The organism is Hespellia stercorisuis DSM 15480 (assembly GCF_900142165.1).
GTDB lineage: Bacteria > Bacillota > Clostridia > Lachnospirales > Lachnospiraceae > Hespellia > Hespellia stercorisuis.
In genome coordinates, this window is the sequence record NZ_FQZY01000005.1 from 115,344 (window position 1) to 167,716 (window position 52,373).

Here is a 52,373-nt window from a genome sequence, read left to right on the forward strand (position 1 = left end):
GACCGGCACCGTCTGCCGCGCTTGCCGCCCCTGATGCCGCCTGATCTGCTCCATCTTTTGCTGCACTGATTCCTTTGACCAGAGTCACGGAACCGTCCGCGAGCTGCTGTGATCCTGCATAAAGCTTCACAAGTCCTGCATCCAGAGTCTGCACTCCGGTAAACAACTGGCTGGATCCTGCCTTTAGTTTCGCCGCGCCCGCCACCAGACTGTCCGTTGCAGCTGTGCCTGTATTTACCCCCGCATTCAGCTGCGCCACGCCATCTGCCGCACGCAGGATTCCGGTATTCAATGTCGCTGCACCATCCTTCAATCCGGCACCCGGTGCATTCAGCCCATCACTGATGGCTGCTGTCCCTGCCTTTAATCCCGGATATGCCGCGGTTCCATTGCCGTTCAGTCCAACGGTAATTTTGTTCGCACCGTTGACCAGACCGTCCTCGCCGTCAAATCCGGCCTGCAGCCCCTGCAGTCCCGCAATCAGTCCCGGATTTTCCGCTCCGTCGCCATTCAGCCCGTCTGAAACAGCGGTCTCATATGTCTGCAGCGCCATAACATGCTGCTGGGTAGCTGTCATTGTCTCCCCCAGCACCGCTGCATCCTCACTCAGCTGCTGTGCATCCACATGGACATCCGGTGCCAAAGTCTGCAGCGCCGCCGCCTGTTCCTGTACATTTCCTGCTGCAGCGCCCAGTGCCTCGGCAGAAGCTGCAGTCGCATCCACCCCGGTCTGTGCATTGACCATGCTTGCGGATGCGCAGGCCAGTGCGTCATTTGTGGCCGCATCTGCCGCCTGCTGGCTCTCCAGATTTCCGATTGCCTCATTGATGGCTGCCTGTACATCCTCCGGAATCTCCTCACTGCCGCTGATGCTGTAAAGAACCCCCAGCGCATTGTCCGTTCCACTGGTGTCATTTCCCACAGAATCCACGGCTGTCTGAGCCTCCTGCACGGATGTAGACGCACTGTTCGCGCTGTCCGCAGCCGCTGCAGCCTGACCTGCCGCCTCACCTGCACTGTTCTTCACTGCCTCTGCACTCTCCGTCAGATCAGAGACATCTTCGAGCGATGAAGCTTCATCTGCCACGTTCTGTGCCGATGCCGCCAGCTGCGATGCCGCCGGTGCAATATATCCATAATCCTCCAGAACCATCTGCGTATATGTTTTTACCATGCCCATTCCTGCACCCAGATTCTCTGCGCCGGTTTCCAACTGCCCCACTACTGTGCCGGCACTCTGTATCCCTGACGCCAGCGTTACCGAACCCTCTGCAAGCTCCGAAGTACCTGCGGCTGCCACAGCTGCCCCGGAAGCCAGTTTTGCCGCACCGTCCTTTAATGCCGTGGAGCCTTCCACCAGCCCGGGAGCTCCGTTTGCCACCTGCGTACCCGCAAATCCGGCATTCAGGCTTGCGATGCCACTGCCCACAGTCTTTATTCCGCTCTGGAGCACACCCGCTCCAGCATCCAGTGTCCCGGCACCGGCACTCAGCCCTTCCGTGTTGGATGCGCTGGTGCTTTCCTCCGCGGTTCTTAGCCCCTCCACCAGTACTGTAGTCTGTGCCGGGAGCTCTGCCGTCTGTTCTTTCATCTGCTTCAGTCCATCCGCCAGAGAAGCATTTCCGGCTGCCAGTGTTTCGCTTCCCTCTGCTAGAGAACTTGTACCTGCCAGCAATGTATCCGCACCAGCTGCCAGCGTTTTGGTTCCAGCCGCCAACGTATCTGCCCCGCTTCTCAATGTTCTGGTTCCATTGCTGAGTGTGCCGCTGCCTTCTACCAGCTGTCTGGATGCATCGCCAAGCTTCATCATGGAAGCTTTCAGATCATCCAGACTGCTGAATCCATTGGTATCCAGTTGATTAAAGATCTCATTCGTGGCAATCGTCACCGCCTCCGGTGCCTTGTAATCTGTCACATCCGCCTCCATCTCGAAGTAGTCCGGAATATCCAGATCATCGGCACCAAGCTCCGCTTTTACGCGTGGCAGTCCCATCCCGATTACCAGATCCCGGTCTCCGTCTGAGGAGATTTTTCCATTTTTCACAGTCACATTGTTGAACATATCCGTATCGATCACAACGCCGGTCGCCATCAGAAATGGTGTAAAATTTGCCGCGGTGCTCCCTGTCATATTCATATATTCATATCTGATCTTCAGATGGCCACTCTTCCCCTTCAGCTCATCCGCACTGATCTCTCTGCCATCCAGTGTGTACATAACCTTCACCCCCACCGGAAGACTTACTGTTGTAGTCCCCTGGTAAACAATATCTGCCCCGTCTCCGTTCCAGGTCAGTTTATTGCTGTTCCGTGAAAATGTCTCATCGCCTTTTACATTTTCAATGTCCTTCAGCATAGACACGTCGGTGATCTTCGTCTCATCTGTCACATTTTTCAGTTGATCCGATACCGTGACCGACTGAACCGAACCACTGGCATCCACCTTGGCATATACGGTCTCGTCCTTCGTCGGTACCGCCGTCGTGTTCTTTGAGGATGAAGTGCTCTCCTTGATCGTGTTTACCAGATCACGCTCCGCGGTATCCGCCGCCTGCGTCGTCACCGTCGGGGTCTCCTGTGCATGGGAATTGTACGTCGTCGTGTGAATCATAGACCCTACCATTGCCACCATCAGAGCTGCCGCCAATAATTTTTTATATTCTCTATTTTTCATGATTATGTCCTCCTTCAATCGATACATCTGCACACTACTTTATACACCTGTCTATGCATTCGCCTTTGCCAGTCCATCGTCTTTTGTTTTTTTCCCGTTCCGTCTCATACCAATGGTTGTCGCGCAGACAACTTTATCAAACACCATCAACATGGATGGAAGTATCAAGATCACAACAAACATACTGATGATCGCGCCTCGTGCCATCAGCACGCACAGCTGGGAAATCATATCAATGTTGGAATACAGGCCAACACCGAAGGTTGCCGCGAAGAATCCAAGCGCAGATACGATCACCGACGGAATGGACGTCGTGAGCGCAGTCTGTATCGCATCGTGCTTTGTCCTGCCAAGATTCCGCTCTTTCTTATATCTCGTGGTCATCAGAATCGCGTAATCCACAGTAGCCCCTAACTGGATGGTACCGATTACGATGGATGCGATGAACGGCATCACACCGCCTGTATAATATGGAATCCCCAGGTTGATAAAGATTGCAAATTCGATGACTGACACCAGTAGGATCGGAAGCGAAAATGACTTGAATACCAGAGCGATAATCAGGAAAATCGCTATAATGGATACAGCACTTACCACCTGGAAATCCTTGTCGGTAATGGTGATCAAGTCCTTGGTACACGGGCCCTCGCCGATGAGCATCGCGGACCTGTCATATTTTTTCACGATCTTGTTCAGCTCGGTGATCTGGTCATTCACTTCGTCCGATGCCACCTTGTATTCAGAACTGATCAGCATCAGCTGCCATTTATCGCTGGACAATGCAGACTGAATCGAATCCGGAAGCATACTCTTTGGAACGGAAGAACCGATAATGCTGTCGAGTCCGAGTGCGAATTTCACACCTTTTACAGCTGACATTTCATTTAGCATTGCTTTCGCATCCTTTGCCGGAAGATTTGCATCCGCCAGCACCATATGCGTGGAGTTCATATCAAAATTTTTCTCCAGCTGTTCATTCGCCTGAATACTTGCCAGGTCCTTCGGCAGTGTGGTATCCAGATTGTAGTATACGGAAGAATGTGTGTAACCGTACAGTGCCGGGACAAGGATGATCAAGAATGCCGTCACGAACACCTTATAGTGATCCGTGATGAAGCTCCCAATCTTGTTCATGTTCGGCATCACGGATCGGTGTGTCGTGCGCTTGATCGCCTTGTCGAAAATCAGGATCATGGCCGGCAGAACGGTAACACAGGAGATCACACCGAACACAACGCCTTTCGCCATAACGATTCCCAGATCCGCGCCCAGTGTAAAGCTCATGAAGCACAGTGCAATGAATCCGGCAACTGTTGTGATAGAACTTCCGACTACAGATGAAAATGTGTTGGAAATCGCATGCCCCATTGCCCGCTCCTTGTCATCCGGGAACCGTAGCTGATTCTCCTGATAGCTATGCCACAGGAAGATTGAGTAATCCATGGTGACACCAAGCTGGAGCACCGCCGACAGCGCTTTCGTTATATAGGAAATCTCTCCCAGAAAATAGTTGCTTCCCAGATTATAAACAATTGCCATTCCGATACTGATCATAAAGAGTATCGGAAGCAGGAAAGAATCCATGAAGATCGCAAGAATGATACAGCAGAGTATCACCGCAATCAGTACATAGATCGGTGTCTCCTTCTCCGACAATGCCTTGGTATCCGTGACCACCGCTGACATTCCGCTCAGATAACACTGCTTTCCTGTAATCCTGCGGATCTCTGTGATCGCATCCATGGTGCCGTCCGCGGAGGTCGTGTCATCAAAAAAGATCGCCATCAGCGTCGCATCGCCATTTTTAAACACTTTTTTGAAATCATCCGGCAGAACACTGGCGGGGAGAACAGATTCCTTCGCTGAATCGTATCCGATTACATCCGCAACTCCGTCCACACCTGCAATTTTGTTCTTCACATCTGTTACGTCTTTGGCTGACATGCCCTCCACAACTTCCATTGCGAATGCACCCTTTCCAAATTCATCCTTCAGAATATCCTGTCCCACCATCGTCTCAATGTCATTCGGAAGATAATACAGGATATCATAATTGACTCTCGTTTTTAGATATCCCAGCATGGATGGAATCAGAAGCAATACCGCAACTACTACGATTACAACTCTGTATTTCGCTATCTTTTTTCCCAGTTTTACCATCATATTGGCAGCCTCCCTTTTTCAACAAATGACCACTAGTCATTTAAGATATGGATACTATAACTCTAAAATGACCAAAAGTCAATAATCTAAAACAAAAAAGTTGACTTTTGGTCATTTTGATTTTATAATATAGGAAATCGAGTAGAAACGAGGTGATTGTTATGGGAAAAGTTGAAGATAACAAACTACAGAAACTGAATGCACTGTTCGAGAGTGCCTATGGCCTGTTTATGAATAATGGAATCGAGAAGACTTCTATTCACGATATCGTCCAGAAAGCCGGTGTCGCAAAGGGAACCTTTTATCTGTATTTTAAGGACAAGTATGATATTCGCGACCGGTTGATCGCCAAAACCGCAGAGAAGCTTTTTATCTCCGCTTATTCTGCACTGAATAAATGCAGCGTTCCTTCTTTTGAGGATAAGATCATCTTTATTGTCGACTACATCATCGATCAGCTGCGCGAGAATAAGCTGGTGCTTCGATTCATATCTAAGAACTTAAGCTGGGGAATTTTCAGAAAAGCATTGTTTTCCGGCAACAATACTTCCGAGATTAATTTTCTCCAATTTTATCATTCGATGCTGGAGGACAACCCAGACGTAAAGCTCCGCGCTCCGGAGACTATGCTTTTCCTCATTATCGAACTGGCCAGTTCTGCTTCCTACAGCACAATACTTGACAATGATCCGATTTCTTATGATGAACTGAAGCCATATCTAAACGAAAGCATACGGGCCATCATTCGAAATCACATCGTATCTGAGGCGGCACCTGCCGACTAACAATCCATTACAGCATCAAAGAAAGCCACAACGAACAGGCAATTAGGGACAGGTTAAAATGGCAATTGGGGACGTAGCAAAGTTGTAACTTTGCTACGTCCCCAATTGCCATTTTAACCTGTCCCTGACTGACCATCGCGCTGTCCTACAGCTTTGAATACCCAAAGCCGTTCACCAGCGCGTCCACTTTTCTTCCAGCCTGGCACAGCACACAGTCATGTGGTTTATATACCTGATAATTCGGAAGATCCGCCGCGCCGAACACGGTGTTCACCTCAAGACCCGCCACCTTTGATACGTTGCTGAATATGGAGCTGATTCCGCAAACACTTCCTCCGTAATACAGCACCGCATCGATTGCCTTATTGATCGTAGCTCCCGTCACCAGCATGGCTGTCAGAATCAGCACCTGCTGTCCCTCGATCAGACGTTTTTTGTCATCACGGAACATAATCTGGCCCAGCTGATTGAACTCCGGTGTCACAATGGAAATGTTCATCCCATCGTTGATGTAGCCGTGGTGCATATCCGACAGTTCTGCGGCCATAAATGCAGCAATCACATTGGTATCCCCCAGACACACAATGGTACTCACCGGCGTGTTCAGGTACTTCACCGCCAGCACCTTTGCGGTCTCTCTTGCATTGTTATGACGACACTTCACAGTAGACATGTCAATGTATGTATTCACATGTGCATTTGTGGTAACAAAATGTCCTGCCGCATACTTGATACGTGCTTTTGGATTTTTCTCTGATCGTAATATCTGTAATTTTTCTTCCATATGAACTGCTCCTTTCGTATTGGTTATCCGGTTTTGTATATTTTTAATTATAGCACATTACTACATTAAAATAACAGCCGTAAAATCTGCTATTTTGAAGATTTTGAACATCTGTGTTACTATTCACACGCAAGCTTGACACCTGCTGTCAAGCTATGCGCCAATCAAGTAAATGTTTCCATCATAAAAAGTTCGAAGGAATTTCCTGTGACAGAAAAAGCAGCCCCGCAAAAAATTGCGGGACTGCCTGACATTCAATATAAACTGTAATTGGATTAGTTATTGATGAGTTTCTCATCATCATTGTTCCAGCTGTACAGTTTTCTGATCTCAGCTCCAACCTTCTCTGATGGATGCTCTGCTGCGATGTTTCTCATAGCTCTGAAGTGAGCCTGTCCGCCTGCTGCTGACATGTCGAGTAAGAATTCTTTTGCAAAAGAACCATCCTGGATGTCTGAAAGGATCTTCTTCATTGTCTTCTTTGTCTCTTCTGTGATCAGTTTTGGTCCTGTTATGTAATCGCCGTACTCTGCTGTGTTAGAGATAGAGTATCTCATTCCTGCGAATCCAGACTGGTAGATTAAGTCTACGATCAGTTTCATCTCATGAATACACTCGAAGTAAGCGTTTCTCTCATCATATCCAGCTTCTACAAGAGTCTCGAAACCAGCCTGCATCAATGCACAAACACCACCACAAAGTACTGCCTGCTCTCCGAAGAGGTCTGTCTCTGTCTCTGTTCTGAATGTAGTCTCAAGAACACCTGCTCTTGCTCCACCGATTGCCAATGAATAAGCCAGAGCCATGTCAAGTGCTTTGCCAGAAGCGTCCTGCTGTACAGCTACGAGACAAGGAACTCCTTTGCCTGCCTGATACTCGCTGCGTACTGTATGTCCCGGTCCCTTAGGAGCGATCATGGTAACATCAACGTTTGCAGGTGGTACGATCTGTCCGAAGTGAATTGCAAAGCCGTGTGCGAACATCAGCATATTGCCTTCTTCCAGGTTTGGCTCGATATCTTTTTTGTACATAGCTGCCTGTTTCTCATCGTTGATCAGGATCATGATGATATCAGCTTTTTTAGCTGCTTCTGCCGCTGTGTATACTTCAAATCCCTGTTTCACAGCTTTGTCCCAGGACTTGCTGCCTTCATAGAGACCGATGATCACGTTACATCCTGACTCTTTTGCGTTCAGTGCATGTGCATGTCCCTGACTGCCGTAACCGATAACTGCGATTGTTTTACCTTCCAATAATGATAAATTACAATCTTCCTGATAATAAATTTTTGCTGCCATTTTTCGTTTCCTCCTAAAATTATGAAACATCATTGAATCATTAATAATATATAGTTAAAGGCACCCGCCTCTAGCTTCGGTTCTACTCGATGATCGTCACATCTTTGATTCCGCGGGCAAGTCCCGTAATTCCGGTCCTCGCAAGCTCCAAGATCTCATATCCATCCAACAGGTTCAGGAATGCTTCCAGCTTGGACTGATTCCCTGTGAGTTCAATCATCAGTGATTCCTTCTCCACATCAACCACCTTCGCTCTGAAAATATCTGCCACAGAGACAATCTCGGCTCTCTGTGTCGCGTTTGCACGAATCTTGACCATGATCAACTCACGGTACACGGCGTCATCATCCTTAAGAAGCTTGATCTCGACCACATCCTCCAGTTTACGTACCTGTTTTTCAATCTGTGAGAGAATCAGTTCATCTCCGCTGGAGACCACTGTAATTCTCGTAAACCTTGGATCCGCTGTTTTCCCCGCCGTAATACTGTCAATGCTGTATCCGCGTCTGCTGAATAATCCGGCAATCCTGCTCAATACACCTGGATTGTTGTCCACAATTAAAGAATATACTTGTCTTCTCATATTATTTCTCACTTTCTTTCAAAAACAGAGTGCGTTCTGTTTTTATATAATAGCAACTAACCGTCTCTTTGTCAAGCCGCTTTTATGAATTACATTACATTTCATCATTTTAAGATTAAATTTGATCAATCAAGCCATTTTTTTATCTTAAAATACCAGATTTCAATTAAAATTGTTGCAATACTGACAGCAATAATAATCCAATAGCCATACGGTGACTGCAATTCCGGCATATTGATAAAATTCATTCCATACCACCCCGCAATCAGCGTAAGCGGCATAAACACAGTAGTCACAACCGTCAGAAACTGCATGATTTTGTTCTGGCGGATATCGATCTGAGACTGGTACATCTCACGCAGCTGGATGGAGTATTCCTTCAACATCTGCACGTTCTCGCACAGCCTGCCCACTCTGTTCAGGAAAAAACTAAACAGTCTCTCATCCGCCTCACTCAGCAGACAGTTGTTCTGTTGGTCAAATGTGTCGCTCAAATCCAGCAATTGGCGATAATAAGATTCCATCACCAGGAGTTCCCTGCGTACATTTTGGATTTCTTCATTGAAATTGGGGAGTCCGTTCTTCATCAGTTCGTCCTCCATTCCCGCCAGTCTCTTTTCATAGTCCTGAAGAAAGATCACATCATCCTTGATAAGATATTCCATAAATTCAAACATCAGATGGCCGATAAATGTTTTTTCGAGTATCTGGGCATCCGCAAGCTCCTTGATTATGTGATCCACTGTATTTCCATCATCCACAAATACAAGAATACCTTTTTTCATGGAAAATCCGAAAGACCGCTCCCCGTGGATCAGATCTGCCTTATCCGGTATCACAAAGGTTCCGACTATACTGTCCCCGAACACATCCGCCTTGCAGTACTGCGCATTCTCAACGCTTTTAAGGAGCAGACGTTTATTCATACTGTCCGGGCATTTTTTGTACTCCGCCGACGTGATGGTCTCCACGATCACATCCTGTGGATCCGGTTTGCTGTCATAAAGTGGTGTTATTTTTCCGTCCAAACGATATTTCATCTCTCTCACCCCTCGCTTTTCTCTGCCATGATCTGATCGTGCAGATCATTCAGATAAACCCAGCGCTCCATTTTCTCTTCCAGCTGCTGCTCCGCCTCCGCTTTTTCTTCCATGATTTCGTTCAGCTTTCCGTACACGCTCGCGTTTTTGGCCGCATCTGCATCCAGCTGTTCAATCTTTTCTTCCAGGGTAGCGATCTCCTCGTCGATTCCCTCGAACTCCCGCTGCTCTTTGTAGCTGAACTTCAGTTTTCTGGCATGACCTCTTCCGGTGTCCGCAGACTTTTGATCTGTAAGTTGAGCGTCCGAAGAGTCCGCATTCACAGCTTTGGAATCCGTACAACCTCCGGATTTTCCTCCGGCTGCTGCACCGGAGGAGCCAGATGCCGCTCCGCTTGTCCCCGTACCTGGTTCCTCCGGTCTTGCCAGCAGATAGTCGGAATAGTTTCCCTCATACTGCTTCACCTCCCCCGCTCCTTCAAAAGAGAAAATACGCCGTACAATGCGATCCAGAAAATACCGGTCATGGGATACGGTGATCACAATGCCGTCAAAACTGTCCAGATAATCCTCCAGAATCGTCAGCGTCTGGATATCCAGATCATTGGTCGGCTCATCCAGAATCAGTACGTTTGGCGAGCTCATAAGGATTCGCAGCAAGTACAGCCTTCGCTTCTCCCCGCCGGAGAGTTTCCCGATTGGTGACCACTGTGCCGATCCCTCAAACAAAAATTTCTCCAGCATCTGGGATGCCGTAATCAGCCCATCCGTCGTCCGGATATACTCTCCCACCTCTTTCACATAATCAATGACGCGCATGGAATCGTCCAGTGCCTCATTCTCCTGGGAAAAGTAACCAACCCGGATTGTCTCCCCCGTCTCCACGGTGCCTTCATCCGGTGCCAGTTCTCCCGTAATAATCTTCAGGAGTGTGCTCTTACCGCATCCGTTCTCTCCGATGATCCCGATCCGGTCATTTTTCAGAAATATATAGGAATAATCCTGAATCAGCCGTTTGTCACCGTAGGCCTTGGAAATGTGTTCCAGTTCGATGGTCTTCTTCCCCATTCTGGAGGACACCGAGTTCATCGTCACCGTGCCGTCCTGCACCGGTGCCGCAGTATTCTGTAGCGCCTCAATCCGATCGATGTGTGCCTTCTGCTTTGTAGAGCGCGCTCTCGCCCCTCTGTGAAGCCATTCCAGCTCTGTGCGGAGAATGTTCTGCCGCTTTTTCTCGCCGGCAATCTCGATGTTTTGACGCTCCGCCTTCAGTGTCACATATTCCGAATAATTCCCCGGATAATTGTAGATCTTCGCCTTGTCCACCTCTACAATCCGCGTTGCCACACGATCCAGGAAATACCTGTCATGAGTCACCATGAGGATGGCACCCTTAAATGCGGTCAGATACTCCTCCAGCCAGGAAGATGTCTGCTCGTCCAGGTGGTTGGTCGGCTCGTCCAGCACCAGAATCTCCACCGGAGCCAGCAGCGTGTTCGCCAGCGCCACCCTCTTTTTCTGCCCACCGGAAAGGTGTTCAACCTTTTCAGAGTAATCTGGAAGTTCCAGACGCTGAATCATGATTTTTGCCTCGCTCTCGATGGACCATTCATTGATCTCACTGACATTGTCATGCAGCACAGCATCCAGAATTGTCATATCCTTCTCAAATACCGGGGTCTGCTGAAGATAGCGCAGCTTTACATTGCTGCCCTTGCTGATCTTTCCGTCATCCTCTTCCTCCAGACCTGCCGCAATTTTCAGCAGCGTGGATTTCCCGGTTCCATTGATTCCGATGACTCCAATTTTTTCATGTTCGTTTATACTAAAATCTACACGGTCAAGAAGAATCTTGTCCGTGTAGGCCTTGGTAATCTGTTCCATTGTTAATAAATTCATAGTCAGTCTTACTCTTTCTTGTAGTGCTTGTTCATAGTGCTTCCGTAGAGGAAGTGTCGGTGCAGATGTTTTCAACGCAGGAATTTCGTAAACGAAGTGCTTTGTTCTCTGCTCCATATTCGGACACAGCAGATGCAGGATTCCTGCATCTGCTGTCCAGTAAAGTGCTCCTTCTGTGTACTAGCCGCGGTATCCGTCCGGATTCTTTGACTGCCAGTTCCAGGAATCCCTGCACATCTCCTCGATTCCTCTCTCTGCAGCCCATCCCAGTTCATTCTTTGCCTTTGTCGCATCGGAATAGCAGGTAGCAATATCACCGGCACGGCGGGGTTTGATCTCATACGGAATCTCTTTTCCGCATGCCTTCTCATAAGCCTTCACCACATCAAGCACACTGTAGCCCACTCCGGTTCCAAGATTGTAAATGTTAACCCCGGTTGTCTCTTTCATCTTCTCGATTGCCTTCACATGTCCAACCGCCAAATCGACCACATGAATGTAATCTCTGACTCCGGTTCCATCCGGTGTATTGTAATCATTGCCAAACACACCGAGACACTTTAATTTACCGACTGCAACCTGTGCGATATAAGGCACCAGATTGTTCGGGATTCCCTTCGGATCCTCCCCGATCAGACCGGATTCATGTGCTCCGATCGGATTAAAGTAACGGAGAAGCATAATATTCCACTCCGGATCGCTGACGCTCAGATCAGTCAGTATCTGTTCCAGCATTCCCTTGGTCTGTCCGTATGGATTGGTGATGACCCCCTTCGGGCAGTTCTCTGTAATCGGAATCTCCGCCGGATCTCCGTAAACCGTTGCAGAAGAACTGAATACAATGTTTTTGCATCCATGTTTTCTCATGACATCACAGAGAATCAGCGTACCTGTGATATTGTTATGGTAGTATTCCCATGGCTTCTCCACAGACTCTCCCACTGCTTTGAGGCCCGCAAAGTTAATGACCGCATCGATATCCTCTTTCGCAAACACTTCCTCCAGATCCTCACGGTTGAGGCAGTCTCCTTTATAGAACTTTGCTCTTTTCCCCGTAATTTCTTCCACACGGTCCAAAGCAACCTCACTTGAATTATAGAGATTGTCAAATACAATGACCTCATATCCTCGGTTCAGCAATTCCACGCAGGTATGACTTCCAATATATCCTGCTCCTCCAGCAACTAAAATAGCCATTTCTTTTTCTCCTTTTTCTATACGAATGTATTCATCTGTTCTCAATCCGCTGTCCTGTCAGACACAGGTTAATCCCACAGTTTCTCCGGGTATAATCCCTTCGTTTTCAATTGTCTGATTGCCTCAACGACAACCGCCTTATCCTCTTTGTAAGTCACGCCATACCACTTGTCAGAAGATTTCAGAACCTCCACGGTTGCCTTATTCTCCTGAAGAAGTTCCCCGACTACCGTCGGAAGAAAATATTCACATTTCAGAGGATTTTTCTTCAGGTTTTCCTCCAAAAACAGCGGGAAGCGTTCTTTTAGCTCCTTCAAAATACTCTTTGAAAAGCCAAACATATTCATGGAAACCGTGGATTCCGGCGAAATTTCTGTCCATGTTGCACCGTTGTCCTCCGTAAAGCGGGCTCCGTCGCCGCATTTTTCAATATGCGTTCTCTCACATATATTGACCAGATAGCCCTTCTCATCCATCTCGCAGACACCTCTTGCCACATGCCCGTTCTCGGTCAGCGTGTTCTTCAGAATATATCCCACCATGGTGTAGCGGTATTTTTCATCGTCCTCATGGTCTGCCAGATAATCGTAGATCACCTGCAATGCATGCTGTCCATAGTAATCGTCGGCGTTAATGACTGCAAATGGCCCGTCGATTGCATCGATACAACTGAGAATGGCATGACCTGTTCCAAAAGGTTTTACTCTTCCCTCCGGGACCTCAAAGCCCTCCGGAATATTGTGAAGATCCTGGAATACATAAGAAACCTCCATCTGTTCACTCATGCGGTTTCCGATGCACTCTCTGAAATCCGCTTCATTTTCTTTTTTAATAATAAAAATCACTTTTTCAAACCCTGCTTTTTTTGCATCGTAAATGGAAAAGTCCATAATAATATGTCCCTGCTCATCCACCGGGTCTATTTGTTTCAATCCGCCGTAACGACTCCCCATTCCGGCTGCCATAATCACAAGTACTGGTTTTTTCATCATTGTTACCTCCAATTCACCTATTGTTTTATTTGTGTATTAAATTGATAGTTGTAAGGTGCTCTGACCTTTTCATGATATACCTTTTCATGTAGTTCTGTCCACAGTTTTTCTAAAGAATCCTCCCCTTCCTTCAAATCATCCAGCACAAAATCGCCTCCTCCCAGCAATTGATACGCCTTCTCACTCTCCCCAATCTGGTTTAACGCCAGTGCCTGATCAAGCTGTAGTCTTGCCTCCCCGGCCAGATTTTTCGGCCTTTGTGCATAATCCTCAAGCAGTGCCTCATATCCCTTTGCATGCAGCAGAATCTTGTATGCATCCCGGATATACGACAAATCCTCCCCGCACATAGCAAGCCCTCTCCTGATATATTTTATCGATTTTTTTTGATTTTTTTTCTGTGCCTCTATGATTGAAAGCGCATGGTACGCCCATGGGTTTTTCCGGATATCCAGTGATTTTTCCAGCCACTCCTGCGCCGGCTCATACTGCCCGCGGCAAAGATAGATCACTCCCAGCTGATAACAGCTGTACCAGTTTTTATTTTTCTTCTTTTTGCAGAATTTCTGAAGTGCCTCAAAAATCGTGTCTTCATTTGTGTAGTCCCGCGGTCTGCAATCCGGTTCCGGTTCCGGGAATCTGTTTTTCTGCAGCAGCTGTACCCACTCCTCCTGCTCCGTCTGTGTCTCACCAAAGTCCAGATGTTCCTCCAGCGGTTTTTCTCCCCGCTTCTGTCTGCACAGGTTTTCAAGTGCACCCGCGCCATTTCCGGTCTGCACAAGCCTTGCGCTCCGTTTTGCCATCCGTCTGGTCCGGCAGAGCACGGTATCCGGCTTTCTCTGGTCTGCTTCCGTCTCCACCCGGTACTGCACCACATCCCTCAGTTTTTCATAAGACTGGCTTACTGCGCTCTCCTCGATCCGGATTGGTCCGTACTGCTCCAGCCACTCCCAGGCGGTATGCGGTGCCATGGGAATACAGCCGTACTGCGTCTTACCCAGTCCGCCCTGTACCTCCACATAGGGACCTGCCTTGTCTGTGAGCCATTCCTGCCAGTGAGCCGAAGCCTCATTATTGCCCCAGGAAAACAGCTTTCTGCTCTGCAGCCTCTCTGTTGACAGATGCAGAAGTCCGTACCCCTTCCGGTTCACATTGGCCAGAAATTTAGGCTCACCGGCCGGTATGTTGAAGAAATAATCCGTCTGGAGAGGTATCTCCTCATACCGGGAAATGTCGACTCCGTCGACGATTGGAATCCCTGTCTTATGAACGCCGGATGCATCATTTGTGTATGCCTCTGCCGCCGGAACAACAATCCTCCCCCCCGGGTACTGAGGCACCGCCGTGTTGCTCCACCAGTACATGGGAATCACCTCACTGTTCGGATTCACGATCCGCATCCGACAGTTCAAAAACGTATCCTCAGCGCCAAGCCAGAAGTCCATCTGATAAGTCACCCTCCGGATCCGCTCGTATTCATACATGCGAAGCACCGGATTATGTTCGTCGTCCTCAAGCTGTGCCACGAAAACCGGTTCCATCGTGAACGGGGAATGGCCGATGATGCTGATATTCCATTCTGTTCCGCCGCTGAACCAGGCATTTCTCGTCGCGAGATTGCTGGGACGGATCACGTCGTTCGTATACAGGAGGTTTTCTCCTGTCACTTTGTCAATTAATTTCCACAGCCTTCCCCCATACTCTATCAGGAACTCTGCCCTCAGAAAATCATTTTCCAGAATCGCGATCCGAACCTTTTTCCGACGGCATTCCCTATGATAGCAATGATAGGCCCTGTATGGAAAAGCCGTCGCAACCCTCCCGTAGTTTTCATAAATTTCATCGTTCTCGTCCAGGGAACACGAAAGATTTCCTTCCCCTTCGAGAACTCTGGAAATATCGGGTACCGATGACGGTTCTCCCTTCTCACTGACCGGAATTTCCATAAACTCAAAACGTAATTCTGACATTGCTGCACCTCCTTGTACGTTATCTTTACATGTTTGTTTTTCTATCCGTTCTTCCTATCATTCTAGTACATCCACTCCCAAAATGCTTTATACTATATTTTGTCAAACTTGCACTATTATTTTCTTTTTCTTGCAAAAATCTACTGTATGTTTTATGATAACCATATGTATTCCCATACAAAGGAGAAGACCACCATGGCATACGAAGGTATCATATTAGCCGATGAACTCAAGATTGAAGAAATCTTCAGCATCCATTATTTTGAATATATGAATAATTTTTCTTTCGAGGGGGAAACCCACGATTTCTGGGAGTTTATCTGTGTCGACAAAGGAGAAGTAAACATTCAGGCGGGGGAGAAGCATCTCACTCTGACCAAAGGCAACATCGCGTTCCACAAGCCCAACCAGTTTCATAATGTGACGACCAACGGAACAAGCGCTCCCAATCTGGTCGTCATCTCTTTCCGCTGTACTGCCCCCTGCATGAAGCACTTTGAAGATCGCGTTCTGCAGATGAGCGAGGTGGACCGCACACTCATCGCCAAAACATTAACGAGGCCAAGCGCTGTCTCGCTTCTCCGTTTAATAACCCTTACACCCAGAAGCTCCAGCTGGTGGAGGAGCCTTATTTCGGCTCCCAGCAGTTGATTCGGATCTATCTGGAAGAGCTGCTGATCCACATGATTCGCGGACAGTTTCTGTCCCAGCCAAGCTCACAACCGGTAAAATCTGTCAAGCAGAAGAATGACAACGAGGCATATCAACGGATCACTACGTATCTGGAAGAACATATCAGGGAGCACCTCACCATCGAGATCATCTGTCGTGAGAATATGATCAGCCGCTCTCAGATCCAGAAATTATTCCGTGAGCGGAACGACTGTGGGATCATTGATTACTTCTCCAGACTGAAAATTGAGCTTGCGAAGCAGATCATACGCCAGAATCACCACAATTTCACGCAGATCGCTGAGTTTCTCGGTTACAACAGCATCCACTATTTCTCGAGGCAGTTCAAAAAGATCACAGGCATGACGCCCTCCGAGTATTCCTCCTCCATAAAGATTTTTACCGATTAAAACAGGAGGCGAAACTATCCGCAATGGATAATTCCGCCTCCTTTCCTGAGAAATCCCTACAGCCACCATCCGGAGGGCTGTACTTCCCAATCTGTCTTTTCCCTTCCACTCCATGACACTGCTTCTTAATAAAAATCAGCTTCCATATTTCTCTACGATCTTTGTCATGGTATCCCACTTATTTTCCATATCCTGCACCAGCTTAAACTGCGTTCTGCATCGATCCAGGTTATGTCCTTCGCGGTGAATCTTAAAGTAGTGGTCCCCATCCAGATAGTCGGTAAGGAATCTCATACCACACTCAAACGTCATAAGCTTTGCTCCCGCCGCAAGCAGAGAAACCTCTGTATCTGTAAGCTTTCCCTCACAGCCTTTCAGATATCCCTTCACGTAGCACTCAAACAGTGCCATATCACAGCTGACTTTCTCAAGATCCCGCTCATCCTCCGCCGCCGTGCTTGCTCCAAACCGAATGGAATCGCCAAAATCGTTTACCGCAAATCCCGGCATCACTGTGTCCAAGTCAATAACACAGACAGCTTTTCCGGTACAGTTGTCGATCATGATATTGTTCAGCTTCGTATCGTTATGGGTTACGCGAAGCGGCAGCTTGCCGGCCTGGAACATATCCGGCAGAATGTGGATAAGTTCTTCTCTCTGAAGTACGAAATTAATCTCTTCCTGCACAGCGGATGCACGCCCGCACACATCTGCCTGCACCACTTTCTTAAATGTCTCAAACCTGGAGGCCGTATCATGAAATCCTACAATCGTCTCATATAACGTATCTGCCGGATAATCCGACAACAGCATCTGAAAATGTCCAAATGCATAAGCACTCTCGTAGAAATCCTCTTCTTTTTCCACCTTCTCGAAGCAGGTTGCCCCTTCGATGAAAAAATATGCTCTCCAGTAACTTCCGATAGAGTCCTTATAAAAAGGCTTGCCATCCTTTGTCAGGATAATGTTCAAAGTCTCTCTGTCCGGGTCCCCGTTGTTTGCAATAATCTGCTTTTTTAAATATGAAGTCACACCCAGAATATTCGCCATAACCTCTTCCGGCTTTTTGAAGATCTCATTATTCAGCCTCTGCAGAATCACTCTGTGATTCCCCATATCAGGCTGGGAGAAAACCAGCAGAAACGTGTCGTTGATGTGACCATTACCATAAGGCGTGGCACTCTCCAGTTTTCCTACAAACCGGAAATTGCTAATTGCCTCTTCTCTTTTTGAACATGCATACTCTCTATCCATCGTACCTTCCTCTCCATATGCTCATAATTAGCCTTTGATTCCGCCTGTAACACCACCGATGATTTTTTCTGACAAGAAGATATACAATATAAATGTCGGTAAAAATACGATGATAACCGCTGCGAACATACCAGCCCAGTCTCCGGTGTACTTCATGGAGTTGATCATGCCGTACAGACCTACGGCTACTGGTTTCAGCTTGTCTGAGTTTGCGAAAATCAGTGACAGGAAGTACTCATTCCAGATATTGATAAAGTTAAAAATTGTAACGGTAGCCAGCCCTGACTGTGCCATCGGGAACATGATCTTCCAGAAAGTCTTGGTCGGAGGACACCCGTCGATTGCCGCCGCTTCTTCATAAGTCTTCGATATATTACTGAAAAACGTCAGAAGGAATATGGTCGTATACGGAATATTGATTCCGACATACAGGAAAATCAGCAGTATCTTATTTGCAAAGATATTGTTCAGAACCCCCATTGCGGAAATCATGGAGAACAAAGGCAGTACCACCATGATAACCGGCACGCCCATTGCGGATACAAATCCAGTCTGGATTGCCTTGTTTCCAAGGAATGTAAATCTGGATAATATGTATGCAGCCGGTGCACAGATCAGAATCAAAAGTACACAGGACACAGCCGAGTAAACAAGGGAGTTCGTAAAGAACGTAGATACGTTTCCTCCACTCCAGGCCTTCGCATAATTTTCAAAGTGAAAGCCGGTTGCAAATTTCAACGCATTTCCCTGATAGATTTCTTTTGTGGTGGAAAAACTTGCCGCGAAAACCCATCCAAGTAAAACAACCGTAAACAGCACCCATACGATCAGAATAATATAGCCGGGAGTAAGTTTGGCTTCGGTTTTCCAATTGATCTTTTTATATTCTTTTTTTTCTTTCGCCATCTCTCATCCCCCCTAAAATTCCAGTTCATCATCTTTGATGAACTTATTACAGAGTGTAAATATAATTACCACACAGATACTCAGTATCACTCCGACTGCCGCGCCGACACCGGCATCATGCTCCGTCACGGAGTTACCGGCTCCGAATACCTTCGTGTACATGTACACCATCGGCGTGATGGTCTTTGTATCCGCCGTCACACTCGAAAACAGCTGTGACCAGAGGAAGAACGCAACCGAGCTCACACTCCACATGGTGATATTGGTCTTGAATACGCCTTTCAGCAGAGGAAGTGTCATGTAGCGGAACTGAGCTGGCTTATTTGCTCCATCGATTGTAGCCGCCTCAAACAGTTCCGGGCTGATTCGCTCAATTCCACTGGTCCAGATCAGCATGTGATAGCCAATCATACCAAAGCAATACGCAACCAGCAGTGCACCAAATTTATGTTCATTGTCCAGCCACTGTACCTTGGACATACTTTCCCAACCTATTTTCTCGAAAAATGTTTTAATCAGTCCAAATTTCGGGCTGTATACGTACTGCAGCCACATGGTTGCAAGAGCAACCGCACTCACGATGTTCGGCAGATAAATTACCGCACGGAAAAACTTTTTACCTCTGATACCGCTTGTCAGCACAACTGCAAGCAAAAGTGAAATCGACATAACGATGATTCCGCCATACAGCCAGATCTTGGCCAGATTTACCATAGATGTTCTAAATAAACTTGTACTAAATAATTTTGTGTAATTTCCTATACCAATAAACTGCCATTTGCTCATCGGATCTGTCACACCTGTGATATTGAAAAAGCTCATGGTCAACGTACGAATAATCGGATACAGGAAAATCAGGCAGAATAAAATCACCGCAGGTGCCAGAAAAGTAATAATCATTGCTTTATTTTTTTTCAAATCCGTAGCCTCCTCTTACCTATGCCAGACAGACAATCCTTATTTCTGATTCCGCCTGTTATAAAAATATGGTGGCAGCGCCCTAATCACGATGCCACCATATTATATTGCATATTGCTATCTTTACTTATTAACTTACTTGCTCGCTGCTGTCATCGCATCTACGAATCCCTGTGCGTCAATTGTTCCAGCCATCAGTTTGATGAAGTTCTCTTTGATTACCGGTGTCATATCGTCGTTGCTCTCGATACCTACTGCCCATGAATAGCGAACTGCACAACTCTCCATTACAGGTTTTACGCTCTGTACAAGTTCCGGCCACTCTGTGTTTGATGTATCTGCAGGGATACCATTGGACTCTGTCGCAAGTTTCTCATCGTACTCACCCTTTGTGATCTTGCAGATCAGATCGAATGCTTCCTGTCCTAATTTAGAATCTTTGTTGATTGCAAATACCTGTGCGCCGTAGTTTGCTGCATCGATTCCTGTAGCTGTATCTGTTGCGCCCTCTGTTACTGCAGGGTAGCTGAAGCATCCCCAGTTGAAATCCTCACCTGCTGTGTCAGCAACTTCGTTTGGCAGCCATGAACCATTTAAGTACATTGCAACTTCACCGAGTGCCAGTTCTGAGTTCTGACCTGCTGGCCATACATTAGATCCGATGTTCTCTGAGAAGTATCCTTTTTCAGCTAACGCCTGATAATCCTGAGCCATCTGAAGTACAACCGGGTCATCCCACTTGCCATCTTTTACGATTTCTTTTACTTTATCTTCGCCTGCTAATCTTCCCATGTGATATCCGATCATACAATCTGCATATGCATCGTCACATGTGATTGGTGTGATTCCGGCATCTTTTAATTTCTGGCATACAGCAAGGAACTCGTCCCATGTCTTTGGCTCTTCCTTGATTCCAGCCTGCTCAAACAAATCTTTATTATAGAAGAATGCAAATACGTTTGGCTGGTAAGGAATAGACTTTAATGTTCCGGTTTCCTCGCCATCCTTCTTCGCTGCATCTCTACAAGCCTGCATCAGACCTGCATTTGCGGTAGCCTCATAATCAGCAGCCTTCGCATATTCTTCCAGGTCCATTGTGTAATCGCCCCATGAGCCATTTACACGATCGATATCTTCATCGAATAAGTCGATGTGTGTTCCTGCGTCCAATGCTGCCTGCAGACCTTCACGCTGTCCGGTACGGCCCTTGAACTGAACGTCAACTTTTACACCTGTGTCTTCGGTGTAAGCGTCAACCGCTTCCTTGATTGCGATTCCCTGTGGCTCTGTAGCCTCCCACATAGACCAGTAAACCAGAGTGTCATCAGATACCTTGGAATCTGCTGTTGCTGCTGTTGAGCCACTGTCTGAGTTTCCGCTGCCACCACATCCGGCCAGCATGGTTCCCACCATTGCTGCACATAAAAGTGCACTTAAAACTTTCTTTTTCATACTTTTCCTCCTTTTGTGTTTAATTGTCACACAATTGATTTGTTAAATTCATTATACCACGTCATGCATGAATTTATTTATCTTATTTGCCGCTTATTTTGTACAATCTGCTCACTTTTTCCATTTTTATTCATAATTCTTTTACATTTTGTTCATCACAGCGTTTCAGTTCATTAAAAGAATGCTTACATTTCACGCCAGAGAATCTCTCCTCCATTCAGTGTGAGTTCTTCCTTCGCGCCGTCTCCGTCATAGAACCACGTCTTTTGTGCCTCCCCCGAGTTGTTGAGGATTGCATATTTGTTTTTCTCCGGATAGACATTGACTTCACAGTACATGTTTGTGACGTTCCACCGCTCCCACTCCTGTTCTTTCCCAGCCGCATAGTAGAGACTCCGCATCAGCAGACGCGTGTTCTCAAAGCTGTATGGCAGGCCTGCGATATAGACGCCTCTTCCTTTTCCATAGGCATGGCTTGCGATATGCACCTCATTGTCTGAATACTCAATAATCTCTGTGTCCTGATCCAGGGCGTACACATTTTTCATGCTCTCTCCGAAATCAAACGCTTCTGTTCTGTCTTCTGTGATGAAATGCTGCTCCATCTGTGTTTTAAAATATTTGTCCGTGGACAGTGTGAAGCCCAGTTCCTTGTCCACCCCCATGATTTCCGCCAGCTGGAAAAATCTTCCGCCTTTTTCATATGCACTCGGTTCCCCGATGCCGACAAATCCACCGCCGCTGTACACCCAGGCTCTCACTGCGGAGACAATTTCCTCCTCGCCCCATCTTCTTCCACCGGAAAATGCTGTTTCTGCATCCCCCACATTGATAATGACATCCAGGCTGTCCAATGTTTCTTCCGTCAGATCTTCAAAGCTGATAAAAGAGACGTCCACCGCTGCGCCGCTTAAGCACTCCAGAACTCCCAGATAGGAGTAGATCTGTTTGTACCACAGTGCATGGGCGACCATGAAGGTCTGCCATGACCGCAGTTTTCCCCAGCAGTTCAGGATTCCGACCCGGATTCCTGCATAGGGTCTGCTCCCGCCGATATTGTCATAGAGCAGACGAAACTCATCCGCCACGCCCGCAATGTAATCGATAAATTTCGGGAATTTATAAGCCAGGCTCAGATATCCGCCATATCCGATCCGATCCACCGGCTTTCTCATGATGGCTCTTCTCGAGCGGAGCCAGTTTACCTGTGCCTCGATGCTCGGATCATTTCCCTCGTAGAACGCGGTCGGGAAAAAGTAGGGCAGGAATCTTCCTTCGGTGTACTTCACATGCGGAATCTCTGAAATCAGCCGGAGCGTCACGCCGCAGCCGACACTTCCGCCGACACTTCCCACCACCGCGTCCAGACCAATCTGCTCAAAATACGGTCCGTAGGGTTCTGTACCAATCCAGTTGTCGCCGAGAAACATCATTGCCTCGCGCCCTGCATCATGCACCAGTTTCACAAGCTCCGCTGCCTTTTCTGCCACAAACCGCTGGATGAAATCCATGTAATCCAGATATGGTTTCGTCGGCACTCTGAACGTGGAATTGTAGTATCCGTTGTCCACGATGTCTTCCGGACGGAGCGCATAGCCGTACTCTGCCTCAAACTCCTCCAGTGCTTTCACCGACACCGTAGCGCCATAGCCAAACCAGTCCACAAACTTTTCCTTGGCCTCGCTGTTGAACACCAGCGTAAAATGATAAAAGAAAGTCGTAAACCGCACCACATCTACATTTGGATTGTCGATCAGCCATTGCTTCAAATACTCCTTTGCAAACGTATCCGAGTTGGCATACCTTACATCAAACGGAATGTCGTGCGGTACATCGCCCCAGTCATTGGTAATGTGATTATACATCTGTGTAGGATCCCAGACAGCGTACACCAGAAATGACACCGTGTATTCGTGAAACGGCACTGCATTTCTCACTACCACCTGATTTTCTTCCTGCCGCACGTCCCAGTCCTCGGCCAGGACCACCTGATCCGCTGTTCTGTCAATCACTTCCCACCAACGCTTTACGTCGTGCACATAATCCGGTGCCACCTGCTCGTCATAATATCCATCCATAAACGAGAGTTCCACCTGATCCGCCGTCGCCAGCGCTCTCTTCGACATCAGATAAAGCTGCTGGCACTCCTCCATATGCTCTTTTGCAAACTCATTGTGCCCGCGGGACACAAAATACGTCTCATAGATCTTTGCATCCAACGCCTTCGTCGCCGCATCCAGCTTCGTTCCGTCACTATCCCGGAGGGCATCTGCCCCAAGACGATCCAGCATCTCCTTCGTCTCCTCCAGAAAATTTGACTCACTCGGAAGAGTTACCCGTCCTCTTTTCCGATCCATACTTTTTTCTTTCATCACTTTCTCCTCCACATCTGTATTTTAATCATAAAACCACGTTTCCGGTTACTCCATTCATATCTGTCCATTTAAAATCAGTGTAAAGTCTTGTTTCATAATTAGCAATTCACAATCGATGCATTAATTTGTACAATCGGACGAACCAGCGAAACTCTCGTCCAAAGTACGGTCACACCAGTGAACATTTTTATCCTGCACGCAGCGCACATCCCCCAGATAGTTTTCACATAATAGAAAATTCGAAATACTTTTCTATTATGTGAAAAAAGGCAGGTTCCTCATTGGGAACCTGCCTTTATATCTGTATATGATTTTATGTCCTAGAACTTGCCGTCCTTTGCTGCTTCCTCTACAGAAACTGCAACTGCAACAGTCATACCTACCATCGGGTTGTTACCTGCACCGATCAGACCCATCATCTCTACGTGAGCCGGAACAGATGAAGAACCTGCGAACTGTGCATCTGAGTGCATACGTCCCATAGTATCTGTCATACCATAAGAAGCAGGACCTGCAGCCATGTTATCCGGATGAAGTGTACGTCCTGTACCACCGCCTGATGCTACTGAGAAGTACTTCTTACCCTGCTCGATACATTCTTTTTTGTATGTACCTGCAACCGGATGCTGGAATCTTGTCGGGTTTGTTGAGTTACCTGTGATAGAAACGTCAACGCCTTCTTTGTGCATGATTGCAACACCTTCTGTTACGTCGTTAGCGCCGTAGCAGTTAACCTTTGCACGAAGTCCCTCAGAATATGGTTTTCTGAATACTTCTTTTACTTCACCCTTAAAGTAATCCATCTCTGTCTCAACATATGTGAATCCGTTGATACGTGCGATTACCTGTGCAGCATCTTTTCCAAGACCGTTCAGGATAACACGAAGTGGTTCTTTACGAACTTTGTTTGCTTTCTCAGCGATACCGATTGCGCCCTCTGCTGCTGCAAATGACTCATGACCAGCCAGGAATGCGAAACATTTGGTATCATCTTCCAGTAACATCTTACCAAGGTTACCATGTCCAAGACCAACTTTACGCTGATCTGCTACAGATCCCGGGATACAGAAAGCCTGAAGGCCTTCTCCGATTGCTGCTGCTGCATCTGCTGCGCGTCTGCAGTCCTTTTTGATTGCGATTGCTGCGCCTACTGTGTAAGCCCATTTTGCATTCTCAAAGCAGATTGGCTGAATGCCTTCGATCTGATGATATACGTCCAGACCTGCTGCTTTTGTAATCTCTGCACATTCCTCGATGGAAGAAATGCCATAGCCTTTGAGTGTTTCCAAAATTTGTTTTTCACGTCTTTCATATGATTCAAATAAAGCCATTATCTATTTCCTCCTTCTATTATTCTTTACGTGGGTCAATAATCTTAACTGCATCTGCAACACGACCATACTGACCTTTAGATTTTTCAAGTGCGTCTTCAGCTTTGTCTCCGGCTTTCATGAAGTCCATGAATTTTCCGAAGTTAATGAACTGATATCCGATGATCATGCCCTCAGCATCCAAAGCGATACCTGTAACATAACCTTCAGCCATTTCAAGATAACGAGGACCCTTTGCAAGAGTTCCGTACATTGTACCAACCTGTGAACGAAGTCCTTTTCCAAGGTCTTCCAGACCAGCTCCTACTACAAGACCATTCTCAGAGAATGCACTCTGTGTACGTCCGTATACGATCTGCAGGAAGAGTTCTCTCATTGCTGTATTGATAGCATCACAAACCAAGTCTGTGTTAAGTGCCTCTAATAATGTAAGTCCCGGTAAAATCTCTGAACACATAGCTGCTGAATGTGTCATTCCAGAACATCCGATTGTTTCAACCAATGCCTCCTGGATAATACCTTCTTTTACATTCAGTGTCAGTTTACATGCTCCCTGCTGAGGTGCACACCAGCCGATACCATGTGTAAATCCGTTGATATCTTTGATTTCTTTTGATTTTACCCATTTTCCTTCTTCAGGAATTGGAGCGGCGCCATGTTTCACGCCCTGTGCAACTGGACACATCATTTCTACTTCATGTGAATAAATCATGTTAAGACTCCTTTCAAATATGTATGTTTTCTTCTATGTAATGCTTGATAATACTTTAACACCACATTCGACTTATTTTCTCACAAAACCAAACATTCGTCAACTAAAAGAACCTCTTTTTGCACATTGACGCGCATTCTGTAAATATTAAAGAGATACTTGAGAACAGACTTCACGCAAGAAAGCAGATCTTTTCGATCTGCTCTCCTGTTTTCTCTATACTGTCTGCTTCTTTTTTTATTGATTTACTTTTGCCGGTTCACTTTTTTACCGGTTCATCTCTTCCCAGAGAATCTCCAGTGCCCTGTTCACTGCGCTGTGGCGGATCTCACTCCGGTTTCCCGTAAAATGACATTCCACGTCCGTCACCCTGCCGTTCACATAACACCCGATATAAACCATTCCAACCGGTTTGTCCACTGTTCCGCCTCCCGGTCCTGCGATTCCGGTCGTGCTCAGCGCCACATCCGCATGCGCCGCATGTGCCGCGCCTTCCGCCATCTGCTGTGCCGTCTGTGAACTGACGGCTCCGTATGTCTTTAATACCTCATGAGATACACCGAGAACTCTTTCCTTCGCTTCATTGGAATACGTCACATGTGCTTCATTCAGAACATCCGATGCCCCGGGTACATCGACGATTGTTCCGGACAGCAGTCCTCCGGTACAAGATTCCGCCGTTGTGATGGCCCATCCTCTTTTGGCGAGTTCCTCCACGATCCGCTCCTCAAGCAGGTATCCCTTTTTTTCTAATCCAGACATCCTACATGCCTCCCTGCGTCAGAACCTGTACATTCTTCGCCACATAATCCACCAGTGAAATCACGGTGAGCGCAAGTGCCACCCACACCAAAACCGCAGCGAGGATATCAAACACACCACCCAGATCGGCGATCAAAAGAATGATCATGGCCATCTGAGATACCGTCTTAAACTTGCCCCAGTAGCTTGCGGCGATCACGATTCCGTTATCAGAAGCCACCAAACGGAACCCGCTGATGATAAACTCACGGGCAACAATGATGATGACAACCCAGGAAGCCAGTCTTCCGAGATCGATCAGACAGATCATCGCTGAACATACCAGCAGTTTGTCTGCAAGCGGGTCCATGAACTTTCCAAAATTGGTAACCAGATTATATTTTCTGGCAATCTTTCCGTCCAGCAGATCCGTCAGACTCGCCACACAGAAAATCACAAGTGCAATCCATTTGTTGGCTTCGCCGCCCAGAGTCGGGATCAGCATAAATACTACAAAAAAGGGAATCATCAAAATCCTCAGTACTGTCAGTTTATTTGGTAAATTCATTCTACCAGTCCTCCTATCAAATCATAATCCAACGCTCCGGTCACCTTCACTCTCGCGAAATCGCCGGACATCAGTTCTGCATCTGTATTTACGAAAATCAGTCCGTCCACATTCGGTGCGTCCCGGTAAGTCCTGCCCACATAGGCATTCTCGTCCGCCACCTTTCCTTCGATCATGACGAGCAGCTCCCTGCCGATCATGTCCTCCGCCTTGTCAAATGCAATGTCCTGCTGCAGCTCCATCAGCTCCGCCTGGCGGTCCTCCTTCACAGATTCCTCAACCTGATCCGGCATCACTGCCGCCGGTGTGTCCTCCTCCGGTGAATACGTGAATACGCCCAGACGATCAAATTCCATCTCATCCACGAATGCCATCAATTCCTCGTGCTGCTCTTTTGTCTCCCCAGGAAAGCCCGTAATCAGCGTAGTGCGCAGTGAAATCTCCGGGATCTCTCTTCGGAGCTTTTCGATGATATCGATCAGCTCCTGTTTGGAGGTTCTTCTTCCCATTCTCTTCAGAATATCATCGCTGGCATGCTGAATCGGGAGATCCAGATACTTGCAGATCTTGTCCTCTTTTTTCATAACCTGAATCAGTTCGTCCGTAATTTCTTCCGGATAACAGTACAGCACACGGATCCAATAGAGTCCGTCAATTTTGCACAGTTCCTCCAAAAGCTGCGGCAGCCGCTTCTCCCCATATATATCCTGCCCGTAGAGCGTCGTCTCCTGGGCAACCAGAATCAGCTCCCTCACGCCTCCCTCGGCAAGCTCTCTGGCCTCCGACAACAGCCGCTCCATGGGAACGCTACGGAAATCACCGCGAATCTTCGGGATAATGCAGTACGTACAGTGCTTGTCACACCCCTCCGCGATTTTAAGATATGCGAAATGCCCGCCCGTCGTCACCAGTCTCTTTGTATCCACCTGGGGCAGCGCATCCAAACTCTCCATCTGTACGCAGGTGTGCCCTGCAAGTGCCTCGTCCACCGCCTCCAGTATCTTGTCGTATGACGCGGTTCCAAGCACAGCGTCCACCTCAGGAATCTCATCGATGATCTCCTGTTTGTAGCGCTCCGCCATGCATCCGGTCACGATCAGCGCCTTCAGGACGCCTTCTTTTTTATACGCAGCCATCTCCAGAATATTCTGGATGCTCTCCTCCTTGGCATCGTGGATAAAACAGCAGGTATTAATCACAATAATGTCCGCCTGCGTCTCATCGTCGATCATCTGGTATCCTCTCGATGCCAGCATGCCAAGCATCACTTCCGTGTCGACCAGATTTTTATCACAGCCGAGCGAAATAAATAATATATTCATCTTTTTCTCCATAAACAAAATAGTCCGTAAACAGTCATAGAAGCAGATACCTTTCGGCACCTGCCTCTCGCTTTTTATGATTCTTTTTTATTCTTCTTCCGTCTCTTCTTCTGCGATGATTTTGATTTTACCCTTGTTCAGCTCATCGATTGCGATCGACAGAGGTTTTTCGCCCTCCACGGTATTGACTAACGGCATCTCGCCGTCAATCAGCTGTCTCGCTCTCTTGGATGTTGCCAGCACAATGGAATAACGGCTGTTTACGATTTTGGTATCGCCCTCTTCCACATCGGCATTGACTACTTTCATTAAGTCACTGTATGATGGATGTAACATATTCTTATTCTCCTTTCAGATTCTCTTTTAGTTCTGCAGTAATCTGACCCATAAATTCTCCGTTGCGGATACATCTGCAATGCTCGCTCTGAATAATCTGATGAACCTCGTCCCTGCATCTCTCAATATCATCATTGATGATCAGGTAATCATAGGCACCCATTCCGTCCGCTTCTTCCGCTGCACGCAGCATGCGGGACTTGATGACCTCCGCCGACTCTGTTCCACGACCTACAAGACGCCGCTCCAATGTAGCCGCATCCGGTGGAGTCACAAACAGCAGCAGGGTCTCCGGGAACTTCTGTTTCACCTTAAGAGCGCCCTGTATCTCGATCTCCAGAATCACATCCTTGCCGGAATTTAACTGTTTTTCGACATAAGCGCGCGGTGTACCATAATAATGATTTACATATCTAGCATACTCTATTAATTCGTCTTGTGCAATCATTTTTTCAAATTCTTCCTGCGACTTGAAAAAATAATGCTTTCCTTCCACCTCTCCCGCACGTGGCTGCCTCGTCGTTGCCGAAACTGACAATGCATAATTATCGTACTTTTCAAGAAGCGCATGCATTAATGTTCCTTTTCCGGAGCCGGAAAATCCGGATACTACAATCAGAATACCCTTTTTCATGATTACCCTCTCTTCTACTGTTTTCTTTTTTTCATTCTATCTGCTTTGTCAAGCAGAGACTATTCAATGTTCTGTATCTGCTCCCGCACCTTCTCGATCTCAGTCTTTAAGCTGATCGCGTAGTTGGAAACCTCCAGATCGTTGGCCTTGGACAAAATTGTATTGGCCTCACGGTTCATCTCCTGTGCGATAAAGTCAAGCTTTCGGCCGATGCCCTCTTTCTCATCCAGAGTATTCTTCATGTGGTGAATGTGACTTCTCAGTCTCACAATCTCCTCATCCGTGCAGATCTTATCCGCAAATATAACGATCTCCGCGGCGATTCTTCCCTCGTCGACCTGTGTGTCGCCCAGCAGCTCCTTCACCTTCTCCTCCAGCTTTGCACGATACTCCGCGACAATCTGCGGGGAACGGGTCTCGATGCAGTCCACAACCTCCAGCATTCCATCCAGTTTCCCGATGATGTCTTTTTTCAGGTTCTCACCCTCCACAGTTCTGGTCTCAACAAACTGTGTAAATGCCCCCTCCAGTGCCTCTTTCAGGCCATTCCACAGTGCCTCTTCATCCACCGTCTGGTCTTCCATGGTAATCACATCCGGATAGCGGGAAAGGGTGGACACCCGGATATCGTTCTCCAGATGAAACTGTTCCTCCATCTGCCGCAGATACTTCAGATACTCACCTGCCAGCACCTCGTTATACTTCAATGATCCCTGATCCTGCGCGCTGTCCTCATACGTAATAAAAATATCAACCTTGCCGCGGTGCGCATATTTTTTCAGCAGGGTTCGGATAGCAGCCTCAAAAAAATTTAGTTTCTTCGGCATACGGATATTCACATCCAGATATCTGTGATTTACGCTTTTGAGCTCCACGATAAATTTCTTTTCTTCACGCGATACTTCGCAACGGCCGAAGCCGGTCATACTTTTTATCATATTGTCGTCCTCTGTTCTCGATATATATTTTAAACTTTTTACCATTATTTGCAACATCTCCGAAGAAAATGATGCCTGAGTAAACTTCATCCGAACGAAGTTCAGATTTTAACGGCTTTGCTCCATTATAACGCCTAACCGGATTTAAGGCAACCAAGGAATTGCAACATTCCCAACATCTATGTTATACTGTTGTTGCTGCACATTCCCATACGGTGAGCAGTGACATACTGTTTCGTACTTTAAGAAAGAAGGAACTCAATTATGGCTTTTGATGGAATTACCGTTGCAAGTATTGCCGCGGAACTGAACGAACAATTAAAAGAAGGAAGAATCGCAAAGATTGCACAACCGGAAACGGATGAACTTCTTCTCACAATAAAGACTCCGAATGGTCAGAAGCGCCTGATGATCTCCGCCAGCGCTTCTCTTCCTCTGATCTATCTGACAGCGGAAAACAAAATAAGTCCCATGACCGCACCGAACTTCTGCATGCTTCTGCGCAAGCACATCGGAAGCGGTCGGATCACCAAAATCACCCAGCCCACTCTGGAGCGGATCATTCATTTTGAGATTGAACATCTGGATGAGCTGGGCGATCTCTGCCGGAAGGAACTGATCGTGGAGATCATGGGCAAGCACAGCAACATCATCTTCTGCGATGCCAATGGAACGATCATCGACAGTATCAAACACGTCTCCGCGCAGATGAGTTCTGTGCGTGAGGTCCTGCCGGGAAGGCCCTACTTCATCCCGGATACCATGAACAAGCAGGATCCTCTGACGGTCACTCTGGAGGATTTCACCGCGGTGCTCTCACAGAAGCCTCTTCCCCTTGGGAAGGCGCTCTACACCAGCTTTACCGGTGTCAGCCCGGTTGTAGCTGAGGAAATCTGCTATCTGTCCGGCATCGAATCCGGCATCACGCCCAAAGATCTCTCGCCGGATATCCTGCAGCACCTCTACACGCAATTTACTATTTATTTTGAAGCAGTCAAGACTTCCCGGTTTTCACCGGTCATTTATTATGACGGAAAGGAACCGAAAGACTTCTCCGCTCTCCCGCTGGCACATTTCAGCCAATATACAGTCAAGCCTTATGATTCCATTTCCACCGTGCTTGCCACCTACTATTCTTCCAAGAATGCGATCACAAGAATCCGACAGAAATCTGCGGATCTGCGCCATGTGGTCCAGACCGCCCTGGAGCGTGCCCGCAAAAAATACGACCTGCAGGCCAGACAGCTGAAGGATACCGAAAAGCGCGACAAGTATAAGGTATACGGGGAGCTGATCAACACCTACGGATACAATCTGGAGAAGGGTGCAAAGCAGCTTGAAGCACTCAATTATTATACAGACAAGATGATTACGATTCCTCTCGATTCCACGAAGACGCCCCTGGACAATTCCAAAAAATATTTTGATAAATACAACAAGCTGAAACGGACTTATGAGGCGCTGTCCCAGCTTATCCAGGAAACCGCGGACGACATCTCCTATTTGGAATCCGTAGCGACGGCACTCGATATTGCACAGAGTGAGGACGACCTCGCACAGATCAAGGAGGAGCTGACCGATGCCGGATATGTGCGGCGCAAGTTCATGAAAAAGAAAGTAAAGATCAAGAGCAAACCGTTCCACTATATTTCCAGCGACGGATATCATATGTATGTCGGGAAAAACAACCTGCAGAATGACGAGCTCACCTTCCATTTCGCCGACGGCGGAGACTGGTGGTTCCACGCCAAACAGATGCCCGGCTCCCACGTCATCGTGAAAACCCGCGGAGAGGAACTCCCGGACCGCACCTTTGAGGAGGCCGCAAGGCTCGCTGCCCATTATTCCAAGGGCTGTGGAAGTGAAAAGGTGGAGATTGACTATGTAGAGAAAAAGCATGTCAAGAAACCTGGCGGTGGAAAGCCTGGATTTGTAGTATATTATACAAACTATTCCATGATGATCGACAGCAGTATCGATGGAATTGCACTGGCAGAATAACCTGACATCGGAATATAACAATAACCCCCGGGGGCTGATCAATAGCTCCCGGGGGTTTTATTCTGCTGCTTTTTCACTGGAAAGTTCTCTATTCATAATTCGCTCCGCTGCTTACGCATCCTCGTCGCACAGCACCTGATACTCCTCTGCAGTCAGCAGATCCGACACCTCCGATATTTCCCCGATTTCCACAAACCACGAATCATAAGGGCAGCCATTGATGGTTTCCGGATCTTCCAGCAGACGCTTGTTCACCGCTGTAACAACTCCGTTCACCGGAGAGATGATGTCATACACTGCTTTTACCGACTCCACATCCGCGAACGCCTCTCCTATCGTGACCTTATCCCCCACATCCGGAAGATTGGCATATACCATGTCCCCCAGTGCGTCCTGCGCAAATTCCGTAATACCGACCAACGCGGTTGTGTCATCTAAAAGCTTCATCCATTCGTGGGATCTTGCATACTTTAATTCTTCTGGATAGTTCACCTTTTCTCCTCCTTATGTCCGTATCCTGCCAAACTGCAGGAATTGTTTTTCATCTAATTCTTTTTTTCGACCACGGAAATCACCTGGGATAAATCATCCAGCACTGCATAGCAGCTGCGCCGGAGTTCTTCCTCCACGTTCACCTGATCCGGGATGTGGATAACGCTCGCCCCAGATGCATTTCCCGCCCTGATTCCGGATGTACTGTCCTCTATGATAAAGCATTCTTCCGGTGTAAGCTGCAGCTGCGCGATCGCCTTCAGGAAAATATCCGGATCCGGCTTGCTCTTCTCCACCGAATCCCCGTACACCACTGCATCGAACAGTTCGTAAATTCCGGCCATGCGCAGCAGTCTCTCGGCATACGCTCTGTGCGAAGACGTCGCCACCGCCAGCCTGAGTCCCCGTTCCCGGGAAAATTCCAGCAGTTCATACAAGCCTTTTTTGGTCGGAACCCCCTCTTTTTCTATCACGGAATCCATATAGGCTGTCCGGATCGCACGGGCTCCGTCGTAATCAAAATCCGCACCATATCGATCCAGATACAGCTGCTTGCTGTACCCGACCGCAGTTCCCTTATAACTCATAATAAATTCCCGTGGGATGTCGATGCCGATCTCCTGCCCGGCTTTCATCCATCCTTCTGTGGACAGGCGCTCCGTATCGAAGATCACTCCGTCCATGTCAAACACAATGCCTTTTATCATCTTCTCACCATTCCGCTATATTTACGCTTCTTTCTGCCCCAGCAGATAATCCACAAACTGCTGTGCGGTTCTTCCAGACAGGCCGCCATGGCTCAGTTCCCACTTGTTTGCCTCCAGGAGCAGTTCCTCCTCCGGCATCTCGATGTGATTCTTTTCCGCCAGTGCCAGTACGATCTTCTGAAATTCCTTTTTGCTCGGGCCGCCGAAATAAATCGTTACGCCGAACCGGGCCACCAGAGACAGCTTTTCCTGTATCGTATCGTTGGTGTGCAGCTCCTCGTCCCGGTCTTCCTTATCCTTAAACGTCTCGCGAACCAGATGGCGTCGGTTTGAGGTCGCATAGATCAGCACATTGTCCGGTTTCCGCTCCAGACCGCCCTCGATCACTGCTTTCAGATACTTGTACTCAATCTCAAATTCTTCAAAAGATAAATCATCCATATAGATGATAAATTTATAATTCCGGTTCTTGATCTGCGCGATGACATCGTTCAGATCCTGGAACTGATGCTTATAGACCTCAATCATCCGAAGTCCCTGATCGTAGTACTGATTCAGGATTGCCTTGATAGAGGAGGACTTTCCGGTTCCCGCATCGCCGAAAAGCAGACAGTTATTTGCCTTTCTGCCCTCGACAAATGCCGCTGTATTGTCGGTCAGTTTCTTCTTCGCCCCTTCATATCCCACCAGATCATCGAGATAGACATGGGCGATATTCGTGATCGGGACGATCTCCGCACCATCCTCATAATGCTCTACGCGGAATGCCTTGTGAAGTCCCAGCTTTCCGACACCGAACTCCCGGTAGAACTCGGTCAGTGTGTCCTTGAACGTATCCACATCCCCGCATTCTCCGAGTGCCCTCGCCAGATCGCAGATTCGATTTCTGACCCGCTTGTTGAACACCTTGCTGTCACGGTTTATATTGGTATAGTTCTCCAGAACACCCAGACAGTCCACGCCGAGGCTGGTCTCCAGTTCATGCATCTCATAGTCGAACAGCTCCTTGAAAATTGTGAAATCGTGACGCGCGATCTCGTTGATGCTGCCGTCCACAGGACCCACGATCTCGCAGGAAGTGCTGTATGCATTCTCATCACTTGCCAGCAGAAACGTCAGGTATGTATGCCACAGATTTCCCTCGAAACCATGACTTGTAGACAGCTCCAGAATATCGTTGACGCAGTCAAACAGCAGCCCTTTCAGGTCCTCCTTATTGTAGTAGTCGTTGTTCTGGTTCTCTATCAGGAACGTCATATCCTTCAGGGTCTCACCATAATCCATATTTTTGTAGAGCATCAGTTCTTGTGTTCTCATTTTAATCTCCTCTTTCCTGTCTGTATATTCCTATCCGCTCAATATTTAATAATTTCCCAGAATCTTTAAATTCCGGCCTTCTTCTCTTAGTCCGCGAACCGCATTTTTCACAGCCGCGTCTGCCATATTCCCGTCAAAATCGACGAAGAAACGGTACTCCCACGGGCGGCCTTCGATCGGTCTGGATTCAATCTTCGTCATATTCAGATTATTATATATGAAATGTGACAGCAGATGATAGAGGGACCCACTCTCGTGAGCCACCTCGAAGCAGATGCTGATCTTCTTCGCGTCCTTCAGAAATACTTTCTGATTCGTCACAATGATAAATCTTGTAAAATTATGCGGATTGTCATTGATCTCTTCTTCCAGAATATCCAGTCCATAGATCTGTGCCGCATAGGCACTGCAGATTGCCGCTTTCTTCTGATCATTGTCCTCCAGCATCTTCTTCGCCGCTATCGCGGTGTTCGACACGCTGATTTGCTGCCACTCCGGATGTTCATCCAGATATCTTGTGCTCTGCATCAGCGCCTGAGGATGCGAATATACCCGCTCGACCGACTCTTTGGTCGTGCCCGGTATTCCCGCCAGCATATGACGGATCGGAAGTGTAATTTCCCCGACGATATAATTTTCAAATTCTACCAGAAGATCATACACCTTGTCCACCGCTCCGGCCGTGGAATTTTCAATTGGAAGTACTGCGAAATCGGCACTCCCCTCCTCGATCGCCTCCATGGCATCTCTCCAGTTTGGCACGTGAAAGCTGTTCACGTCTTTTCCAAAAAACTTGCTCATGGCCTCCTGTGTATAAGCTCCCTCTGTCCCCTGATATACGATGCGCGAGGAAGACCAGTCCAACTCATCAATCCCGATAAACGGGAGTCTTCCCAGTGCCCCACGCTCTGTCAGAAGCTGATACTGCAGCTTGCGGCTCATGGACATCAGCTGCTCAAACAACTCTGCCAGCCCTTTTTTATTCAACTCATTCTCCGCCTCGGACGTAACGAGCGTAATCTTTTCTTTCTCTCTCTTTTTATCAAAGACCTTGGAACCTGCCTCAATCTTATATTCTCCGACTTCTCTGCACACTTTCATTCGCTCCTCGTAAAGCTTCACGATCTGTGCGTCGATTTTGTCTAATTCATCTCTCAGTTCTAATAATGCTGCCATCACATTTTCTCCCTTATGTCGTTCATTCCAATGTACTTCGTCGTACCTGCATGCGTATTCTGCTGGATCTCCCGGCATGTTACGCAATACCACGTTCGATTATAATACATTTTCTGAATAAAATCTACGTTTCAGACCCATACTTTTCCTATGAAAAAAAAATTTATCATGTGCGGCACTCTGGGATGGTGCCTCGAAATCCTGTTTACCAGTTTTCATTCCTTTCACGAAAAAGACTTTACACTGACCGGCCACACCTCCATCTGGATGTTTCCGATTTACGGAATGGCCTGTTTTATCGCGCCTATTTACCGCCTGCTTGCCAAACGTTCCTTTTTCCTCCGGGGATGCATCTACACCCTGCTTATTTTCCTCTGCGAATTTTGCTGCGGCCTTACCCTGAAACGTCACCGTCTCTGCCCCTGGGATTACAGTCGCGCAAAGCTCAGTATCCGCGGTGTTATCCGGCTTGATTACGCACCGATCTGGTTTTTTGTCGGACTTCTTTATGAGAAATTTCTTTTGAAAATACCTGTTGAAAAAAAGAGCTGAATATTATATGATAGTAGAAATGTATAAACTACTGAGCAATTATCACACACGAGGAGGTTACTATGAGACATTTAATGAGTCCTTTGGACTTATCGGTGGAGGAACTAGATAAACTTCTGGATTTGGCCAATGACATCGAAGCAAACCCAGCCAAGTATGCACATGCATGCGAGGGGAAGAAGCTGGCGACACTCTTCTACGAGCCGAGTACCCGTACAAGATTGAGCCACGAGGCAGCAATGCTGAATTTAGGCGGCAGCATCATGGGATTTTCTTCCGCAGACTCCAGTTCTGCTGCAAAGGGAGAAAGCGTTTCGGACACGATCCGCACCATTTCCTGCTACGCAGACATCTGTGCCATGCGCCATCCCAAAGAAGGTGCACCGATGGTGGCCTGCAGACATTCCACAATTCCTGTCATCAATGCAGGAGACGGCGGTCATCAGCACCCGACACAGACCCTGACTGATCTATTGACTATTCGTTCTTTAAAAGGACGCCTTGATAATCTTACTATCGGCCTTTGCGGCGATCTGAAATTTGGCCGTACTGTTCACTCTCTTATCCACGCACTTGTCAGATATCCGAATATCCAATTTGTATTGATATCCCCGGAAGAACTGCGCCTGCCAAGCTACATCCGCAACGATGTTCTGGATAAGCACAACATTCCGTACAAAGAGGTGGTTCGTCTCGAGGACGCTATGTCCACACTGGATCTTCTGTACATGACGCGCGTACAGAAAGAGCGTTTCTTCAACGAGGAGGACTATGTGCGCATGAAGGATTTCTACATTCTGGACAAAAAGAAAATGGCCCTTGCGAGGGAGGACATGTTCGTGCTGCATCCGCTGCCGAGAGTCAACGAGATTTCCGTTGAGATCGACAAAGATCCACGCGCGGCCTACTTCAAGCAGGTACAGTACGGCGTCTATGTCCGTATGGCTCTGATTCTGACACTGCTGGATATTCATGTTGATTAGATAAATACATAGAAAGAAGGGATACCATGGTAAAAAACACATTGAACGTTGGGCGTATTTCAGAAGGCTTTGTGCTCGACCACATTCAGGCCGGGAAAAGCATGGAGATTTACAAGCATCTGAAATTAGATAAACTGGACTGCTGTGTGGCCATCATTAGGAATGCGCGCAGCAACAAGATGGGCAAAAAGGATATCATGAAAATCGAATGCCCGATTGATTTTGTGGATCTGGATATTCTTGGATTCATCGATCACAATATTACGATCAATATTATTCAGGATGAACAGATCGTATCGAAGAAAGAACTGCAGCTTCCGAAGGAAATTCACAATGTAATCCGCTGCAAAAATCCGAGATGCATCACCTCCATCGAACAGGAACTGGAACAGATTTTCGTCCTCACCGATGAAGCAAAACAAGAATACCGCTGCAAGTATTGCGAAGAGAAATACGAAGGAAAACGGGATCGCAGAAAATAACAGAACTAAAAATGGAGTGCCGCTCAAAAAGCGCACTCCATTATTTTTTTACGAAATTAAGCAAGACGATAAGCCGGGTTATGTCGTTGAACGATCATCTATCTAGACCTGACGTCGCCATCAGGTTCAAGCAACCTACCTAAGACGCGACGGGCAGCCGCATAGTCTTAATTCGGTTTTGCTTCGAATGGGGTTTACATATGCCTCTCCTGTTACCAGGAAAGCGGTAGTCTCTTGCACTGCCCTTCCACCCTTACCAGGCATGCCTGGCGGTTCATTTCTGTTGCACTAGCCTTGGAGTCACCTCCACCGGACGTTATCCGGCATCCTGCCCTTTGAAGCCCGGACTTTCCTCGCCTGCGATCTTTCGATCTCATGCAGCCGCGATCGTCTGTCTTACTTAATTTTTCATACGGCCCGCCGGATATCCGGCGGACACACAACTGATAATCTACCACATTTTCGAAAAAATGTAAAGACTCTCTTTTATAACCGCCGCTAATCTGCCACGCCTTCATCCACAATAAGATTCCGGCCGTCTGCCGCTGTGGTTGCCAATTCGTCGCACCGCTCATTCTGCGGATGGCCATCATGTCCCTTCACCCAGGAAAAACGCACGCTGTGGATTTCCTTTGCTGCCAGCAGTCTCTTCCAGAGATCAATATTCTTCACCGGCTCATTCTTGCCGCGTTTCCAACCCTTTTTGATCCATCCGTCAATCCATTTCTGATTGAATGCATCCACCACGTATTTGGAATCCGAATAAACTTCCACCTCGCATGGCCGGTTCAGTGCCTCAAGCCCGGCAATCACAGCCATCAATTCCATACGGTTGTTCGTGGTCTTCACATAGCCCTGGGACAATTCTTTTGCGTGAAGCTCTCCCTTCGCGTCCACGCACTCCAGAACAGCTCCGTAGCCACCCGGTCCATCCGGATTTCCACGCGCTGCCCCATCTGTATACAACTTTACTCTCATATGCTCATTTACTCCAAGTCTGTCTTATATTCTAATTATGCTCCTGTTTCACAGCTGTTTCCGGTCTCCTCTTATTTCAGTGATTCCGTCGCATGCACCAACTCAGGCATAACATACTCCAATCCTTCTTTTACCATTTTGGCCGTATCCGGAAGATTCACGATCAGAGTCTTCCCCCGGATTCCTGCCGTCGCACGGTCAAGCATGGCCCGCTTGGAATAGCGGATATTGTAAGTTCTGATTGCGTCCGGGATTCCTGGCACCAGCCGTTCCACCACATCGCGCGTTGCCTCCGGAACACAATCCTTCTTCTGTACTCCTGTCGACCCGGTCGTCAGGATCACGTCTACCAGCTCCCCGTCCGCCAGCCGCTCCATCACTGTGGCCAGCACCTTCTCGTCCTCCGGCAGAACTGCGTTGAACACAACCTGGAATCCCACCTGCTCCACCAACCGCTTGATCACCGCCGCCGCTGCACTCTCATCTTTTGTCTTATACGCCAATGTATCTGCTGTAATAATTGCTGCTTTCATTCGTATTTCCCCTTTCAACCCCTAATCTGTTGTATTCTTTATTATACTCGAATTTTTTCGTGTGCACAACTCTTAATCTGTCACAATTCGTACTCGTTTCACCCTGAACTGCGGTCAAAACGGACACTCCCACTCCACATATTTCCCAAAGATTTCTGCATGAATGCCATCCGCAGTGCCGTTCGATTCCGCTCTGCTTCATCTCACTCGCGGGCTTTCGCCCTATCAGCAGGTACCGACAAGTATTTACTTATGTGCAAGCACAACGTAAACACTTGTCGCTACCTGCTGGCACTGCTCTTTGCTGTCGTGTACATTATATCATGAAATTATGAACAATCTGTGATAGTTTTATCAGATGATGATGCAGACCATTCCGCCATTGCTGTCATTCACAATCTTCTGCATGGTATCCTGAAGCTTCACCTGACTCTCCTCGTTGATCATCATAATCTTATTATGCATCCCATCCAACACCAGCTCCTCCACCGATTTTCCGAAAATGTTCGTCTTCCACACCCCTTCCGGCTTCTTCCCGGACTCTTTGATATATTCCACCAGATCCTGTGCCTGCTTCTCATTTCCGACAATCGGTGCGATCTCCGTGGAAATATTGGCTCTGATCATATGAATGGACGGCGCCTCTGAATGGATTTTCACCCCATACTTGTTCCCCTGTTTGATGAGAACCGGATCCTCCAGAAGAATCTCCTCCCTTTTCGGTGTCACCACCCCATAGCCTTTCATCTTCACATCTGCAAATGCATCCCGAATCTGAAGATACTCTGTCTGCATAGCAGCCAGTTCCTTCAGTGCCGCAATCATCTCATACTCTCCCGCGATCTGCATGCCAGTCAGTTCACTGAGCGTCTCATAATAATACTTCTGATCATAGTCAATCCGGATCTTCACACGGCCGGTGTCCATCTCCACTTTGTCGATCAGCATCTTGTCAATATAAGCCCCCTCCGGCTGCGGAGGTTCAGCAAACGCACTCTTCACGTCCGAAAAGCCAGCCATGACCTTGCGCACATACTGCAGAAGATCCTGCTTTATCTTATGATCCCGCGACAACATTTCCACCCATTTCGGGATATAAAATGCAACCTCCGTAACCGGGAACCCATACAGAATCATCTTCATGACCGCATGAATATCCTCCAGCCGAAGCTGTTCACAGTTTACCGGAAGAACCATGCATCGGTAATCCGTCTCCATCTTCTGCACCAGCTTTCTCGCCTCTTCACTATAAGGCTTCTGCGTGTTCAGCAGGACGATAAAGGGCTTTCCTATCGACTGCAGCTCCTGGATTGTCTGCTGCTCCGGCGCCACAAAGCGCTCCCGCTCCAGCTCTCCGAAGCTTCCGTCCGTCGTAATGACGATCCCGATCGTGGAGTGATCCCGGATCACCTTCTGGGTGCCAATCCCCGCCGCCTTCGTAAACGGAACCGCATAGTCAAACCAGGGCGTCTTCACCTTCCGCTCCTCGCCGCCCTCCATATACCCGGTTGCGCCATCCACCATATATCCCACACAGTCGATCAGCCGGACCTTCACCTCCACGTCCTCCGACAGCTTTACCTTTGCAGCCTCCTTGGGAACAAATTTCGGTTCTGTCGTCATAATCGTCGTCCCGGAAGCTGACTGCGGCAGTTCATCTCTCGTCCGTTTCCTGCTGTGTTCATCTGCCATCCCCGGCAGGACCAGCAAGTCCACAAAACGCTTAATAAAAGTAGATTTTCCCGCACGCACCGGTCCTACTACCCCTATGTATATCTCTCCGTTTGTCCGCACCTGAATATCATTGTATAAATCAAACTGCTCCATACGTACCCCTTTCCATCACACAGATTCTCTGCTACCTCTACTCTATTCCAGGGCTGCGGCAGATATTCCGTCGCAAGTAGATTTTCAGCAAAAAAAACAGTGATGCCCGAAACATCACTGATTTTTTTCAGATGCAAGCCTGTTATATTTTTTCATTCCACGGAAGTGCCGCATGCTCCGCACGACCCTCGCGCAGCATCAGTTCGCGAACCGCCTCCGCCGCACTCTTCCCGTCGAACAGCACGGCATTCACCTGATCGACAATTGGCATGGAAACATCGTATTTCTTGGCAAGCTTCGCCGCTGCCTTCGCGGAATAGACACCTTCTACCACCATCTGGACCTCATCCATTGCTTCTTCCATAGTTCTGCCCTGTCCGATCAGATAGCCGGCCTTACGGTTACGGCTGTGGGTACTGGCACAGGTCACGATCAGATCTCCGATTCCCGTCAATCCGTTGAATGTCTCGATCTTCCCGCCCATCTTTGTGCCAAGTCTGGATATTTCCGCAATTCCTCTGGTGATCAGCGCTGCTTTTGTATTATCGCCATAGCCCAATCCATCTGCAACACCGGCTGCAAGTGCAATGACGTTCTTCAGCGATCCGCCCAGCTCGATCCCCAGCATATCCGGGCTTGTGTATACACGGAATACCTGATTCATAAACATGGTCTGCAGATATTCTGCCGTTTTCCTGGTCGTGGCGCCAACCACGACGATCGTAGGAAGTCCTCTTCCCACTTCCTCTGCATGACTCGGTCCTGACAGCACCGCCACATCGGCCTGCGGGATTTCCTCCCGGATCTGCTGGGAGAGGGTCATCATAGTACTCTCCTCGATTCCCTTCGCGACATCCACGATGATCTGCCCCTCAGCCACATACGGACTCATACTTTTTGCAGTGTTTCTTGTGAACGGTGACGGAACTGCGAGAACCAGGAAATCTTTTTCCTTTACTGCGCTCTCCAGATCATTTGTAAATGTAATCTCCTCCGGGATCTTCACCCCCGGAAGTTTGCTCTTATGCTCTCTCTTCTCTGTGAGCATCTCAACCTCGGCCTTGTCGATGGACCAGACAGTCACCTGATGCCCGTTGTTGTTCAGCAAAAGTGCGAGAGCCGTTCCCCAACTGCCTGCACCCAATACTCCTACATTCGCCATACCTTTTCTCCTTTTCACCTCTTGTTATATCTACTTTTTCTTGCTGCCAAACTTATTCTCTGTGCCCTGAAGCAGACGCTTAATATTGGCTCTGTGTCTGTACCAGGCAAGTGCTGCCAGAAATACCGCAACCGCATACATCTCATAAAGCAGCGGCCGGGTCATCTGAAAGCCGCCCATCTGCCCGTAAATGATAATTTCCACCGCAAACAAAAGCGAAGCCGCCAGGGACCCCACGGAAACATAGCGGGTGATCAGTACCAGTCCAAAGAACACCACAATTCCGGTCAGTGTCATCCACCAGCTCGTCGCAAGAAACATTCCTGCCAGAACTGCAATTCCCTTCCCCCCCTTGAACTTCAGATAAAACGGAAAGTTGTGCCCCAGCGTTGTGCCAAGTCCTGCATACAGGGACAGTAAGGGCAGACTCTCTGGATGACTGTCCGCGAAGATTAACCGCACTGTCACGATTGCGAGAACGCATTTGAGACAGTCCCCCAGAAGCGTGATGATTCCCGCTTTTATCCCCATGACCCGAAGTGCATTCGTGCTCCCGGCATTGCCGCTCCCCTGGGACCTTATATCAATATTTTTAATTTTCCCATATAAGTATCCGGTCTGAAACAACCCAAATACATAGCCGATTAGAATACAAATAATCCGTTCCATATCTATTGATCCTTTTCCTTCCTCTCTCTTACAAAAAATCTCAAAGATGTTCCCTTAAACCCAAACGCCTCGCGGATTTTATTTTCCAGATATCTGGTATAGGAAAAATGCATCAGTTCTTTATCATTTACAAAAATGACAAATGTAGGCGGTTTCACGGAAACCTGTGTTATATAGTATAACTTCAGTCGTTTTCCCTTGTCGGAAGGCGGCTGCTGCATAGCGACAGCCTCTGTCATGATCTCATTGAGCACACCGGTAGCCACCCGCAGGTTCTGGTTCTGAATCACCATGTCAATCATATCATACAGCTTCGGGAGCCTCTGACCGGTCTCCGCGGAAACGTACATGATCTCCGCATATGGCATATAAGATAGGACGGTACGCACCTTATTCTCATACTCTTTCACCGTCTTGTTGTCTTTCTCGATGGCATCCCATTTGTTGACGACAATGATCACGCCCTTGCCGCGCTCATGTGCGATTCCTGCAATCTTGGCATCCTGCTCCGTCACACCCTCCACCGCATCGATCACCACGAGGACGATATCTGCCCGCTCAACCGCAGTAACTGTCCGGATGATGCTGTATCGCTCCAGTTCTTCTTTTATCTTGCTCTTCCTCCGAAGTCCCGCCGTATCGATAAACACATACTCTTTTCCGTCATGGACGATTGCCGTATCGATTGCATCACGCGTTGTCCCTGCGATATCGGATACGATAACCCGGTTCTTTCCAAGCAGTTTATTGATGATGGATGATTTGCCGACATTCGGTTTTCCCACGATGGCAATCCTTGGTCTCTCATCCTCTTCCTCCTCACTGTCATGCTCCGGGAAATATTTGACTACTTCGTCGAGCATGTCACCGATTCCCAGTCTGGATGCTGCGGAAACCGGAACCGGATCCCCGATTCCAAGATTATAAAATTCATAGACATCCGGCATAAACTTGCTGAAGCTGTCCACTTTATTCACGACAAGTACCACCGGCTTCTTCGACCGGCGAAGCATGTCCGCCACCTTGGAATCCGAATCCACAAGTCCCTGTCTCACATCCGTGATAAAAATGATCACATCTGCCGTATCGATTGCGATCTGCGCCTGGTCACGCATCTGCGATAAAATAACGTCGCTGCTGTCCGGTTCAATACCGCCGGTATCAATCAGCGTAAAATTCTTGTCAAGCCAGGATACTTCGGCATAGATCCGGTCTCTTGTGACACCCGGAGTGTCTTTTACGATCGAGATCATCTCTCCCGCCAAAGCATTAAATAATGTGGACTTTCCCACGTTTGGTCTGCCCACGATGGCTACTACTGGTTTACTCATATTCATTCTCCTATTTCTTTTATTCTGTAATATACTTTACTCTGATTTATTACATCTCAAAAAAGCCTATCTTTATATTCAGCCTGTCTAATACAGTATAGCATAACAATTTCGTCTAGTCTAGAAACAAACCTTTCGAAAAGACGCCCCGGCGCTTAGCTTTGTCTTTACATTCCCTCAAAAACTGCTATAATTAATTTGTAAAATTGTGCAAAAAACAGGAGAACACCATGATAAATACAAATATTATAACATGCCCTAACAATATGAAGCCGCTTCAGAACACGCTGCCCGTTGCGCCGCTGAAGCTCATTGCCCTTGACAGCTGCAAGGCTCTCGGTGACAAAGTCAACGACTACATCGTCTCTTTCCGCAAGGATACGATCAACGAGATCACAGACTCCCCTTTATATGCCAACTATCAGTCCAACAACTACCTGACCCAATGCTGTTGTCCGCGGTTCGGTACCGGCGAGGCTAAAGGGATTCTTCAGGAGTCTGTCCGCGGAGCGGATCTGTTCATTATGGTCGATGTCTGCAATTACAGCATCACCTACACTGTGAACGGACACGAGAATCACATGTCCCCCGACGATCACTATCAGGATCTAAAGCGTATCATCGCTGCGGCCGGTGGAAAAGCCCACCGCATCAATGTCATCATGCCTTTCCTGTACGAGAGCCGTCAGCACAAGCGCACCAAGCGCGAGTCCTTAGACAGTGCGATGGCACTGAAGGAACTGATCGACATGGGCGTATCCAACATTATTACGTTCGATGCCCACGACCCACGTGTCCAGAACGCAATCCCACTCAAGGGTTTTGACAGCTTCAACCCACCCTACCAGTTTATGAAAGCTCTTTTCCGTGCGGTTCCTGATTTGATTGTCGACAAAGAGCATCTCATGATCATCAGCCCGGACGAGGGTGCCATGCAGCGTGCCGTATATTTCTCCAATGTGCTCGCCGTCAACATGGGAATGTTCTACAAGCGCCGCGATTATTCCACCATCATAAACGGAAAGAACCCGATTGTCGCACATGAATTTCTTGGCGATGACGTGTCCGGTAAAGATGTCATTGTCGTGGATGATATGATTTCTTCCGGCGGCAGCATGCTCGACTGTGCCAAAAAATTAAAAGACCGCGGTGCCAAACGAGTGATCATTTGTACAACCTTCGGTCTTTTTACAGATGGATTTGCGGAATTTGATGAATACTACGAGAAAGGATACATTTCCAAACTCGTCACCACCAACCTCACATACCTGCCTCCTGAAATCTATGAAAAACCATATTTTGTCAAGACAGATATGAGTAAATTCTTATCCCTGATTGTGGATTCGCTCAACCACGACATCTCCATCGGGGAAGTGTTGAGCCCTACCGAGAAGATTCACGCACTTCTCGAGAAGAGAAGCCGTGATTTAAAGTAAATTTGAAATATCATTATACATGACGACTACCATCAGAAGCAACAGAAGGATCATTCCGGCAAAATGGACCATTCCTTCTTTCTCTGGTGGTATTCTTTTGCGCCGAACTGCTTCTACAATCAAAAATGCCAGTCTTCCGCCATCCAGGGCCGGAAGTGGGAGCAGGTTCATAACGCCAAGATTGGCAGAGAGCAGAATTGCAATGTTCATCAGACTCTTCACCACCACATCTGTGCCGTAGGTCGATGCCTCCGTGTAGGTTTCTCCGACATAATTCACAATTCCGACCGGACCGGACATCTGTTTGATTCCAACTTTTCCTGTGACAAGCATTCTCAGACTGCTCATCGTATAATCAATCCAGTATTTCACCTCATATACGCCGTATTGCAGCGCTTTGATGGGACCGGCTTTTGTGTTCTTTCCATCGCTTGAAATCCCAAAGAGATAGTACCCCAGCTTCTCATCCATCTTCGGTTCCAACGTGACTTCCACTCGTTCCCCATCCCGCTCATAGACGACATCCACAGACTCTCCCTGATGCATCTGATTATATAACGAGATTTCTCTCCAGAGATGAATGGTCTTCCCGTTCATTTCCACAATGCGGTCCCCCGCCTGTATCCCCTGCTCCTGCGCAGAGTACCCTGGTGACACCTGACTGACGACCGGCTGATCATAACCGACCCAGGCTACCAGAATCACAGAAAAGATCAATGCCATGATGAAGTTAAAAACCGGACCAGCAACGATCACCGACATTCTTGCCCAGACAGACTTACTGTTAAAACTGCCCTCGGACGTGTTGTCTGTATCGTCCTCGCCCATCATGCAGGCACCTCCAAATGGAAGTAGTTTCAGGCTGAACTTTGTTCCGTGAAATTCCTTTCCAAACAATGTCGGCCCTAGACCCAGGGAAAATTCATCCACCTGGATTCCGTTAATCTTCGCCAGCGTAAAATGTCCCAACTCATGAAAAATTACAATGACACTAAATAATATAATTGCTAAAATAATACCCATGTTACCACCTGCTCTCGATAAATTCGTAAGTTTCTGCTTCTGTCTGAAGTATTTCTTCCACTGTCGGATTATCGGTCACCTGATGATGGTTCATACATGTTTCAATAATCTCCGGTATCTCGAGATATCGGATCTTGCGATTCAGAAATTTGCTTACTGCCAGTTCATTGGCGGCATTCAGCACAGTCGGAAGTGATCCCCCTCTTCTGCCCGCCTCATATGCCAGACGAAGCCCGTAAAACGTCTCCATGTCCGGCTGTTCAAATGTGATCTGGGATAACGCTTTGAAATCCAGTCTGTCTCCCGGCAGATATCTTCTCTCCGGATAATACAGCGCATACTGGATCGGCAGCTTCATGTCCGGTGTCCCCAGTTCTGCAATAATTGCTCCATCCTCATATTCCACCATCGAATGAATAATGCTCTGAGGCTGAACCACCACCTCCACCTGGTCCACTGTAACCCCGAAGAGCCATTTTGCCTCAATGACCTCCAGTCCCTTGTTTACCATGGTCGACGAATCAATGGTAATCTTTCTTCCCATCTCCCAGTTCGGATGTTTTAAGGCGTCCTCCACCTGAATGTTCTGCAGATCTTCCCATGTTTTCCCACGGAACGGTCCTCCGGAAGCCGTCAGAAGAATCTTGTGAAGCGCCACCCTCTGTCCCCCCTGCAGGGACTGGAAGATTGCGCTGTGCTCACTGTCAACCGGCAGGATCGACACGTTATATTTTTCCGCCATGGGCATAATGATATGTCCGGCAGTCACCAGCGTCTCTTTGTTCGCCAGAGCGATATCCTTTCCGGCCTTGATTGCCTCAATGGTCGGGCGGATTCCAATCATGCCCACGATGGCGGTCACCAGAATCTCTGACTCCCCGCTCGCTGCGACCTCAATGAGACCATCCATGCCGGACGCCACCTTCACCTCTAAATCTTTCAGACTCAGCCGGAGCTTCGCGGCATTTTCTTCTTTCCACACTGCGACAAGCGATGGGTGAAACTCTCTCACCTGCTGTTCCAGAAGTTTCAGATTGTTCCCGGCTGCAAGCGCTGTCACCCGGAGGTCTTTGTTCTCTCTCACCACTTCCAGCGTCTGTGTACCGATGGATCCGGTTGATCCTAATATTGCTATTTTTTTCATTCTTTCTCCTTTATTCTGATCTTCGCAAAACTATTTCTTTCGGAAAAATTGGTCATTCCGTCAAGCGGATACTCGAAATCCGCCTTACTGCTATCTTTAGTAGACGAGAACCAGAAGATAATATATGATCGGTGCGACGAAAATCACACTGTCGAACCGGTCCAGGATTCCACCATGTCCCGGGATCAGCTTTCCATAATCCTTCACCGCGTGATTGCGCTTGATCGCAGATGCCGCCAGATCTCCCACCATCGAGATCAGCCCGCCGACTGCACAAATTCCCGCATAGACAGGAATGGATGCACTCGCGCCGCCCCAATGATTAATCGCCAGAGCGTACAATGCTCCCAGAAGAGCCGCTCCTGCGACGCCTCCCACTGCACCCTCGATTGATTTCTTCGGGCTCAGCACCGGTGCCATCTTGTGCTTTCCAAACAGAACGCCCACACAGTAAGCACAGGTATCGCAGCCCCAGGAACACAAAAACACGAGCCATACACTGAAATTCCCGTGATCCGCCAACGCCCTCGTCTGGAAGATATAGGACAACATCACCGCGACATAAAACACGCCGAAAAACGCTGCCATCACCTGCTCCACTTGAAATTTTGGAAATGTAAACACATAAATTGCCATCATTGCAATGACAAGTGCCATGAAAATAATCGCGACGCCCACTCCGGAAATTGTTTCCATCGCCCCGCCAAGCAGACCTGTGCCCATGGTTCCCGCCTCGTATGCAATCATCTCATACAAGTATACATAATAGACCACCGCAAAAATGTACCCGCAGATTCCCAATGCTTTATTATGAATCTGAAACACCTTATATAACTCGCTCATACCGATCAGGCTGATGATCAGCAGTGTTGCAAACAGTATTTTTCCGCCGGAAATGATCGTTGCCAAAGCGATGATAACCAGCAGTATTCCACTCAGTAGCCGTGTCTTAAACATCTTCTTCCTCCTTGATTTTTCCAAATCGTCTGTCTCTACTATTATAATACTCAATAGCCTTAATCAATTCCTCTTTTGAAAAATCAGGCCAGTGCACATCTGTAAAATAAAACTCCGTATATGCAAGCTGCCAGAGCAGAAAATTCGACAGACGCATCTCGCCGCTCGTTCGGATCAGCAGATCCGGATCCGGAATATCATGTGTATCCAGATATCCTTCAAACAGTTCTGAAGTGATTTCTTCCGGCTTCACCGCCCCGTCTACACAGTCTCCCGCAAGACGTTTCATTGCCCGGACCATCTCATCCCGGCTCCCATAATTGATGGCAATCTGAAAATTTAATCCACCGTTATTTTTTGTAGCTTCCTCCAATTCGTCTATCCTGCCCCTGATGTCGTCATCCAGCCCGCTCTTATCCCCGATCACCCGAATCTTCATATCGTTTTTCGCAGCAGTTTTCAGACAAGTCTTCATATAATTGCGAAGCAGTTTCATCAGTGCGTCCACCTCGCTCTGCGGACGATTCCAGTTCTCCGTGGAAAATGCATAGACCGTCAGATATTTGATACCCATCTTGTATCCGTCCTCGCAGATTCGCTCCACATTCTTGCTCCCCTGGGCATGTCCGTAATTTCGCGGCATCCCCTTCGCCTTGGCCCATCGCCCGTTGCCATCTAATATAATTGCTACATGCTGTGGTACACTCATGAATGTAACCTCCCTAATTCACCTATTCTTCTGATTTTTCGTTCAATTGATCAATTGGGGACGTAGCAAAGTTGCAACTTTGCTACGTCCCCAATTGCCATTTTGCTCTGTCCCAAATTGAACATTCTGCCTTCAGCAAGTAAAGCATTGCGGCAGCTGACCAAAATAATCAGAACAGAAATTGCGGTCTCTATACCGTAAGAACTTCTTTTGATTTTACTTCCACTGCCTTGTCCACTTCTTTGATATATTTGTCTGTCATCTTCTGAAGATCATCCTCAAGATCCTTGATTCCGTCCTCTGAAATCTCACTGCCTTTCAGTTTTTTCAGAGCATCCATTCCATCACGGCGAATGTTGCGGACTGCAACTTTGGCTGCCTCACCTTTTTTCTTGACATCTTTTACCAATTCTTTTCTTCGCTCTTCTGTCAGTTCTGGAAATACCAGGCGGATACTTGTTCCGTCATTTGTCGGGTTGATACCGACATCCGATATCTGAATTGCCTTCTCGATCTCTTTGAGGAGGCTCTTCTCCCATGGCTGAATGTGAATCATTCTCGCTTCCGGAACTGAAACATTCGCTACCTGCTGGATCGGTGTCGGTGTGCCGTAATAATCTACCATAATTTTATTCAGAACGTTCGGGTTTGCACGTCCGGCACGGATTGCTCCGAGTTCACCGTCGAGATTCCCCATTGTCTTTTCCATCTTGTCCGCAAACGCCTTTAATTTATCATCCATCTTTCTTTTCCTCCCTATACCGTAACTTTTGTTCCTGTAAATGTACCACTCATAGTCTCCACGATGCTGTTCGGCTCATTCAGCCCAAATACCAACATCGGCATTTTATTCTCAAGACACAGGATTGACGCTGCAAGATCAACCGCTGCAAGCTGCTGGTCGATCACATCCTGAATCGAGATCTCATCATACTTCTTTGCATCTGGATTCACCTTCGGATCACTGTCGTAAATTCCATCGATTGCTTTCGCCAGCAGCATCGCATCGGCCTCAATCTCAATTGCACGAAGAACCGCTCCTGTATCTGTTGAGAAGTAAGGATGTCCTGTTCCGCCTGCAAAAAAGATCACTTTACCTCTCTCCAACGCCTCCAGTGCTGCGTCCTTCGAAAACAATGAAGTAAATGCTCCACATGTAAACGGTGTAAAAATCTCCGTCTTCATTCCCACATGGCGAAAAATATCTGAGACATAAATACAGTTCATCACTGTTGCCAGCATCCCAATCTGATCCGCTTTCGTTCTGTCGATGGTCTCACTGGTGCGTCCGCGCCAGAAATTACCACCGCCTGTTACGATAGCCACCTGAATCCCGTCATCTACCAGTTTCTTTACCTGATTTGCGACCCCGATGCAGGTTGCCTCATCGAACCCGGTCTTTTTATCGCCAGCCAATGCTTCTCCGCTTAACTTTAACAATACTCTTTTCATAGTATTTACTCCTTTTTTCATATTTTCACTCTATTCAGAATTATACCTCATGAACCCCAAACAGGTCAATACGTATCTCTATTTATGAACTTTTGTTCCGTCTTGGAATAGACGATGATCTGCTCCGCATACAGACTGTAATATCCAGACAGCATATAACTGATCGCCACCACGGCACAGTAGAATGGCATTCCCGCAAACCCAAACAGTTCAAATGCGATCAGAAGCGAGGTGATTGGGCTGTTCGTCACTGCGCAGAACACGCCCACCATCCCGCAGGCCGCACAGAGATCCACCGGCAGTCCCAGAAGCAGGGATGCCGCAGATCCCAGTGTTGCTCCGATAAACAGGGACGGAACGATCTCGCCTCCCTTGTAGCCCGCGCAGAGTGTCAGACAGGTAAACACGATTTTCATTACCCATGCAGTCGGGTGTGCCGCCCCGCTGAAGCTGCTCTTGATCACGTCCGTACCCAGTCCCAGATACTCCTGCGTTCCAACTGCGAAAGTCAGTCCTACTACCAACAGGCCGCCCACCACTACTCTGACATACTGATTTCCAAAGAATTGTTTGTACAAATGTTCACTCTGCCGCAGCACAATACAGAAGAGGCAGCCTCCGAATGCACAAATGATCCCCAATAGAATAATTTTCAGAGAACCCAGCGAATAAAACAGCGGGACATCCTTCACAGGAAACGGTGCCTGAATTGTCTGGATTCCTAAAAACAACGCAACATACTGAGCCGAAAATGATGCAAAAACGCAGGGCACCAGTGCCGCATAATACATCACCCCGATGCTGACCACCTCCATTGGAAATATAGTCGCCGCAAGAGGTGTTCCGAACAGTGCTGAAAAAGCCGCGCTCATACTGGCAAGGATAATAATTTTCTTATCGCTCTCATTCAGGCGCAGAATCCTGGCAAACCAGTTTCCGATACTTCCGCCGAACTGAAGTGCAGCTCCCTCTCGCCCCGAGGAACCGCCAAACAGATGGGTCACGATTGTGGACAGCAGAATCAATGGTGTGACACGCAGTGGAATATGCTCCCCTGTGCGGACTGCCATCAGCATCAGATTTGTTCCTACATTATTCTCCTGATGAGCGATGTGATACATGTATACAATCAGTAGTCCACCCAGCGGAAGTCCCAGAATGATCATCGGGTATCGTCCCCGAAGCTCCGTCGCCCACGCAATTCCCTGGGCAAACCCACTGGCAATCACTCCGATAATCGCCCCCGCCACTGTGGCGATCACAATCCATTTTATCATTGTCAGAAATAATTTTTTCTGCTCTTTCGCCTGCTTTTTTATATTATCCCAATCCATATTCCCTCTCTTCTTTCGTTTATATGTCATAAATTAAAGTACAAATTCATGATCACCATTCGCAGTGCCGTTCGATTCCGCTTCGCTTCATCTCACTCGCGGGCTCTCGCCCTATCAGCAGGTAGCGACAAGTATTTACTTATGTGCAAGCACAA

General features: G+C 47.8%; 46 protein-coding genes, 1 other RNA gene and 1 pseudogene (1 of these 48 only partly in view). 7 read left to right on the forward strand and 41 right to left on the reverse strand.

The features are described 5' to 3' along the window. A protein-coding gene (locus BUB85_RS00560; RefSeq protein ID WP_073103695.1) for an autotransporter outer membrane beta-barrel domain-containing protein crosses the window boundary here: on the reverse strand, positions 1 to 2,674 show its 5' portion. Its footprint begins 308 nt before the window's first position; only the first 2,674 of its 2,982 coding nucleotides appear in the window; it begins with the start codon at positions 2,672 to 2,674; the stop codon falls past the left edge of the window. A gap of 51 nt (positions 2,675 to 2,725) precedes the next feature. Then, on the reverse strand, positions 2,726 to 4,834 hold the full coding sequence (locus BUB85_RS00565; protein ID WP_200803523.1) for an efflux RND transporter permease subunit: 2,109 nt from the start codon (positions 4,832 to 4,834) through the stop codon (positions 2,726 to 2,728). 164 nt (positions 4,835 to 4,998) lie between these two features. Here BUB85_RS00565 and BUB85_RS00570 point away from each other — a divergent pair, with 164 nt between their 5' ends. After that, positions 4,999 to 5,622, forward strand: coding sequence for a TetR/AcrR family transcriptional regulator (locus BUB85_RS00570; RefSeq protein WP_073103699.1), 624 nt, complete (start codon positions 4,999 to 5,001; stop codon positions 5,620 to 5,622). 145 nt (positions 5,623 to 5,767) lie between these two features. Here the strand turns inward: BUB85_RS00570 and BUB85_RS00575 are convergent, their stop codons facing one another. From BUB85_RS00575 to BUB85_RS00610, 8 genes are all read right to left on the reverse strand, one after another. Then, positions 5,768 to 6,406 carry a phosphoribosyltransferase gene (locus tag BUB85_RS00575; protein ID WP_073103702.1) on the reverse strand — a complete coding sequence of 213 codons (639 nt, stop codon included), beginning with the start codon at positions 6,404 to 6,406 and terminating at the stop codon, positions 5,768 to 5,770. A 275-nt stretch (positions 6,407 to 6,681) separates the two neighbouring features. Further along, the gene (ilvC, locus tag BUB85_RS00580; RefSeq protein WP_073103704.1) at positions 6,682 to 7,704 is read right to left on the reverse strand and encodes a ketol-acid reductoisomerase; all 1,023 of its coding nucleotides are present in this window, start codon (positions 7,702 to 7,704) and stop codon (positions 6,682 to 6,684) included. Positions 7,705 to 7,786: 82 nt separating this feature from the next. Then, a complete protein-coding gene (gene ilvN, locus BUB85_RS00585; protein WP_073103706.1) occupies positions 7,787 to 8,287 on the reverse strand; it encodes an acetolactate synthase small subunit in 501 nt (166 codons plus the stop codon). A gap of 125 nt (positions 8,288 to 8,412) precedes the next feature. Continuing rightward, the gene (locus BUB85_RS00590) at positions 8,413 to 9,327 is read right to left on the reverse strand and encodes a magnesium transporter CorA family protein (RefSeq protein WP_073103709.1); all 915 of its coding nucleotides are present in this window, start codon (positions 9,325 to 9,327) and stop codon (positions 8,413 to 8,415) included. A 5-nt stretch (positions 9,328 to 9,332) separates the two neighbouring features. Then, the gene (locus tag BUB85_RS00595; RefSeq protein WP_073103711.1) at positions 9,333 to 11,225 is read right to left on the reverse strand and encodes an ABC-F family ATP-binding cassette domain-containing protein; all 1,893 of its coding nucleotides are present in this window, start codon (positions 11,223 to 11,225) and stop codon (positions 9,333 to 9,335) included. A gap of 180 nt (positions 11,226 to 11,405) precedes the next feature. After that, positions 11,406 to 12,422 carry a UDP-glucose 4-epimerase GalE gene (galE, locus tag BUB85_RS00600; RefSeq protein WP_073103713.1) on the reverse strand — a complete coding sequence of 339 codons (1,017 nt, stop codon included), beginning with the start codon at positions 12,420 to 12,422 and terminating at the stop codon, positions 11,406 to 11,408. Positions 12,423 to 12,490: 68 nt separating this feature from the next. Further along, complete coding sequence (locus BUB85_RS00605; protein WP_073103883.1) at positions 12,491 to 13,411, reverse strand: nucleotidyltransferase family protein; 921 nt, start codon at positions 13,409 to 13,411, stop codon at positions 12,491 to 12,493. A gap of 20 nt (positions 13,412 to 13,431) precedes the next feature. Continuing rightward, complete coding sequence (locus BUB85_RS00610) at positions 13,432 to 15,384, reverse strand: DUF5107 domain-containing protein (RefSeq protein ID WP_073103715.1); 1,953 nt, start codon at positions 15,382 to 15,384, stop codon at positions 13,432 to 13,434. 195 nt (positions 15,385 to 15,579) lie between these two features. On the opposite strand from BUB85_RS00610, the pseudogene BUB85_RS22400 reads away from it, so the two are divergent. Next, a pseudogene (locus tag BUB85_RS22400) lies at positions 15,580 to 16,466 on the forward strand (AraC family transcriptional regulator). 135 nt (positions 16,467 to 16,601) lie between these two features. Here BUB85_RS22400 and BUB85_RS00620 read toward each other — a convergent pair. From BUB85_RS00620 to BUB85_RS00680, 13 genes are all read right to left on the reverse strand, one after another. Next, positions 16,602 to 17,720 carry a phosphotransferase enzyme family protein gene (locus tag BUB85_RS00620; RefSeq protein ID WP_073103717.1) on the reverse strand — a complete coding sequence of 373 codons (1,119 nt, stop codon included), beginning with the start codon at positions 17,718 to 17,720 and terminating at the stop codon, positions 16,602 to 16,604. 27 nt (positions 17,721 to 17,747) lie between these two features. Further along, complete coding sequence (locus BUB85_RS00625) at positions 17,748 to 18,626, reverse strand: carbohydrate ABC transporter permease (RefSeq protein WP_073103719.1); 879 nt, start codon at positions 18,624 to 18,626, stop codon at positions 17,748 to 17,750. Positions 18,627 to 18,638: 12 nt separating this feature from the next. After that, positions 18,639 to 19,544 (reverse strand): carbohydrate ABC transporter permease, encoded by a 906-nt coding sequence (locus BUB85_RS00630; protein ID WP_073103724.1) that lies wholly within the window; start codon positions 19,542 to 19,544, stop codon positions 18,639 to 18,641. A 135-nt stretch (positions 19,545 to 19,679) separates the two neighbouring features. Beyond that, complete coding sequence (locus tag BUB85_RS00635) at positions 19,680 to 20,996, reverse strand: ABC transporter substrate-binding protein (protein WP_073103728.1); 1,317 nt, start codon at positions 20,994 to 20,996, stop codon at positions 19,680 to 19,682. 185 nt (positions 20,997 to 21,181) lie between these two features. Continuing rightward, the gene (gene gnpA, locus BUB85_RS00640) at positions 21,182 to 23,353 is read right to left on the reverse strand and encodes a 1,3-beta-galactosyl-N-acetylhexosamine phosphorylase (RefSeq protein WP_073103885.1); all 2,172 of its coding nucleotides are present in this window, start codon (positions 23,351 to 23,353) and stop codon (positions 21,182 to 21,184) included. Between the two features lie 338 nt (positions 23,354 to 23,691). Beyond that, positions 23,692 to 24,702, reverse strand: a complete 1,011-nt coding sequence (locus BUB85_RS00645; protein ID WP_073103731.1) for a GGGtGRT protein — start codon at positions 24,700 to 24,702, stop codon at positions 23,692 to 23,694. Between the two features lie 19 nt (positions 24,703 to 24,721). Further along, positions 24,722 to 25,414, reverse strand: a complete 693-nt coding sequence (locus BUB85_RS00650) for an iron-sulfur cluster assembly scaffold protein (protein WP_073103735.1) — start codon at positions 25,412 to 25,414, stop codon at positions 24,722 to 24,724. 267 nt (positions 25,415 to 25,681) lie between these two features. Then, positions 25,682 to 26,176: a CinA family protein gene (locus BUB85_RS00655; protein WP_073103737.1), complete on the reverse strand. Its 495-nt coding sequence runs from the start codon at positions 26,174 to 26,176 to the stop codon at positions 25,682 to 25,684. Position 26,177: 1 nt separating this feature from the next. Continuing rightward, the gene (gene pgsA / locus BUB85_RS00660) at positions 26,178 to 26,723 is read right to left on the reverse strand and encodes a CDP-diacylglycerol--glycerol-3-phosphate 3-phosphatidyltransferase (RefSeq protein ID WP_073103739.1); all 546 of its coding nucleotides are present in this window, start codon (positions 26,721 to 26,723) and stop codon (positions 26,178 to 26,180) included. After that, a complete protein-coding gene (gene rimO / locus BUB85_RS00665) occupies positions 26,720 to 28,045 on the reverse strand; it encodes a 30S ribosomal protein S12 methylthiotransferase RimO (RefSeq protein WP_073103741.1) in 1,326 nt (441 codons plus the stop codon). The genes pgsA and rimO overlap by 4 nt, the downstream gene beginning before the upstream one ends. A gap of 87 nt (positions 28,046 to 28,132) precedes the next feature. Then, on the reverse strand, positions 28,133 to 28,381 hold the full coding sequence (gene rpoZ / locus BUB85_RS00670; protein ID WP_073103745.1) for a DNA-directed RNA polymerase subunit omega: 249 nt from the start codon (positions 28,379 to 28,381) through the stop codon (positions 28,133 to 28,135). Between the two features lie 4 nt (positions 28,382 to 28,385). Continuing rightward, complete coding sequence (gene gmk / locus BUB85_RS00675; RefSeq protein ID WP_073103749.1) at positions 28,386 to 29,018, reverse strand: guanylate kinase; 633 nt, start codon at positions 29,016 to 29,018, stop codon at positions 28,386 to 28,388. Between the two features lie 56 nt (positions 29,019 to 29,074). Beyond that, positions 29,075 to 29,953, reverse strand: a complete 879-nt coding sequence (locus BUB85_RS00680; RefSeq protein ID WP_073103887.1) for a YicC/YloC family endoribonuclease — start codon at positions 29,951 to 29,953, stop codon at positions 29,075 to 29,077. Between the two features lie 264 nt (positions 29,954 to 30,217). Here BUB85_RS00680 and BUB85_RS00685 point away from each other — a divergent pair, with 264 nt between their 5' ends. Continuing rightward, entirely contained in the window at positions 30,218 to 31,954 is a 1,737-nt protein-coding gene (locus tag BUB85_RS00685; protein ID WP_073103752.1) for an Rqc2 family fibronectin-binding protein, read from the forward strand. A gap of 111 nt (positions 31,955 to 32,065) precedes the next feature. On the opposite strand, the gene gcvH is transcribed toward BUB85_RS00685, so the two are convergent. From gcvH to pheA, 4 genes are read right to left on the reverse strand one after another with little or no spacing between them, the layout of a single operon-like run. Continuing rightward, positions 32,066 to 32,446: a glycine cleavage system protein GcvH gene (gene gcvH, locus BUB85_RS00690; RefSeq protein WP_073103756.1), complete on the reverse strand. Its 381-nt coding sequence runs from the start codon at positions 32,444 to 32,446 to the stop codon at positions 32,066 to 32,068. A 53-nt stretch (positions 32,447 to 32,499) separates the two neighbouring features. Beyond that, the gene (locus tag BUB85_RS00695) at positions 32,500 to 33,153 is read right to left on the reverse strand and encodes an HAD family hydrolase (protein WP_073103760.1); all 654 of its coding nucleotides are present in this window, start codon (positions 33,151 to 33,153) and stop codon (positions 32,500 to 32,502) included. A gap of 21 nt (positions 33,154 to 33,174) precedes the next feature. Further along, on the reverse strand, positions 33,175 to 34,470 hold the full coding sequence (locus BUB85_RS00700) for an ATP-binding protein (protein ID WP_073103763.1): 1,296 nt from the start codon (positions 34,468 to 34,470) through the stop codon (positions 33,175 to 33,177). Between the two features lie 45 nt (positions 34,471 to 34,515). Continuing rightward, positions 34,516 to 35,646 carry a prephenate dehydratase gene (gene pheA, locus BUB85_RS00705; protein ID WP_073103767.1) on the reverse strand — a complete coding sequence of 377 codons (1,131 nt, stop codon included), beginning with the start codon at positions 35,644 to 35,646 and terminating at the stop codon, positions 34,516 to 34,518. A gap of 150 nt (positions 35,647 to 35,796) precedes the next feature. Here pheA and BUB85_RS00710 point away from each other — a divergent pair, with 150 nt between their 5' ends. From BUB85_RS00710 to BUB85_RS00720, 3 genes are all read left to right on the forward strand, one after another. Further along, positions 35,797 to 36,198: a putative ABC transporter permease gene (locus BUB85_RS00710; protein ID WP_073103771.1), complete on the forward strand. Its 402-nt coding sequence runs from the start codon at positions 35,797 to 35,799 to the stop codon at positions 36,196 to 36,198. Positions 36,199 to 36,260: 62 nt separating this feature from the next. Next, positions 36,261 to 37,181 (forward strand): aspartate carbamoyltransferase, encoded by a 921-nt coding sequence (gene pyrB, locus BUB85_RS00715; protein WP_073103775.1) that lies wholly within the window; start codon positions 36,261 to 36,263, stop codon positions 37,179 to 37,181. A gap of 26 nt (positions 37,182 to 37,207) precedes the next feature. Further along, on the forward strand, positions 37,208 to 37,663 hold the full coding sequence (locus BUB85_RS00720) for an aspartate carbamoyltransferase regulatory subunit (RefSeq protein WP_073103777.1): 456 nt from the start codon (positions 37,208 to 37,210) through the stop codon (positions 37,661 to 37,663). A gap of 53 nt (positions 37,664 to 37,716) precedes the next feature. On the opposite strand, the gene rnpB is transcribed toward BUB85_RS00720, so the two are convergent. The 7 genes from rnpB to der form a co-directional block, all read right to left on the reverse strand. Further along, an RNA gene (gene rnpB, locus BUB85_RS00725) (RNase P RNA component class A) lies at positions 37,717 to 38,066 on the reverse strand. A 95-nt stretch (positions 38,067 to 38,161) separates the two neighbouring features. Beyond that, positions 38,162 to 38,641, reverse strand: a complete 480-nt coding sequence (rnhA, locus tag BUB85_RS00730; RefSeq protein ID WP_073103779.1) for a ribonuclease HI — start codon at positions 38,639 to 38,641, stop codon at positions 38,162 to 38,164. A 71-nt stretch (positions 38,642 to 38,712) separates the two neighbouring features. Next, the gene (locus BUB85_RS00735) at positions 38,713 to 39,174 is read right to left on the reverse strand and encodes a MogA/MoaB family molybdenum cofactor biosynthesis protein (RefSeq protein WP_073103782.1); all 462 of its coding nucleotides are present in this window, start codon (positions 39,172 to 39,174) and stop codon (positions 38,713 to 38,715) included. A 354-nt stretch (positions 39,175 to 39,528) separates the two neighbouring features. Next, positions 39,529 to 41,001 carry a stage IV sporulation protein A gene (gene spoIVA / locus BUB85_RS00740; RefSeq protein ID WP_073103784.1) on the reverse strand — a complete coding sequence of 491 codons (1,473 nt, stop codon included), beginning with the start codon at positions 40,999 to 41,001 and terminating at the stop codon, positions 39,529 to 39,531. A gap of 142 nt (positions 41,002 to 41,143) precedes the next feature. Next, the gene (locus tag BUB85_RS00745) at positions 41,144 to 42,163 is read right to left on the reverse strand and encodes an NAD(P)H-dependent glycerol-3-phosphate dehydrogenase (protein WP_073103786.1); all 1,020 of its coding nucleotides are present in this window, start codon (positions 42,161 to 42,163) and stop codon (positions 41,144 to 41,146) included. 30 nt (positions 42,164 to 42,193) lie between these two features. Continuing rightward, entirely contained in the window at positions 42,194 to 42,832 is a 639-nt protein-coding gene (gene plsY, locus BUB85_RS00750; protein ID WP_073103788.1) for a glycerol-3-phosphate 1-O-acyltransferase PlsY, read from the reverse strand. 2 nt (positions 42,833 to 42,834) lie between these two features. After that, positions 42,835 to 44,163, reverse strand: a complete 1,329-nt coding sequence (gene der, locus BUB85_RS00755) for a ribosome biogenesis GTPase Der (RefSeq protein WP_073103790.1) — start codon at positions 44,161 to 44,163, stop codon at positions 42,835 to 42,837. A 230-nt stretch (positions 44,164 to 44,393) separates the two neighbouring features. Between der and BUB85_RS00760 the strand changes: the two genes are divergently transcribed. Beyond that, a complete protein-coding gene (locus BUB85_RS00760; protein WP_073103792.1) occupies positions 44,394 to 45,599 on the forward strand; it encodes a ribose-phosphate pyrophosphokinase in 1,206 nt (401 codons plus the stop codon). On the opposite strand, the gene rseP is transcribed toward BUB85_RS00760, so the two are convergent. The 7 genes from rseP to BUB85_RS00795 all read right to left on the reverse strand — a co-directional run bounded on the left by rseP (position 45,591) and on the right by BUB85_RS00795 (position 52,218). Next, complete coding sequence (gene rseP / locus BUB85_RS00765) at positions 45,591 to 46,622, reverse strand: RIP metalloprotease RseP (protein WP_073103794.1); 1,032 nt, start codon at positions 46,620 to 46,622, stop codon at positions 45,591 to 45,593. The two genes, BUB85_RS00760 and rseP, sit on opposite strands and share 9 nt — an antisense overlap. Before the next feature lies 1 nt (position 46,623). Beyond that, positions 46,624 to 47,766 (reverse strand): 1-deoxy-D-xylulose-5-phosphate reductoisomerase, encoded by a 1,143-nt coding sequence (gene dxr, locus BUB85_RS00770; RefSeq protein WP_073103796.1) that lies wholly within the window; start codon positions 47,764 to 47,766, stop codon positions 46,624 to 46,626. A 96-nt stretch (positions 47,767 to 47,862) separates the two neighbouring features. After that, entirely contained in the window at positions 47,863 to 48,723 is an 861-nt protein-coding gene (locus tag BUB85_RS00775) for a phosphatidate cytidylyltransferase (RefSeq protein ID WP_073103798.1), read from the reverse strand. After that, complete coding sequence (locus BUB85_RS00780; RefSeq protein ID WP_073103800.1) at positions 48,716 to 49,432, reverse strand: isoprenyl transferase; 717 nt, start codon at positions 49,430 to 49,432, stop codon at positions 48,716 to 48,718. The genes BUB85_RS00775 and BUB85_RS00780 overlap by 8 nt, the downstream gene beginning before the upstream one ends. A gap of 190 nt (positions 49,433 to 49,622) precedes the next feature. After that, positions 49,623 to 50,174 carry a ribosome recycling factor gene (gene frr, locus BUB85_RS00785; protein WP_073103802.1) on the reverse strand — a complete coding sequence of 184 codons (552 nt, stop codon included), beginning with the start codon at positions 50,172 to 50,174 and terminating at the stop codon, positions 49,623 to 49,625. A 14-nt stretch (positions 50,175 to 50,188) separates the two neighbouring features. Further along, entirely contained in the window at positions 50,189 to 50,884 is a 696-nt protein-coding gene (gene pyrH / locus BUB85_RS00790; protein WP_073103804.1) for a UMP kinase, read from the reverse strand. Between the two features lie 65 nt (positions 50,885 to 50,949). Further along, positions 50,950 to 52,218, reverse strand: coding sequence for a chloride channel protein (locus tag BUB85_RS00795; RefSeq protein ID WP_073103807.1), 1,269 nt, complete (start codon positions 52,216 to 52,218; stop codon positions 50,950 to 50,952). Positions 52,219 to 52,373 lie beyond the last annotated feature (155 nt).

Excerpts from the sequence above, each read along its gene's own strand:
- BUB85_RS00565 (WP_200803523.1), bottom strand. The coding sequence starts at position 4,834 with ATGGTAAAACTGGGAAAAAAGATAGCGAAATACAGAGTTGTAATCGTA.
- BUB85_RS00570 (WP_073103699.1), top strand. The coding sequence starts at position 4,999 with ATGGGAAAAGTTGAAGATAACAAACTACAGAAACTGAATGCACTGTTC.
- BUB85_RS00575 (WP_073103702.1), bottom strand. The coding sequence starts at position 6,406 with ATGGAAGAAAAATTACAGATATTACGATCAGAGAAAAATCCAAAAGCA.
- ilvC (WP_073103704.1), bottom strand. The coding sequence starts at position 7,704 with ATGGCAGCAAAAATTTATTATCAGGAAGATTGTAATTTATCATTATTG.
- ilvN (WP_073103706.1), bottom strand. The coding sequence starts at position 8,287 with ATGAGAAGACAAGTATATTCTTTAATTGTGGACAACAATCCAGGTGTA.
- BUB85_RS00590 (WP_073103709.1), bottom strand. The coding sequence starts at position 9,327 with ATGAAATATCGTTTGGACGGAAAAATAACACCACTTTATGACAGCAAA.
- BUB85_RS00595 (WP_073103711.1), bottom strand. The coding sequence starts at position 11,225 with ATGAATTTATTAACAATGGAACAGATTACCAAGGCCTACACGGACAAG.
- galE (WP_073103713.1), bottom strand. The coding sequence starts at position 12,422 with ATGGCTATTTTAGTTGCTGGAGGAGCAGGATATATTGGAAGTCATACC.
- BUB85_RS00605 (WP_073103883.1), bottom strand. The coding sequence starts at position 13,411 with ATGAAAAAACCAGTACTTGTGATTATGGCAGCCGGAATGGGGAGTCGT.
- BUB85_RS00610 (WP_073103715.1), bottom strand. The coding sequence starts at position 15,384 with ATGTCAGAATTACGTTTTGAGTTTATGGAAATTCCGGTCAGTGAGAAG.
- BUB85_RS00620 (WP_073103717.1), bottom strand. The coding sequence starts at position 17,720 with ATGGATAGAGAGTATGCATGTTCAAAAAGAGAAGAGGCAATTAGCAAT.
- BUB85_RS00625 (WP_073103719.1), bottom strand. The coding sequence starts at position 18,626 with ATGGCGAAAGAAAAAAAAGAATATAAAAAGATCAATTGGAAAACCGAA.
- BUB85_RS00635 (WP_073103728.1), bottom strand. The coding sequence starts at position 20,996 with ATGAAAAAGAAAGTTTTAAGTGCACTTTTATGTGCAGCAATGGTGGGA.
- gnpA (WP_073103885.1), bottom strand. The coding sequence starts at position 23,353 with ATGGATCGGAAAAGAGGACGGGTAACTCTTCCGAGTGAGTCAAATTTT.
- BUB85_RS00645 (WP_073103731.1), bottom strand. The coding sequence starts at position 24,702 with ATGGCTTTATTTGAATCATATGAAAGACGTGAAAAACAAATTTTGGAA.
- BUB85_RS00650 (WP_073103735.1), bottom strand. The coding sequence starts at position 25,414 with ATGATTTATTCACATGAAGTAGAAATGATGTGTCCAGTTGCACAGGGC.
- BUB85_RS00655 (WP_073103737.1), bottom strand. The coding sequence starts at position 26,176 with ATGTCTGGATTAGAAAAAAAGGGATACCTGCTTGAGGAGCGGATCGTG.
- pgsA (WP_073103739.1), bottom strand. The coding sequence starts at position 26,723 with ATGAATTTACCAAATAAACTGACAGTACTGAGGATTTTGATGATTCCC.
- rimO (WP_073103741.1), bottom strand. The coding sequence starts at position 28,045 with ATGAATATATTATTTATTTCGCTCGGCTGTGATAAAAATCTGGTCGAC.
- rpoZ (WP_073103745.1), bottom strand. The coding sequence starts at position 28,381 with ATGTTACATCCATCATACAGTGACTTAATGAAAGTAGTCAATGCCGAT.
- BUB85_RS00680 (WP_073103887.1), bottom strand. The coding sequence starts at position 29,953 with ATGATAAAAAGTATGACCGGCTTCGGCCGTTGCGAAGTATCGCGTGAA.
- BUB85_RS00685 (WP_073103752.1), top strand. The coding sequence starts at position 30,218 with ATGGCTTTTGATGGAATTACCGTTGCAAGTATTGCCGCGGAACTGAAC.
- BUB85_RS00695 (WP_073103760.1), bottom strand. The coding sequence starts at position 33,153 with ATGATAAAAGGCATTGTGTTTGACATGGACGGAGTGATCTTCGATACG.
- BUB85_RS00700 (WP_073103763.1), bottom strand. The coding sequence starts at position 34,470 with ATGAGAACACAAGAACTGATGCTCTACAAAAATATGGATTATGGTGAG.
- pheA (WP_073103767.1), bottom strand. The coding sequence starts at position 35,646 with ATGGCAGCATTATTAGAACTGAGAGATGAATTAGACAAAATCGACGCA.
- BUB85_RS00710 (WP_073103771.1), top strand. The coding sequence starts at position 35,797 with ATGAAAAAAAAATTTATCATGTGCGGCACTCTGGGATGGTGCCTCGAA.
- pyrB (WP_073103775.1), top strand. The coding sequence starts at position 36,261 with ATGAGACATTTAATGAGTCCTTTGGACTTATCGGTGGAGGAACTAGAT.
- BUB85_RS00720 (WP_073103777.1), top strand. The coding sequence starts at position 37,208 with ATGGTAAAAAACACATTGAACGTTGGGCGTATTTCAGAAGGCTTTGTG.
- rnhA (WP_073103779.1), bottom strand. The coding sequence starts at position 38,641 with ATGAGAGTAAAGTTGTATACAGATGGGGCAGCGCGTGGAAATCCGGAT.
- BUB85_RS00735 (WP_073103782.1), bottom strand. The coding sequence starts at position 39,174 with ATGAAAGCAGCAATTATTACAGCAGATACATTGGCGTATAAGACAAAA.
- spoIVA (WP_073103784.1), bottom strand. The coding sequence starts at position 41,001 with ATGGAGCAGTTTGATTTATACAATGATATTCAGGTGCGGACAAACGGA.
- BUB85_RS00745 (WP_073103786.1), bottom strand. The coding sequence starts at position 42,163 with ATGGCGAATGTAGGAGTATTGGGTGCAGGCAGTTGGGGAACGGCTCTC.
- plsY (WP_073103788.1), bottom strand. The coding sequence starts at position 42,832 with ATGGAACGGATTATTTGTATTCTAATCGGCTATGTATTTGGGTTGTTT.
- der (WP_073103790.1), bottom strand. The coding sequence starts at position 44,163 with ATGAGTAAACCAGTAGTAGCCATCGTGGGCAGACCAAACGTGGGAAAG.
- BUB85_RS00760 (WP_073103792.1), top strand. The coding sequence starts at position 44,394 with ATGATAAATACAAATATTATAACATGCCCTAACAATATGAAGCCGCTT.
- rseP (WP_073103794.1), bottom strand. The coding sequence starts at position 46,622 with ATGGGTATTATTTTAGCAATTATATTATTTAGTGTCATTGTAATTTTT.
- dxr (WP_073103796.1), bottom strand. The coding sequence starts at position 47,766 with ATGAAAAAAATAGCAATATTAGGATCAACCGGATCCATCGGTACACAG.
- BUB85_RS00775 (WP_073103798.1), bottom strand. The coding sequence starts at position 48,723 with ATGTTTAAGACACGGCTACTGAGTGGAATACTGCTGGTTATCATCGCT.
- BUB85_RS00780 (WP_073103800.1), bottom strand. The coding sequence starts at position 49,432 with ATGAGTGTACCACAGCATGTAGCAATTATATTAGATGGCAACGGGCGA.
- frr (WP_073103802.1), bottom strand. The coding sequence starts at position 50,174 with ATGGATGATAAATTAAAGGCGTTTGCGGACAAGATGGAAAAGACAATG.
- pyrH (WP_073103804.1), bottom strand. The coding sequence starts at position 50,884 with ATGAAAAGAGTATTGTTAAAGTTAAGCGGAGAAGCATTGGCTGGCGAT.
- BUB85_RS00795 (WP_073103807.1), bottom strand. The coding sequence starts at position 52,218 with ATGGATTGGGATAATATAAAAAAGCAGGCGAAAGAGCAGAAAAAATTA.